52 protein-coding genes (2 of these 52 cut by a window edge) are annotated in these 57,671 nt (G+C 42.0%); 26 read left to right on the forward strand and 26 right to left on the reverse strand.

The window, feature by feature from the left end; all coding sequences use genetic code 11:
- From FMM05_RS16815 to FMM05_RS16825, 3 genes are all read right to left on the reverse strand, one after another.
- Window positions 1-1,010, reverse strand: the 5' end (the start) of a protein-coding gene (locus FMM05_RS16815; protein WP_143374584.1) for a T9SS sorting signal type C domain-containing protein. 1,660 nt of this gene lie to the left of the window's left edge; the window shows 1,010 of its 2,670 coding nt (coding positions 1-1,010); it begins with the start codon at window positions 1,008-1,010; its stop codon lies off the left edge, out of view.
- 274 nt (window positions 1,011-1,284) lie between these two features.
- A complete protein-coding gene (locus tag FMM05_RS16820; RefSeq protein WP_143374585.1) occupies window positions 1,285-4,557 on the reverse strand; it encodes a T9SS sorting signal type C domain-containing protein in 3,273 nt (1,090 codons plus the stop codon).
- A gap of 175 nt (window positions 4,558-4,732) precedes the next feature.
- Window positions 4,733-8,644, reverse strand: coding sequence for a T9SS sorting signal type C domain-containing protein (locus tag FMM05_RS16825; protein WP_143374586.1), 3,912 nt, complete (start codon window positions 8,642-8,644; stop codon window positions 4,733-4,735).
- Window positions 8,645-9,372: 728 nt separating this feature from the next.
- Between FMM05_RS16825 and dusB the strand changes: the two genes are divergently transcribed.
- Complete coding sequence (dusB, locus tag FMM05_RS16830) at window positions 9,373-10,365, forward strand: tRNA dihydrouridine synthase DusB (RefSeq protein WP_143374702.1); 993 nt, start codon at window positions 9,373-9,375, stop codon at window positions 10,363-10,365.
- A 343-nt stretch (window positions 10,366-10,708) separates the two neighbouring features.
- Here the strand turns inward: dusB and FMM05_RS16835 are convergent, their stop codons facing one another.
- The 9 genes from FMM05_RS16835 to FMM05_RS16875 all read right to left on the reverse strand — a co-directional run bounded on the left by FMM05_RS16835 (window position 10,709) and on the right by FMM05_RS16875 (window position 23,244).
- Window positions 10,709-11,761, reverse strand: a complete 1,053-nt coding sequence (locus tag FMM05_RS16835; RefSeq protein WP_185965616.1) for a PA0069 family radical SAM protein — start codon at window positions 11,759-11,761, stop codon at window positions 10,709-10,711.
- Window positions 11,762-12,035: 274 nt separating this feature from the next.
- Entirely contained in the window at window positions 12,036-12,470 is a 435-nt protein-coding gene (locus tag FMM05_RS16840; protein WP_143374588.1) for a hypothetical protein, read from the reverse strand.
- A gap of 157 nt (window positions 12,471-12,627) precedes the next feature.
- Window positions 12,628-13,704, reverse strand: coding sequence for a T9SS type A sorting domain-containing protein (locus tag FMM05_RS16845; RefSeq protein WP_143374589.1), 1,077 nt, complete (start codon window positions 13,702-13,704; stop codon window positions 12,628-12,630).
- A gap of 19 nt (window positions 13,705-13,723) precedes the next feature.
- On the reverse strand, window positions 13,724-15,754 hold the full coding sequence (locus tag FMM05_RS21275) for a T9SS type B sorting domain-containing protein (protein WP_143374590.1): 2,031 nt from the start codon (window positions 15,752-15,754) through the stop codon (window positions 13,724-13,726).
- Between the two features lie 73 nt (window positions 15,755-15,827).
- Complete coding sequence (locus FMM05_RS16855; RefSeq protein WP_143374591.1) at window positions 15,828-16,670, reverse strand: helix-turn-helix domain-containing protein; 843 nt, start codon at window positions 16,668-16,670, stop codon at window positions 15,828-15,830.
- Between the two features lie 267 nt (window positions 16,671-16,937).
- Window positions 16,938-18,359 (reverse strand): efflux transporter outer membrane subunit, encoded by a 1,422-nt coding sequence (locus FMM05_RS16860; RefSeq protein WP_143374592.1) that lies wholly within the window; start codon window positions 18,357-18,359, stop codon window positions 16,938-16,940.
- Between the two features lie 11 nt (window positions 18,360-18,370).
- Window positions 18,371-21,529, reverse strand: coding sequence for an efflux RND transporter permease subunit (locus FMM05_RS16865; RefSeq protein WP_143374593.1), 3,159 nt, complete (start codon window positions 21,527-21,529; stop codon window positions 18,371-18,373).
- Between the two features lie 12 nt (window positions 21,530-21,541).
- The gene (locus FMM05_RS16870; protein ID WP_143374594.1) at window positions 21,542-22,717 is read right to left on the reverse strand and encodes an efflux RND transporter periplasmic adaptor subunit; all 1,176 of its coding nucleotides are present in this window, start codon (window positions 22,715-22,717) and stop codon (window positions 21,542-21,544) included.
- A gap of 44 nt (window positions 22,718-22,761) precedes the next feature.
- Window positions 22,762-23,244 carry a GbsR/MarR family transcriptional regulator gene (locus FMM05_RS16875; protein ID WP_143374595.1) on the reverse strand — a complete coding sequence of 161 codons (483 nt, stop codon included), beginning with the start codon at window positions 23,242-23,244 and terminating at the stop codon, window positions 22,762-22,764.
- Between the two features lie 357 nt (window positions 23,245-23,601).
- On the opposite strand from FMM05_RS16875, the gene FMM05_RS16880 reads away from it, so the two are divergent.
- Window positions 23,602-24,204 carry a lipoprotein signal peptidase gene (locus tag FMM05_RS16880; RefSeq protein ID WP_143374596.1) on the forward strand — a complete coding sequence of 201 codons (603 nt, stop codon included), beginning with the start codon at window positions 23,602-23,604 and terminating at the stop codon, window positions 24,202-24,204.
- Between the two features lie 182 nt (window positions 24,205-24,386).
- Here the strand turns inward: FMM05_RS16880 and FMM05_RS16885 are convergent, their stop codons facing one another.
- The 8 genes from FMM05_RS16885 to FMM05_RS16920 form a co-directional block, all read right to left on the reverse strand.
- Entirely contained in the window at window positions 24,387-24,956 is a 570-nt protein-coding gene (locus FMM05_RS16885) for a 5-formyltetrahydrofolate cyclo-ligase (protein WP_143374597.1), read from the reverse strand.
- A 113-nt stretch (window positions 24,957-25,069) separates the two neighbouring features.
- Window positions 25,070-26,542, reverse strand: a complete 1,473-nt coding sequence (locus FMM05_RS16890; protein WP_143374598.1) for an amino acid permease — start codon at window positions 26,540-26,542, stop codon at window positions 25,070-25,072.
- A 269-nt stretch (window positions 26,543-26,811) separates the two neighbouring features.
- Window positions 26,812-27,585 carry a Bax inhibitor-1/YccA family protein gene (locus tag FMM05_RS16895; RefSeq protein WP_143374599.1) on the reverse strand — a complete coding sequence of 258 codons (774 nt, stop codon included), beginning with the start codon at window positions 27,583-27,585 and terminating at the stop codon, window positions 26,812-26,814.
- Window positions 27,586-27,935: 350 nt separating this feature from the next.
- Window positions 27,936-28,712 (reverse strand): pyrroline-5-carboxylate reductase, encoded by a 777-nt coding sequence (proC, locus tag FMM05_RS16900; protein WP_143374600.1) that lies wholly within the window; start codon window positions 28,710-28,712, stop codon window positions 27,936-27,938.
- A 93-nt stretch (window positions 28,713-28,805) separates the two neighbouring features.
- Window positions 28,806-29,924: a Fic family protein gene (locus FMM05_RS16905; protein ID WP_143374601.1), complete on the reverse strand. Its 1,119-nt coding sequence runs from the start codon at window positions 29,922-29,924 to the stop codon at window positions 28,806-28,808.
- A gap of 182 nt (window positions 29,925-30,106) precedes the next feature.
- Window positions 30,107-30,802: an SDR family NAD(P)-dependent oxidoreductase gene (locus FMM05_RS16910; RefSeq protein ID WP_143374602.1), complete on the reverse strand. Its 696-nt coding sequence runs from the start codon at window positions 30,800-30,802 to the stop codon at window positions 30,107-30,109.
- Window positions 30,802-31,104 (reverse strand): TIGR03643 family protein, encoded by a 303-nt coding sequence (locus FMM05_RS16915; protein WP_143374603.1) that lies wholly within the window; start codon window positions 31,102-31,104, stop codon window positions 30,802-30,804. Before FMM05_RS16915 ends, FMM05_RS16910 begins: the two co-directional genes overlap by 1 nt.
- Before the next feature lie 121 nt (window positions 31,105-31,225).
- Window positions 31,226-31,960 (reverse strand): helix-turn-helix domain-containing protein, encoded by a 735-nt coding sequence (locus FMM05_RS16920; protein WP_143374604.1) that lies wholly within the window; start codon window positions 31,958-31,960, stop codon window positions 31,226-31,228.
- A 125-nt stretch (window positions 31,961-32,085) separates the two neighbouring features.
- On the opposite strand from FMM05_RS16920, the gene FMM05_RS16925 reads away from it, so the two are divergent.
- From FMM05_RS16925 to FMM05_RS16935, 3 genes are all read left to right on the forward strand, one after another.
- The gene (locus tag FMM05_RS16925; protein WP_143374605.1) at window positions 32,086-32,388 is read left to right on the forward strand and encodes a hypothetical protein; all 303 of its coding nucleotides are present in this window, start codon (window positions 32,086-32,088) and stop codon (window positions 32,386-32,388) included.
- Window positions 32,389-32,508: 120 nt separating this feature from the next.
- Window positions 32,509-32,760 carry a hypothetical protein gene (locus FMM05_RS16930; RefSeq protein WP_143374606.1) on the forward strand — a complete coding sequence of 84 codons (252 nt, stop codon included), beginning with the start codon at window positions 32,509-32,511 and terminating at the stop codon, window positions 32,758-32,760.
- Between the two features lie 137 nt (window positions 32,761-32,897).
- On the forward strand, window positions 32,898-33,146 hold the full coding sequence (locus FMM05_RS16935) for a hypothetical protein (protein ID WP_143374607.1): 249 nt from the start codon (window positions 32,898-32,900) through the stop codon (window positions 33,144-33,146).
- 146 nt (window positions 33,147-33,292) lie between these two features.
- Here the strand turns inward: FMM05_RS16935 and FMM05_RS16940 are convergent, their stop codons facing one another.
- Window positions 33,293-33,811: a hypothetical protein gene (locus FMM05_RS16940; protein WP_143374608.1), complete on the reverse strand. Its 519-nt coding sequence runs from the start codon at window positions 33,809-33,811 to the stop codon at window positions 33,293-33,295.
- A gap of 273 nt (window positions 33,812-34,084) precedes the next feature.
- Between FMM05_RS16940 and FMM05_RS16945 the strand changes: the two genes are divergently transcribed.
- From FMM05_RS16945 to FMM05_RS16990, 10 genes are all read left to right on the forward strand, one after another.
- The gene (locus FMM05_RS16945) at window positions 34,085-34,633 is read left to right on the forward strand and encodes a hypothetical protein (protein ID WP_143374609.1); all 549 of its coding nucleotides are present in this window, start codon (window positions 34,085-34,087) and stop codon (window positions 34,631-34,633) included.
- Window positions 34,617-35,942, forward strand: coding sequence for a phage terminase large subunit (locus tag FMM05_RS16950; protein WP_143374610.1), 1,326 nt, complete (start codon window positions 34,617-34,619; stop codon window positions 35,940-35,942). The genes FMM05_RS16945 and FMM05_RS16950 overlap by 17 nt, the downstream gene beginning before the upstream one ends.
- Window positions 35,943-36,175: 233 nt before the next feature.
- Entirely contained in the window at window positions 36,176-36,715 is a 540-nt protein-coding gene (locus FMM05_RS16955; protein ID WP_143374611.1) for a hypothetical protein, read from the forward strand.
- Window positions 36,716-37,031: 316 nt separating this feature from the next.
- Window positions 37,032-37,481, forward strand: coding sequence for a hypothetical protein (locus FMM05_RS16960; protein WP_143374612.1), 450 nt, complete (start codon window positions 37,032-37,034; stop codon window positions 37,479-37,481).
- The gene (locus tag FMM05_RS16965; RefSeq protein WP_143374613.1) at window positions 37,474-37,929 is read left to right on the forward strand and encodes a hypothetical protein; all 456 of its coding nucleotides are present in this window, start codon (window positions 37,474-37,476) and stop codon (window positions 37,927-37,929) included. Before FMM05_RS16960 ends, FMM05_RS16965 begins: the two co-directional genes overlap by 8 nt.
- Window positions 37,926-39,146: a hypothetical protein gene (locus tag FMM05_RS16970; RefSeq protein WP_143374614.1), complete on the forward strand. Its 1,221-nt coding sequence runs from the start codon at window positions 37,926-37,928 to the stop codon at window positions 39,144-39,146. Before FMM05_RS16965 ends, FMM05_RS16970 begins: the two co-directional genes overlap by 4 nt.
- 226 nt (window positions 39,147-39,372) lie before the next feature.
- The gene (locus FMM05_RS16975; protein WP_143374615.1) at window positions 39,373-41,577 is read left to right on the forward strand and encodes a hypothetical protein; all 2,205 of its coding nucleotides are present in this window, start codon (window positions 39,373-39,375) and stop codon (window positions 41,575-41,577) included.
- 70 nt (window positions 41,578-41,647) lie between these two features.
- Entirely contained in the window at window positions 41,648-44,458 is a 2,811-nt protein-coding gene (locus FMM05_RS16980) for a hypothetical protein (protein ID WP_143374616.1), read from the forward strand.
- Window positions 44,459-44,513: 55 nt separating this feature from the next.
- Entirely contained in the window at window positions 44,514-44,753 is a 240-nt protein-coding gene (locus tag FMM05_RS16985; RefSeq protein WP_143374617.1) for a hypothetical protein, read from the forward strand.
- Window positions 44,754-44,756: 3 nt separating this feature from the next.
- The gene (locus tag FMM05_RS16990) at window positions 44,757-45,002 is read left to right on the forward strand and encodes a hypothetical protein (RefSeq protein WP_143374618.1); all 246 of its coding nucleotides are present in this window, start codon (window positions 44,757-44,759) and stop codon (window positions 45,000-45,002) included.
- 2 nt (window positions 45,003-45,004) lie between these two features.
- Here FMM05_RS16990 and FMM05_RS16995 read toward each other — a convergent pair whose 3' ends face one another.
- The 5 genes from FMM05_RS16995 to FMM05_RS17015 form a co-directional block, all read right to left on the reverse strand.
- Window positions 45,005-45,244, reverse strand: coding sequence for a hypothetical protein (locus tag FMM05_RS16995; protein ID WP_143374619.1), 240 nt, complete (start codon window positions 45,242-45,244; stop codon window positions 45,005-45,007).
- Window positions 45,245-45,306: 62 nt separating this feature from the next.
- The gene (locus FMM05_RS17000) at window positions 45,307-45,630 is read right to left on the reverse strand and encodes a hypothetical protein (protein ID WP_143374620.1); all 324 of its coding nucleotides are present in this window, start codon (window positions 45,628-45,630) and stop codon (window positions 45,307-45,309) included.
- Between the two features lie 9 nt (window positions 45,631-45,639).
- Window positions 45,640-45,918, reverse strand: a complete 279-nt coding sequence (locus FMM05_RS17005) for a hypothetical protein (protein ID WP_143374621.1) — start codon at window positions 45,916-45,918, stop codon at window positions 45,640-45,642.
- Between the two features lie 2 nt (window positions 45,919-45,920).
- Entirely contained in the window at window positions 45,921-46,217 is a 297-nt protein-coding gene (locus FMM05_RS17010; RefSeq protein ID WP_143374622.1) for a hypothetical protein, read from the reverse strand.
- Window positions 46,218-46,265: 48 nt separating this feature from the next.
- Window positions 46,266-46,754, reverse strand: coding sequence for a hypothetical protein (locus FMM05_RS17015; RefSeq protein ID WP_143374623.1), 489 nt, complete (start codon window positions 46,752-46,754; stop codon window positions 46,266-46,268).
- Window positions 46,755-47,321: 567 nt separating this feature from the next.
- Here FMM05_RS17015 and FMM05_RS17020 point away from each other — a divergent pair.
- The 11 genes from FMM05_RS17020 to FMM05_RS17070 all read left to right on the forward strand — a co-directional run.
- A complete protein-coding gene (locus FMM05_RS17020; protein WP_143374624.1) occupies window positions 47,322-48,344 on the forward strand; it encodes a Clp protease ClpP in 1,023 nt (340 codons plus the stop codon).
- Window positions 48,344-49,402, forward strand: coding sequence for a hypothetical protein (locus FMM05_RS17025; protein WP_143374625.1), 1,059 nt, complete (start codon window positions 48,344-48,346; stop codon window positions 49,400-49,402). The genes FMM05_RS17020 and FMM05_RS17025 overlap by 1 nt, the downstream gene beginning before the upstream one ends.
- 179 nt (window positions 49,403-49,581) lie before the next feature.
- Window positions 49,582-50,196, forward strand: coding sequence for a hypothetical protein (locus tag FMM05_RS17030; RefSeq protein ID WP_185965617.1), 615 nt, complete (start codon window positions 49,582-49,584; stop codon window positions 50,194-50,196).
- Between the two features lie 3 nt (window positions 50,197-50,199).
- Window positions 50,200-50,664, forward strand: a complete 465-nt coding sequence (locus tag FMM05_RS17035; protein WP_143374626.1) for a hypothetical protein — start codon at window positions 50,200-50,202, stop codon at window positions 50,662-50,664.
- Window positions 50,664-51,821, forward strand: a complete 1,158-nt coding sequence (locus FMM05_RS17040) for a hypothetical protein (protein ID WP_143374627.1) — start codon at window positions 50,664-50,666, stop codon at window positions 51,819-51,821. The genes FMM05_RS17035 and FMM05_RS17040 overlap by 1 nt, the downstream gene beginning before the upstream one ends.
- Entirely contained in the window at window positions 51,796-52,290 is a 495-nt protein-coding gene (locus tag FMM05_RS17045; RefSeq protein WP_143374628.1) for a DUF6712 family protein, read from the forward strand. The genes FMM05_RS17040 and FMM05_RS17045 overlap by 26 nt, the downstream gene beginning before the upstream one ends.
- A gap of 3 nt (window positions 52,291-52,293) precedes the next feature.
- The gene (locus FMM05_RS17050) at window positions 52,294-55,755 is read left to right on the forward strand and encodes a hypothetical protein (RefSeq protein ID WP_143374629.1); all 3,462 of its coding nucleotides are present in this window, start codon (window positions 52,294-52,296) and stop codon (window positions 55,753-55,755) included.
- A gap of 37 nt (window positions 55,756-55,792) precedes the next feature.
- Window positions 55,793-56,218: a phage holin family protein gene (locus tag FMM05_RS17055; protein WP_185965618.1), complete on the forward strand. Its 426-nt coding sequence runs from the start codon at window positions 55,793-55,795 to the stop codon at window positions 56,216-56,218.
- A gap of 4 nt (window positions 56,219-56,222) precedes the next feature.
- Window positions 56,223-56,768 (forward strand): C40 family peptidase, encoded by a 546-nt coding sequence (locus FMM05_RS17060; protein WP_221932286.1) that lies wholly within the window; start codon window positions 56,223-56,225, stop codon window positions 56,766-56,768.
- 1 nt (window position 56,769) lies between these two features.
- Complete coding sequence (locus FMM05_RS17065; protein WP_143374631.1) at window positions 56,770-57,249, forward strand: hypothetical protein; 480 nt, start codon at window positions 56,770-56,772, stop codon at window positions 57,247-57,249.
- An 84-nt stretch (window positions 57,250-57,333) separates the two neighbouring features.
- Window positions 57,334-57,671: the 5' end (the start) of an acyltransferase family protein gene (locus FMM05_RS17070; RefSeq protein ID WP_143374632.1), read on the forward strand. Its footprint extends 745 nt past the window's final position; only the first 338 of its 1,083 coding nucleotides appear in the window; its start codon is at window positions 57,334-57,336; its stop codon lies beyond the right edge, outside the window.

The following is a 57,671-nucleotide window of genomic DNA, read 5'->3' on the forward strand; positions in this document are numbered from 1 at the left end:
ATGCTGCACGACCAGTTGTCGGCAGTATTCCAGTCGGTATTGTCTGCACCTATCCACACAAACACACCACTAACGGTAATACCAACAGTATCAGAATATACAACTCCACAGCTATTGCTTGTTACCTGTGCCCTGTAATAGGTAGAGCTAACCAGCGCCGGTGTTGTGTAGCTACCTGTTGTAGCACCGGTACCGCCTGTAACATCCTGCCAGTTATTAAGTCCATCAAGCGATTGTTGCCACTGTATTGTGCCGTTGTAGCCTGTTAGTGTTACAACAACTGTTTCTCCCGGACAAATAAATTCATTGTCAGATACCGTACCCGCGGCTGATGCTGTAACCGTAAATGCCACAACGTTAGAAGTCACTTTTGCGCATTGATAGCTTGCAGGATAGGCTTCAACATAATAATATGTGGTACCTGCATTATTTACAGCCGGCGAATAGCTTGATGCATTGGCATTAGCTATAAGTGTACCTCCTGTATTGCTATCGGCTGATGCTGATGCATACCATTGGTATTGTGTATATGCACCCTGTGCCTCTGCCTGTATAAATGAGGTTACGTTAAGGCAGGTAGTTACGTCATTTATAGGTGCAATGGTTGTGTTAAGATAGGCATCGTTTGTATATTGTGCGCCAGATAGGTCTACAATCATGCAACGATAGGCAGCGGCATCATTTGCCGTAATATTAGTGATAGTAAGCGTTGGGGTATCTGCGCCGCTAATGGCACCTCCATTAGATAACAGCACACCGTTTTTTTGCCATGAGTACACGGCTGAACCGGTAACATCGGCCACGACCGTAAATTGTGCAGATTCCCCTAAACACGCAGCAGCAGACTGCGGTTGCGTTACAATTTGCGATGCAATTGATGCAATGGCCGGGAAGCTATTTTTTGAATTAGAAACAAGATGGGCTTCAGAGTTTGATGCGAAGCCTGCCGCAGGTACTTGTAGTAAGGCAAGTAAAACACAGCTTTTCAGTAAGGTAATTTTTGATTTCATGTAGTAATATTTTAGTTAGGCAAAGGAAGCTTTCTAAAAAAAAATATTTTGTTGTATTGAAGTTAAACTATGTTAACACCTATTTTATAGGGTGTTATTTAACTAAATACGCCATAATATCTTAAAATATTACAAATTCAATAGTTTCAATTTTTCTTACTTAAATTATGTTATGGCATTAGTACAGTTTGAACAAATACAGGGCTTTTACAGCATAAACAAAAAAGCACATGCCTGGGCATGTGCTTTTCCAAAAATTGAATTATTGAGCTGCTTAAAAAATTATCTTCTTGGCTACGCGGCCTTTTTCGGTATTAATTTCAACAATAATTACTTCCTGCTGTATTTTAAGCCCGGAAATTATGGTTTCGTTAGCATTTATTTTAGATGCGCTGTATAGTTTCCTGCCGCGAATGTCATAAACCGTTACGTCATTTAATAGGGCTGTGCTGCTTGTAATGTTTATAGCCTCTCCATTTTTGTAAACTACCACATTGTTAGCGTTTAGCGTTACTTCATCTGTACCAAGTGTTTTTGCAGTGCTGTATACTACTTCAAACCTTTTATTAAATGTACCTTCGGCCGATGTAAATGTATAATCAGATGCTGTTAAGCTTTGCGTGGTACCCAATACTTTATCTATAAGGAATATTTCCTGTTCGTTAAACACACCATCTTTACGGCTAAGCGATATAGTGTAGTTACCGGCAGCTGTGGCTTTATATCCCATAGCAACAACATCAGTCGATGTAAATGCCGGCCTTGCCTGTATGGTAAAGTTATTGCTATCCTGCACAGAGTAAAATGCCAACGGATCGTTATTTGCAAACACAACACCATCCCTGCCATGATCTACACCTAAGGTAGCTGTACTGCTGTACACAAGCGCTACTTGGCTAAAGCCAGAACTTCCTTCCAGGTTAAGCCAAAACCTTGACCTGTCGGTATTATTATTTGCAATATTCATGTTCTTAAAGAACTGGTTGTTGTAAATGGCGCCCCTTCTCATGCTGTTATCAAAGTTTACAACAGGGTTTGCAATATCTGCCGATTGTACTAAGAAGCCCTGGCCAGGGTTAATAACCCAGTCTTCGGGAGCTACATCGTTATTAAAAAAGTCGTCCCAAATTTTACCGCCAAAGGCATCCTCACCCGGGTTACCTCCGTCTGCATTATTGTACACATAAGCATCGCGTGTTAAAACTGCATATGATGATGCCAGGTAATTGTTTTTCTTCCTCCAAAAATATAATGCGGTAGTTGGTGCAAGGGCATCCTCATTAGCATCAAAAAAGTCCTGAACATTTATTGGCGATGGGTATGGGTTACCAATAGCCGTGTAGTGCAGGTTGCCCTGTAACGGATATGTTATAGGCCCATTATTAGGCACACCTGTAAAAGATCCTTCAAAAATATGGGTTTGAGTACCCGCATAATACCCGCCATAAATAGATCCATTTATAGAGTTTGGCATACGTATAAGGAAACTCTTACCAACCGGGAACGGCTGAGAAAGGCTACCTACATTTATTACGTTTATGTATTGCTCTACATAATCTCCGTTTTGATCAAAATTGCCGTATTGGTAAAAACGGTCCTGAGCGGTAAATGGAGAAAATGTGTTTAACGGCTGCCCCGTTACCGGAGATGACCACAGGGTATAATCGAGCCTGTATAGAACAGAACCTTTTCTCTTTACCGTTACGTTGCCTACGTTAGCTTCATCAGTCTGCTGGATAAGGTGAGCGTTATTTTGCAGCGTAAATGTACCCGATACAACTTTAATATTATGCTCTACCGTTACAAGATTTTCTGATGGGATGTTTACCACAGCGTTGTTGCTTACCTCTATCCTACATGCAGTAATATCGGCATCAACATTGTAATTACCAGTAAAGTAAGCAGTCGTGGTAATATCAGGTGCGCCATTGCTCCATGCAGTACCATTCCACGTTGTGCCTTTAACAGTAAGTACAACAGGTGTACTGTTTACATTTGCATACGTAAAACGGCCCACTACTGCCCTGATGTAAGTAGTCTCGGTTAACGCACCTAAAGAAGATCCTGTAAGGGTAGGGGCGGTATTAACAATATCTACAGGATTTGTAAATTGCGAATCTGTAGCTCTTTGCCATTTTATAATATTACCTGTATAACCGGATAATGTAAGGTTGCCTGCAAGTAAACCGCTACAAACACTTTGCGCCGATGATATGGTACCCGCCACGGGTGGCGCCTCTACTACAAAAGTGCTGCTGGCAGATTGCTCTATACCATATATATCGGTAACTTTTACTGTGTAAGTATAGGTGCCCGGAGTATTAAATGTTACTGACGCTGTATTTGTGGTTGATGATACGCCATTACCCGTCCATGTGTAGGTATAAGGCCCTGTACAGCCTGTAACGGTAGCAGTAAGCGCTACTGTTGAGCCTACCTGAACCGAAGTTCCCGGTGTAAGCGCAACACCAAAATTAGCCCTGGTAACGCCATATACCCGCAGTTCCTGAGGCAATAAACCTACGTTTGCAAGGCTTGTATACCTAATTGCTATCCTGTCTATCTCTACACCCGGGCTTATGCTAAATGATACCGGATTGCCGGTAGCAAAAGCCTCGGCAAGGCCTAAGTACAACAAAGAAGGATCTGTTAGCGGTTTACTGTACACAGCTGCCGATCCCTTTAATCCTATGATACGGATGTTGCCAAGCACACCTAAATTAACAAGACTGTTAGAAACCTGTAATTTAATGTTGTATTTATCTGTAGCAGCGGAAGTTCCTTCAAAATAAACAATTTGTTGAAGGGCCTCGCCCACAGCCAAAGTACCTAAATTAATAGAAGAATAATTTGTGGTATTGCTATCTATAGCATAATTAGCATTAACCACGTTACCACCTAAAAGGCTTGTAACACTAATACCTTCGTAGCTGGTATAATTACCCAGCGCGCAGGAGTTTGCACCGGTAACATAAAATGCATCATACACATCAAGCCAGCGTGTGGCAACAAGCCCACCAAGTTTATTATTAATCCTGATTCGGTTATAGTCAGCCGTTGGCGTAACCCTAATAAAGTAGTCGCCGGCACCGTTTTGTACTATCCTTAATGCCAACGTACCGAAATTAGTACTTGTAAGCACCGGTGTAGTACCGTTACTTGCAATTACCTGCAAATACTGGTCGCCCAATACAATACCAAGAACATCATCCAGCAAGTTGCCAAGGTTACCACCTACAAGCGCTTTAAGCTGATCTGTTTCCTGCATATTTATTTTAATATACGCAGGGGTGTTTGCAGGAACAGTTCCCGGAAACTGCAATTCAATATGTCCCTCTACTGTTACAACTACATTTGTAGTGTTAACGCGTGCCCGTGTAGTGAGGTTTTGGTCTACCGCTTTAGCGGCATTCTCAGTACTCACAGCGCTTACGTTGTTCTGGCTGCTAACTGTTGTAGCATATTGTGGTGCCTGTGCATAAGCATTAAAACCACAATAAAAAGTTGCAATTGTAAAAATTGCTTTGAAAAGTCGTTTTGCTCTCATAATTCATCTTCAATTAGTTACGAGACAAAATTAACAGGAGCTTAACAGGCTATTCAGGGCAAAATATAATTTTATCGGTCAAAATAATCTTTAATTCGGCAAAATACAATCCTTTAACAAACGCAAAAACCCGGCAGTTATAACTGCCGGGTTTTTAAAATAATTTTAATTTACATTAAAAAATAATCTTCTTGGTAACTTTACCTTTAAGAGTATTAATTTCTATAATAAGCACTTGTTGTTGTACAGCAAGGTTAGATATAGAAGTTTCGGTAGCATTAATACCTGTTTTGGTATAAATTTTACTTCCACGAACATCATATATCGTAACATCTGTCATATCAAGGTTGCCTGATGTAATGTTGATTGTGCTACCTTGTTGGTATACAATTACACTGTTAGCGTTAAGTTCCGGGTTAGCGGTACCTAAAGATGGCTGCATGTATACAATTTCAAACCTGTCGCCAAAATCGCCCGATGCAGTTGTAAAGTTGTAAGCACCATCAGAGATGTTGTGAATAGTACCTACAAGTTTATCTTTTAGGAATATATCCTGACCATCTTCAAATACACCTTCAGCATTATCAAGCGCAAAGGTATACTGTCCTGGTACAACTGCTGTATAGCTTAATGGCAATACATCTGATGAATCAAATGCAGGCCTTGCTTCGATAGCCATTTTATTGTTATCTACTGTAGTATAAAGAACCACATTGTTAGAGTTAGTTTCATCTAACCTTGTAGCATCATAACCAAAGTCCATACCAAGTGTAGTTTCAGGTGTGTAACCTACGAGTACCTGGCTAAATGCAGATGCACTTGAAAGGTTTAACCAAAAACGAGACGTATTGTTATTATCTAATCCTTTAAAGAAAGGCTGACCTCCTGATACTGGAGCTGTTCTTCTCATGGCATTATTAAATATAAGCTGAGGGTTGCTTAAAGTTGCATTAGCTTTAACTATAAAGCCTTGTCCCGGAGAGATAACCCAGTTGCTGTTATTATTAATTCCGCCACCAAAGTAACCGCTCATTTGCTGACCACCTGTGTTAGAATATTCAGGATTAGATGGGCCTCCACCTTCTGGAGTAGCAGCGTTAGCCTGTAAGCCAAGTAGCGTTACTGTAGCGTATGTAGAAACTGTAAAGTCATTTTTCTTTCTCCAGAAATAGATACCAGAACCTGATGCTAATACACCTGTTGATGAGCTACCGCCATTTGAAAGACCATTTTGGTTAAAGAATGCCCTAACGCTTATAGGCGATGGATAAGGATTACCTGTTGCTGTATAAGCACCATTAACCGTATTAAGAGTTTTACTATAAGTACCATTATTTAAAGTACCTGTAAACACACCAGGGAAAACATGTGTAGATGTACCCGCATAATAAGTTCCTAATGTAGTACCATTTATACTATTTGGCATACGGATAAGGTAACCTTCTGCCGGTTGGAAGTTAGGGCCTGTAGCCGATACTCCCGGTACAACAGTGTACTGGTTGTTTGGACCATCAAAAGAGTAGAAACGGTTTGGTGCTGTAAATGGAGAGAACAAGCCTAAAGACTGTCCTGTAACCGGAGCCGACCATAGTGTGTAATCTAACCTGAATAATGGGTTACTGTTCCTTTTAACTGTAGCAACACCCGTGTTTGTAACGTTGTTTGTTTGAGTTAACGAACCGTTGTTTTCAACTACAAGTTTTGCTGTAGGAGCCACCGTGATTGTGTTAACAACAGTAAGCGACCCGTTAGATAAAACTGTTACTGTTGGCACCACTGCATTAGAACCCGCAGCAGTTACAGATAATGTTTTTGCAAAACCTGTTGTACCAATTATATGAGGGTAAAGGGTTAAGCCACCTGGTATAACAACATCATTATATTGCGTTGGTACAGTACCACAAGACCAGTTACCGGCTGTATTCCATTGATCATCAACATCACCTTCCCAAGTAGTAACATCAGCTACTGTAATTGTTATTGTTGTAGAGTTCGTAGTACATGATCCGTTAGGAGATGTTACAACAGCCCTGTAATATGTTGTTGCCGTAAGTGCAGGAGCAGTGTAAGCAGTACTTGTGCCACCACTACCGGTAGATACGTTTACCCAGTTATTTGTCCCATCTGTAGATTGTTGCCATTGTACTGTACCTACTGTTCCTGTTAAAGAAATTGTTGGTGTAGCACCCGCACAAACCGATTGATTAGGTGATGCTGTACCTGCACTTGCACCTGTACCAACTACAACCGATGCAATACTGCTTGTTACAGATGTACATGGTTCGCCGTTAACTATTGGTGAAGAAGCATTCCAAACTTTTACATAATAATATTTAGTACCCGTAGCACTTGTAGGTGCAGAGTATGTACTTGATGTAGCACCCGGTATAAGGACACCGTTAGTAGCAGGCTGGTAAGGTTGTACAACGCCATTAGAGTCTGTATAAACTACAGTAGTAGAGTACCATTGATATTGAAGGCCTGCGCCCTGAGCACCTACTTCTACAATTGCCGGTTGGTTTTGGCAAGCAACTGCACCTGCAACAGATGAGATAGCAGCATTAAGATAAACCGGGCTTGTTATAGCAATTGTACCGTTAGCAGTACTTGTAACTACCGCAGTATAAGTACCTACATAAGCTGCAGTAACAGGGTTAATAGTTAAACTTGTACTGTTAGCACCAGAAATAGTTACACCGTTAAATGTACCGTTAACAAGGTTGTTACCATTTAATCTCCACTGGAAAGTATTTTCTGTACCCACTGCACTTACCTGTACAGAGAAAGTAGAAGTACCACCAATACATGAAACCTGAGAAGTTGGCTGACCCGTAATTTCCGGAGCAGGAACCTGGAAGCTATTCCTGTTATAAGCTAAGAATGCAGGGTCGCTGCTTCCGCTTGGCATAACTTTAAAGTTAGCAGCTTGTGCTTTATTATTTTCGTCGATGCCAAACTCGCTAAGCTTATACGCTACAAGCCTGTAATCTCTATAATTATTACCTATAGTTGTAGAACCATTAACTACAGCCGTGTTTAATTGCTGGCCTGCAGGTAATGTAAAAAAGTCTGTTTTATATGTACCCACAGCAGGAACTGATGAAAAAGTAACCATGATAGGCTGCCCAACAACGTTACCGCTTGAATCTACAAACGAAAATATATCTGTACTTCCCGGTTCTGCAACCTGGGTAACCATAATATCCGGAACGGCATCATCAATACCTTCTCCAACGATATCTGTAGCCTGGAATAACATTACAGATGTAGCAGGAAGGTTAGTAACACCAGAACCAAGGTCAAGGCCACGTATACCATCAATAAGTACATCTCTAACTTTAAGTCCGTTTACACTTGGCGCCGTAGCAACCTGTGCAGAACCGTTACCATCAACTTTGCTACCTAAAACTATTAAGTTAGCGCTGGCACCTACAGTACCTTCAAGATTACTGATAGGAAGCGCCCTAAAGTTTCCTACTTTGTAAGTATTGGCATTAATACCGTTACCTTCTGTATATCCGTTAGCATTAAGCGTACTTACAATAGCAGATTCTCCACCTGTGCTGTACAGAGTGTTACCGTATTGAAACGCTAAAAGGCTGTGGCTTTTATCTGGCCTGTTAGCAGCTACAGAACTTGTAGCTGTAGACACCCACATACCGCCCGGGGCATCTTCCCAGTTGGTTATAATACGGGTAACTTTTGCAGTAGCAAATACTGTATTTACAGGCGCAATATAGGTTAGAGAACCAGACTGTGCTGATGTACCACCTGTTGTAGTTACCGTAAAAGTATGTACACTTGATCCTGAACCTGTTGCAGTAATAGCGGGAACAGCAACCTTAATTTGTGTAGATGACACAAATGTAATGCCACCAGAAGTTACACCATTAAACTTTACATTAGCAGCGCTATTTGCCATAGCACTTGTAAATCCTGTACCATTAATAGTCACAACAGTCCTATAAGTTACTTTAGTAGGACTAAAACTGGTAATTGTTGGCACCTGTGCAAACACGACAGCCTGAATAAGAAGCAGCCACAGTAAGAACTGATTCCGGGAGGGAGTAATTTTTTGAATGTTCATAAGCAGTAAATTAAATTTTTAAATTTTATTGAAAATAAAAACACGCACATCTAATCCTTAAATAGTTAAAAATTAAATAGTTTGTGCAATCGGTATTATGGGCAAACAAATTTATATCTATATGCCATGTAAATCAAATAAATAGATAAAAATTATTATATTTTGCTTTTTCGACACAAAAAACTCATATATTTAAATACTTTTAATTTTTAGAGTTAATTTTCAACATTAAATTTAGTGTTTGAAGATTTTTACCAAATGCAAATGTTAAAATTAATAAATTTCAAAATAAGTATTTTCTTACATTATTTTTTATTTATAACATAATATTAACAGAATCAGCATATTCACTTTCCTAAGCAAATAATAAATACTGCAAAAAAAGCCGATAAAGCGCATTTATAAAATAACTAAATAACCGGCTAATATTTCACTTTTGGAGTTTGAGTTAAGCTATATACACATAAAAAAGCGCGTGTTTGGGGAAACACGCGCGGCGAATAGCAAGCAAAGTAATTTAAAAATATATTGTAAGAAAATGCTGCTTTAGGGGGCTGTCGGCAGCATTTTAATTTCTTGTGTTTTGATATGTCAAAGATATTGTTCTGTTGTACTTTTATTGTGTAAAACTCATTCTTTATCCTTATACAACCATATACATAACCTATAGTAGCACGTACTATGCACAGGTGTTGATAATTATTGTAATTTTGCATAAAATGAAGACGATGGTTAAAATAGGTACTATAGAGTTGCCGGATTTTCCGCTGCTGCTGGCCCCGATGGAAGATGTTAGCGACCCGCCCTTTCGCAGGCTGTGTAAACTGCATGGCGCCGACCTTATGTATAGTGAGTTTATAAGTAGCGAAGGCTTAATTCGCGATGCCATGAAAAGCCGCCAGAAGCTGGATATATTTGATTATGAGCGCCCTGTGGGCATACAGATATTTGGTGGCGATGAAGAAGCTATGGCACTTTCGGCAAAAATTGTTGAGGCCGTTAACCCGGATATTGTAGATATTAATTTTGGCTGCCCCGTTAAAAAAGTGGTGTGCAAAGGCGCCGGTGCGGCAGTACTTAAGGATGTAGACCTTATGGTGCGCCTTACCAAAGCCGTGGTAGACAGCACCCACCTGCCTGTTACGGTAAAAACCCGCCTGGGCTGGGATGAAAATTCTATTAATATATATGAAGTAGCCGAACGCCTTCAGGATGTGGGTATTAAAGCACTGTCGGTTCATGGGCGTACGCGCGCGCAGATGTATAAAGGTGAGGCCGACTGGACCGAGATCGCACGTGTTAAGAACAACCCGCGCATGCACATACCTATTTTTGGTAATGGCGATATCGATAGTCCCGAGAAAGCATTAGAGTATAAGGATAAATATGGGCTGGACGGTATAATGATAGGCCGTGCTGCCATAGGCTATCCGTGGATCTTTAACGAGATAAAACATTATATGGCAACGGGTAAACACCTGCCCGCCCCTACCCTCGAAGACCGTGTGGAAGCCGCCCGCAACCACCTTACCTGGGCTGTAGATTGGAAAGGCGAACGCGTAGGTGTTTTTGAAACCCGCCGCCACTACACCAATTACTTTAAAGGCATCCCTAACTTTAAGGAGTACAGGCAAAAGCTGGTTTCTACAGATGGCCTGCAGGACCTCAACCTGATACTGGATGATGTGCTGCAAAAATTTGGCGAAGGCCAGGCAGTTTAAGTAACTGTAAACTTTTAACCTAACTACTCTTCACAGGCTGTCACTGCGAGGGAGGCACGACCGCGGCAGTCTCACAGGCGAGTCACCATTTGTAAAATCTAAACGTTTTTTATACAGGTTTGAATTCCCCTCCTTTGGTGGGGTGCCCGTAGTGTGGGGTGGTTTACTTACTATAACAAACCACCCCGACTTTCAGCCACCCCTCCAACGGAGGGGAATGCCACGATTGCTATAAATTGCGAAACGGTACTACAATCATCAGTATCAAAACAAGCAGTTTTTACTCCACCAGCGGTAGTGCCTCCCTCGCAGTGACAATAACTTGTAGTGTTATTTTGTATATTTAAAACAACTTCAGCTGTTCGCCTTTGGTACCATCAAAAAGATTAGTAGCGAGCGGCATAATACCCTCATTGGTAAAAAACTTTTTACGGCCTATGCGAAAAGTATTATGAATCATCTCCGCAATATTGCCCTCCCCTTTTTTGCGTTTGGCAACGCTTTTTTCTCCCAGCTTGCCCCCGTGCATAGATGCTATATGGTTCAATACCTTATCCTTCCGGTCGGGGTAATGCTCCTCAAGCCAGTCGATAAATATAGGCTCCACCGTATCGTTAAGTCGCACCAGGGTATAGCCAAAGCTCTTTGCTCCTTTATCTGCAATTACTTTAAGCGTGTTTAGAATTTCCATGCTGTTAAGCCCGGGAATTATTGGCGCTACCATAACGTGCGTAGGTATGCCGTTTTTACTCAGCGTTTCCAGCGCCTGCAATTTCGTGTTAACCGATGATGTTCGGGGTTCCAGCTTGCGCCGAAGTTCTTCATTAATGGTGGGAATGCTAAGCGAAACACTAACCAGGTTCTTTTCGGCCAGTTGCGTAAGGATATCCAGGTCGCGCGTAACAAGCGCATTTTTAGTGAGGACATCAACCGGGTGGCGGTAATCTAAAAACATCTGTAGTATCTTGCGGGTAATTTGCATTTTACGTTCAATGGGCTGGTAACAATCGGTATTGCCCGATAACAGTATCGATTCCGGTTTATACCCCCGCTTTTTAAAAAATTGCTCCAGCAGTTCGGGCGCATTTTTCTTAACCATAATCTTCCGTTCAAAGTCAACCCCCGCACTATAACCCCAGTACTCGTGCGTGGGGCGTGCAAAACAATAAGCACAGCCGTGCTCGCAGCCCTGGTAGGGGTTCATGCTGTACGCCATGTGCAAATCGGGACTTTTAACCGGGTTAACAATGGTTTTAGGGAAAACCTCCAGTATCTCGGTCTTCGCTACAGTCTTTTCAAAATCATCATCATAGATCGATTTTTCGTAGCGGTTCTTTATAAAATGATTGTGAATATTAGTAACCGCACCCTGTCCTTTAATTGCATCCGTCTTCATAATTGCTTCCTTTAGATGGATGCAAAGTACGCATATATAAGATTATTTTCTACTATATGAAGAAAATATTATTAACAATGTAAAGTAGAATTCAGGTAGCATGGATGCTACGTAGCGCTGATTTTCATTGATACTTCATCAAAAGTATTATTCGTGCAAATAACTTATGTAAATGCTTGTAAAATTTGCGCAAATTCGTGCTTGAAGCACCCCAAAGCAAGAAGTAGATGAAATTTCAATGGATACATATGAATCCGTAATTGAATCCTAACGTTTAATTACCTGAAAAAGGCGCAACCTTAGGCGGAAAAACGTGGTCTTTCCAAAAATCGATAACATTTTCCAGCGTTTCAATAATCTCTTCTGGCGCAACCGGCTTATAGTAGCAATGCACAAAAGTATGCAGCGCGTTAAGCGGGGTCTTGTTTTTTGTGAGCACTAAAAACATATACGGCAGTACATCGGTCCTGAATTTTTCATGCATATAGATCATATTGCGGGTATCGGGCACCTGTATGCCGGGTGCATCAGAATTTTGCAATAAAATAAAAGTCTCAAGCATATTGTTGCGCAAAAAATCTCCCGCTTCTTCCGAAGTTGAGAAACACAGCACATCATTTTTATATCCAAGACCTTTTAACCTCCTGCATAAAAAATCTTTGCTGTTAGCATCTACATCCAGCAAAAGTATTTTTCCATCTTTATTCATAACAATTTATAGTAGGGGTAAAGTACAAAGCTAACTTTTAATAAAGGCCAGGGGGTTATAACATTTTACGCAATATGTTATTATATGCAATAAAAATCCGCCCATAGTGTTAAAAAACACTAAGGACGGAGGTAAACAAGCTGAGTTAGTTAAAAATTTATTCTTTTATAAGCCTTATAGTTTTTTGTTGCTGGCCACTATGCAGCGTTAAAAGATAGATGCCCGTTGACAAATCTTTTAACAGAACAGTTGCCGATGCATTATTAATTGAATGAGTGGCCACAAGCTGGCCGGTAAGGGTATAAATTTCGGCTTTATCCAGATCAGTCGCGTTGATAAGGTTAAGTTTATCCTTAACCGGATTAGGATATGCCACAACGCCTGCAAAAACGTTGTCTTTTACCGATAACGGAAAGCCCGTAGTAAAGGTAACCTGCGTCCAGGCGCTCCAGGCACCATTGCATTGCGAACGCACATAAGCAATATAAAAGGTTTGTGCCTGTAAGCCCGTAAAAGTGGCAGTAGTAGCCGTAGTGGCAGTACCGCTGGCGGGAGCCCAACCGGTGTTAGATACAAAGTATTCATAAGGGCCGCCCGTAGCGCTATCCCAGCTAAGGGTTACGCTGTTGCCTGTTATATTGGTGGCTTGTAAATTTGTGGGCGAACCACAATCTGACTCCTGCAGCGCAATGTCGTCAAGGTACATAAAGCCCTGGTTGCCTTCTGTACCAACTTCAAACGAAACATAGTAATCCCCCTCAGTCGCTATTGTAAAAGATATGGGAGCTACAGTAACCGCACTGCCCGTTGCGTTTGTATGCGTTGCGATATTAATTGGTGCCGATAATGAACCCGGCAGGATAATGCTTACATACATGTTGCCTAAAGTGGCGTTAGCATTACCCATACCGTATTTATACGATAACGAGTAGGTGCCCGGCGCAAGATGCACCGGCGCCGATGACAGATTTGCTCCTACCCATGCGTTAGGAAACTCTGTAACGGTATTGTAACGCAAAACATTACCTGTAAAACCAGCTACGGGCCCAGATGCCGTTTCCCACGCCTCGGGAGATGCAAATGTGGTATTCATTGTAGTCACGCACTCCGGTAGTTCGGGTACCTGTGCTGCTTCGGCATTAATAATGTAGGGTACTTGCTGCGGTACAATACATTGTGCCAGTGCTGTTGCGCCTGCGCTAAATAGCACGGCTAAAATGATAATTTTTTTCATGGTATAATTTTTAAGTTGATTAATTCTGTTGCCTGTTAATGTAAACCCAGCCGGTTTTGTTTTGTCCGTCTTCTTTATTTATGAGAAAGTAATAGGTACCATCCGGCAATTGGTCGCCATTGTTGGTTTGCCCGTACCATTGGGCTACGTAATCGTTGTACGTGTATACTTCCAGTCCGTAGCGGTTAAAAATACTCAGGTGCTTTACGTTAAGCCCCGTAAGATCAAACTCATCATTAAAGCCATCGCTGTTAGGCGATATCCCCTTTGGGATAAAAGGCTCCGGGCAGCTGGCGTTAACAACCTCATAGTCATGCTGCACAATACAGCCTTGCTGCGTGGTAATGGTTACAAAATAAGGGCCGGGCTGCGTGATTGTTATATGTTGCTGGCCCGCTGTAAAGCCACCCGGCCCTTCCCATGAAAAAACAGCTGTACTTTCTTCTGTTCCTTCTTCTAAATGTGCGCTAAGTATATAATCATAATTCTGGCAGCCTTCGGTAAAAGTTACGCTTAACTCCGGCTGCATTACTGTGGTGGTTTTAGTAGTGGCGCAACCGCCTGCCGTAATGGTTACGGTATACTCGCCAAATCCTGTTGCCACAAGGCTCGCTGTGTTGCCTGCTATTGGCTGCCCATTAAATGTCCACGCATACGCAGCATTTACAGGATCAAAGTTATGAGCTTCGGTAGCAATTGTTATAGCAGAAGCTATACAGGCGGTATAGGTTTCCGGCAGGGTAAACTCCGGCAGCGGAATTATGGTAATAACGTGTTGCCTGCTGTAATCAATGCCGTTTTTTGTAGCGGTAACCTTTACCGTATATGTTCCTGCAGCGGTATAGCTGTGCGATGGGTTCACTTCTGTAGATGTAGTGCCGTCGCCAAAATCCCATGCAACGGTATCGGGCACGATACTCCACATAAAGGAAAATTCGGTTGTACTGTTAACACAAAAGTTTTGCGCCGAAAAATCAGGGGTTACATAGTAGGCCGTTATAAAATTAGGAAGCCCCAAAATACTTAACCCGCTATCTAACCCTACCGATGCAATTTGCACATCGCAGCCTGTACCTAGTACTTCGGGGTTGTTGATAACCGTAAGGGCATTAAGTGAATTCTCAGCTTTGTATATCTTACCATCGCTGGCCAGTTGCAACGTAGCGTTTTGCAGCGTTACGATATCTAATCCTGATGCAGGTATATTAGAGGCTTGCAGGTTGTACTGCCTTAACGATGCCGCTCCTGTTGTGTACAACACATTACCCGACATTGAAAACTCTACCCCCGATCCTGAACCCGTTTGCAGTGTTACCGGGTTGGTTATAGCACCGGTTGTGTTATCAAAATCATACAGCACACAGCCGTACCCCAGGCTGCTTACCGCCAGCTTATTGCTGGTTGGCGATATCTTCATATGGCTTACCTGGTCAAAAAAACCAGTGTCCTCAAATACCGGGCCCACACTGCTTATAACCGGGGCACTTACACCCTGCGCCGATACCTTAAACGAGTACATGCTATTGCCCGGAAAGCTGCGTGCCACCACCCACAGGTCGTCGCCATTGCTGTGTAGTGTGCCCGTTATACCCTCTGTAGTAACGTTCATCATGGGTACGTTTTTAATAGCCGTTACCGCCCCAAGCCCATTATTGGCAGCCATATCTATTTCTGAATAATACATACCTATAGGGCCTTCCATAGCGCCCACGGTAAACAGGTAGTACCTGTTTACCGATCCCGGAACTTTTATGCTAAGCGAGCCCTGAGTGCTGCTTTCGCTGCCCATAAGGCCCTCTCCGTTTTCCATTATTACGTGGTTCTTATTAAAGACCGTAACACCGTTAGAGTAATACAATATCTCCCCGTCATTGTTTGATACGCATGTGGAGCCATCCCAGGTAAAAAGGGCGCCATCAGTTAAGGGTATGGGGGTACCGCTGTTAAAATCAAGCCCGGCATTAAAGCCAAAGTACCAAATGTTGTTTTGCTTTTGGGAATATGCCAATGCAGCCTGCATCAGCATAAGATAAATAAGTAGTTTTTTCATGGCTTTTTATCAGTTAGTTACAGTTGTAAAACTATAACCCTTAGATAAAAAGGCGCTTATAAAAAAACCGTAATTAGTTATAGATTTGCAGGGTAACCTGCTGAAGTTCGCTTGGGGTTAAGCCGGTTTGCGCTTTAATAAAGCCGCTAAAGTTTGCGGGGCTGTCAAAATTAAGTTCGTAGGCTATTTCTTTTAAAGAAAGCGCATTTAGCAGCAGCAGCCTCCTTATTTCAAGCATCAGCTCTTCGTGTATCAGCTTTAAGGCAGTTTTGCCAAGGGCGGTTTTACACGCATCGTTAAGCTTATCCATACTGCAATTAATAAGCGCGCAGTAATCAGATACCTTGCGCTGTGTTTTAATGTATTTAGGCAGCAGCGATAAAAACTGCACCACAATATCGCGGTGCACGCTTACGGGTACATCCTGCAACTCCGGTAACGACAGCAACACTATTTGCAGGTAGCTGTATATTTTATGTGCCGATAGCAGGGTAACTTCCTTGTTTTCTAACAGCAGCATAATGCGCTCGGCAGTTTCGTACAAATGCGTAAACGTAGCCGGACTAAGGTTAAACGCCTGCTCTTTAAAATAAAGGTGGTAATGCTGCAAGGGCTGTATGTACCTAAAAATATCTTTACGGAACTGTATGAGCAGTCCCTGCGCGGTATCGCGTTTTAATAGGTGAATCTGGCCCGGATAAATGGCATACAGCTGCCCGCCCTCAATGGCATAAGGAGAGAAATCGATGAACTGGTGGCCCTTGCCGCTCTTTACAAGGATAATTTCAAAATACTCGTGCCTGTGCGGTTTATGGTAATCGTATGGGTTGCTATAGTTTAACGGCTCTATAACCAACAGTTTGTCCTGCTCCGGCAGCGAAACAGGCTCTATAGGTGTATGTAGTTGTTTATTCATAGCTTAACATAATTTGTTGCACATTATTTATATAACGCACAAAGGTTCAAAATAGTACCACTACAAATTAACATATTTTTAGCAAAATACCCTAACACAAGAATATCATTTCCTGAAAATTGACTGTTAAAATTTACGAAAACGATGTAAAAAATCCTTCAATCAAACCACAAAAAACCGCCCAAACAGTTTCCTGCGTGGGCGGCCCTACATAAAACAAACAATTAATCTAAATAATTTAGGAAAGAACTCTCCTAAATTAGCGGGTTACCTCCAGCCTCCGCCAAGCGCCCTGTAAAGGGTTATAATGGCAGTAAACCTGCGGTATTTATTATCAATAAGGCTTAATTCGCTGTTTAGTGCGTTGTCTTTAGCGGTTAGTACCTCTAAATAGTTAACAAGGCCATACTCCAGCAACTCATCACTGTAGCTTGCCGCTTTTTTAAGCGCATCTACTTGGTTTTCCCTTATGGTTATTTTATTGGTTTCATTATCAAAATTGGCAATAGCATCGCTTACCTCGCGGCTGGCAACAACAAGCGACTGCTCAAACCTTACCAGTGCCTGCTCCTGCGTGGCCTTAGCCACCTCAAGGCGGGTCTTGTTTATCCTGCCGTTAAAAAGCGGCTGCGTTAAGCCGGTAACCACATTGGCAAAAAGTGAGTTGGCTTCAAACCAATCTTTTAGCTCTATAGTTTGCAAACCACCGGTAGCCGTTACCCTAAAGGCGGGGTAAAAATAGCTGCGTGCCACATTGGTAAGCTCAAAAGCATTAACCATACTGTATTCGGCAGCAATCACATCGGGCCTGTTTTTAAGTAACGATGCGCTGTAGCCCAGTTTAATATCGGGGTTAAGCTCCTGCTCATCAAGCGTGCTGCGCTCTATAGGGTGCGGAGCTTCTCCAAGCAGTATGCAAAGCGCATTTTCGGCCAGGATAATGTTATTTTTAAGGTCGGCAATAATAAGCTCGGTAGCATATTTTTGCGCCTCGGTTTGCTTAACACCCACCTCGTTTACACTACCGGCATCTTTAAGCGCCCTGATAACCTCTATACTCTCGTTACGGTTAATAAGGGTAGAGTCGGCCAGTTTAAGCTGCGCATCAAGCGACAGCAACTGGTAATATTGCGATGCAATGTTTGCTATAACCTGTGTTTTTACTGCCTGGTTGGTTGCAATGCTTTGCAGGTATGTAGCGCCATAGGCACGCTTGTTACTGCGCAGTTTACCCCAAATATCGGCCTCCCATGCAAGGGAGCCCGTAAGCTGGTACTGGTCTACATTTACACGGCCGCCACCGCCACTTTGCTGGCTGAATAAAGCCCCAAGCTGGCTGTTGTTAGAAAGCAACTGGTGCGTCCAGTCGGCACCCAGGTTAAGCGTTGGGTAATACCCCGCTTTGCCCTGTTTTAGGTAGGCATCTGCCGAAGCGATATTTTGTATGGCTATCCTTACGTCAAAATTACTCTGAAGGCCTTTTTTAATATAGCCTTGCAAAAGTGGGTCGGTAAACATTTTGTCCCACGTAATATCGGCTAATGATGCGCTATCCTGCGCGGCAGCCTGCGTTCGGTACAGGTCTTCTGCCTTTACCTCCGGCCTTTTGTAATCCTTCGCCACAAAGCACGACTGCATTACAAGGCCAGCTGCTGCAACAATGAGTATTCTATATATTTTAATGTTCATTTTTATATGTTTTATGCTACACTGTTTTCAGTTTCTCCTTCGTGTGTTTCTTTCGGTTTGCCCGATATACGTTCCTGTAACCCCTGGAAGATCACGAACAGTACCGGAATTACAAATACCCCAAACACAGTACCTATTAGCATACCGCCTACAGCACCCATACCAATAGACCTGTTACCCACTGCACCTACACCGCCTGCAAATGCCAGTGGCATAAGGCCAAAGATAAATGCGAACGAGGTCATTAAGATTGGCCTTAAACGTGCCCTTGCACCTTCTATGGCTGATTCTATTAGCCCCATGCCATGCTGCCTTCGCTGTACCGCGAACTCTACAATAAGGATGGCATTCTTGGCGAGTAGCCCTATTAGCATGATTAGCGCCACCTGAAAGTAAATGTTGTTTTCCAGCCCGGCCAACTTAACAAAGCCAATAGCCCCTGCAATACCCACAGGTAAAGACAGTAGTACCGCAAATGGCAGCACATAACTTTCGTACTGCGCACTTAACAGGAAGTACACAAATATTAAGCTTAACAGGAACACGCCTGCCGCCTGGCTGCCCGCAATAATTTCTTCACGGGTCATACCGCTAAATTCGTAGGTATAGGTTTTAGGTAAGTGCTGCGCTGCTGTTTCCTGGATGGCCTTAATAGCGTCTCCGGAACTGAACCCTGCATTTGCCTTACCGTTTACGTTAACCGCTTTTAAAAGGTTAAATCGTGCCACAGCCTCCGGCCCGTATATTTTTTTGAAATCTACAAACTGGCTTATGGCTACCATCTGCCCGGCATCGTTACGAACAAATATTTTGTTGATGGATTGCTCATCGGCCCTTTCTTCGGCCTTAGCCTGAATCATTACACGGTATTGCTTACCAAATCGGTTAAAGTCGGTTGTATACAAACCACCGTAATAACCCTGCATGGTATTAAATATGTTGGTTACCGATACACCTGCATCTTTAGCCCTTTCCACATTAATATCCATTTGGTATTGCGGGAAGCCCGGGTTAAAGTTGGTTATGGCATACTGAATTTCGGGGCGCTTCATAAGCTCACCTAAAAACTCGTTGCTCACTTTACTCACCGTAGCCCAATCATCATCGCCGGTATCCTGTATCTTAAATTCAAAACCATCGGCAGTACCAAAGCCCTGTACACTTGGCGGCGTAAAGAACAACATTTTAGCATCTTTAAAGCCCGCAGTTTTGGCAAATAATTCGCCCACTATAGCATCTACACTTTGGTTCTTGTCTTTCCTGTGCTCCCAATCCTTCAGCTTAATAACGCTAAAGGCATACGAGCCACCGTTAACCCTGTTAAGCAAACTAAAGCCCACAATACTCATACGTGCCTCTACCAATGGCATAGACTGCAGTATAGAGTCGAACTGGTTTACCGCTAACTGCGTTTTTTCCAGCGTGGTACCCGGAGGCAGGGTCATATCGGCCATGATGATACCACGGTCTTCGTTAGGGATAAACCCGGAAGGCGTAGTGGTAAACAGCCAGAATGTAAGGCCTACAAAGGCTAACAATACAACGCCTGTTATCCATTTCCTTTTAGCAAGGAAACCAAGGGAACGCGAGTATTTATTGTTCATCGAATCGAAACCGGCATTAAAGGCGGTAAAGAAACGTTCTTTAATATTCTTTTTATGATCGCCGTGGTCGTTATGTGGCTTAAGGAAAAGCGCACACAATGCCGGGCTAAGCGTTAACGCGTTTACTGCCGAGATAAGGATAGCAACGGCAAGCGTTATGGCAAACTGCTGGTAAAATACCCCCGATGGCCCCTGAAGGAACGATACCGGGATAAACACCGCCGCCATTACCAATGTGATGGATACAATGGCACCTGTTATTTCGCTCATGGCAGATAGGGTTGCCTTTTTAGGATCCTGCTCCCCTTCGTCGAGTTTGGCGTGCACCGCCTCCACGACCACAATGGCATCATCCACAACAATACCAATGGCGAGGATCATCGCGAAAAGCGTAAGCATGTTGATAGAGAAACCAAATATATTAAGGAAGAAGAACGTACCTATAATTGCCACCGGTACCGCAATGGCCGGGATAAGGGTAGAACGTACATCCTGAAGGAAAAGGAATACCACGATAAACACCAGTATAAAGGCCTCTATAAGTGTAGAGATAACCTTATGGATGGATGCATCAAGGAATATCTTGGTGTTAAACGGTATTACATACTCCAAACCTTCGGGGAAGGTAGGTTTTGCCTCTTCTAAGATCTTATTAACCTCATCGATAATTTCGTTAGCGTTAGAGCCCGATGTCTGGAAGATACCAATAGCCACACCATCTTTACCCATACCGTAGTTTTTTTGGCCGTAGTTAAACGCGCCCAGCTCTATGGTAGCAACATCTTTAAGGTGCAAAAAGTTACCGTTACCGGTAGATTTTATTACGATGTTCTCGTAATCTTCTACTTTAGATAAACGGCCCCTGTACTTAATTACGTACTCATAAACACCCTCTGCATTTTCCCCGAATTTACCCGGTGCAGCCTCAACATTCTGCTCATTAAGGGCAGCCTGTATATCGGCAGGTGTAAGGCCGTAGGTGGCCATTTTTTCAGGGTCTATCCAAACACGCATAGAGTAGTCTTTGGCACCAAATATATTTACCTGGCCCACACCCTTAACACGCTGCAACTTAGGCACAAGGTTAATCTTGGCGTAGTTTTGCACATAGGTTCCGTCAAAATCCTTGTTTTTAGAATATAAGGCAAGGAACATAAGGGCACTGGTTTGGCTCTTAAGTGTGGTTACACCCGTTGCAATAACCGCCTGCGGCAGTTTGCTGGTAGCACGCGACACCCTGTTTTGCACGTTTACCGCAGCAATATCGGGGTTGACACCAAGCTCAAAGAACACGCTTATATTAGCCGAACCATCATTCGCGGCAGATGACGTCATGTAGGTCATGCCTTCTACACCGTTTATCTCTTCCTCTAATGGTATAACCACCGAGTTAAGAACCGTCTCGGCATTGGCACCCGTATAGGTGGCCGTTACCTGCACGGTAGGCGGGGCAATTTCCGGGTATTGCTCTATAGGCAGGGCGGTAAGGCCCAGTATACCCAATATGGTTATTAATATCGAAATTACGGTAGAGAGTACCGGCCTTTCTATAAAAGTTTTTAGCATTGTGTTGTCTTATTATTTTTTGGTGGTAACCGTTTTAGTTGTGGTGGTTTTAGTAGCTACAGCCACTGTGTCTTTAGCAGGTGCGTCAGCTTCAGCCGGAGCTGCTTCTTTCTTAGCCTGTTGCGGCACTATCTGCATGCCGTCTTTTAGTTTAGATGTACCTTCGGTAACGATAACCTCGCCGGCTTCAAGCCCGCCCGAAATGATAAAGTTATTACCCGATGTGGTAGAAACCTCAACAATTTTAGATTTAACCGTGTTGTCTTTGTTTACTACATATACGGTTTGCTTGCCCTGCACATCAAATACTGCGTTTTGAGGCACCACAATAGCATCGTTATGAACTACGGGAAGGCGAACAATACCATTGCTGCCACTCCTTAAAATAGCCTCCGGGTTAGGGAATTCAGCCCTAAACTGACTAGTACCTGTTGTAGCATTAACAAGGCCGGTTACGGTTTTAATCCTGCCTTTTTTGTTGTACTCGCTGCCATCTACCAACAGCAGGGTAACCTCCGGCGTATTTTTAACCTTTTCTTCCAGCGATGAACCTTTAAAGGTCTTGCTAAAGTTAAGCATCTGCTTTTCGTTCAGTGCAAAATAAGCGCGCATTACCTTGGTATCGGCTACGGTAGTAAGCGGCATCTCGGTAGTAGAGCCCACTAAAGCGCCTTCCTTAAACGGCAGGCTGCCTATAACACCATTAACCGGAGAGGTTATTGTACCATAGTTAGCATTTGCAGCAACACTACTGTAGTTAGCCTTAGCCTGTGCAAGCTGTGCCTTAGCTGTTTCCAGCTGCACTTTGCTTATAATTTTACGGTCTACAAGCGGTGCAAGTCGGTCTACCTCTACTTGGGCTGCGTTAACGGCAGCTTTAGCCGCATTGGCATCCTGGGTAAGGGTTTGGGTTTCCAGCTTAAATAAAAGCTGACCTTTGCGAACCTCCTGCCCTTCATCTACATATATTTTCTGGATAAAGCCGTTAACTTTAGGGCGAATCTCAACATTTTGCTGGCCCTCAAGGTTAGCAGTATACTCTTCATACACAGTAGCATTTTCCTGCGCAACGGTTGTTACAGGAAACGGCTGTGGAGCCGGTGCGGGTGGCGCGGCTTCTTCTTTCTTACCGCAAGCGGATAATATCATTAAGGCTGCAATTGCGCCAAAAAAAGATCTGTTTTTCATTAGTGTTTATTAATTATGTATGGGTAATTGACTGATGTTTATTGTTATAGGCCTTCCAGGTCCTTAAATTTTTTTATCGTTTTATTTATAAGTTCTTCCATTTCTATTATGTGCTCTTTATAAGCCTGCGTTTTTCTAAGTTCAAACTTATCTTCGCTGCACAGCATTGTCTTTTCGCGGTATGAAAGCATCCTGTCTATAATTTCCTTTTCAAAAGCGATCATTTTAATATAATTGGTAAAGCGTTCGCTAAAAGCCGAAGGGCGGTAATATTTTTTGCGGTCTCCCGGAAGGGTAAAGTAGGTTATCTTGCCTAACTTAAGCAATAGGTTAAGGTTTGTGGATACCGAGCTCTTGCTTGCCCCTGTCATTTCTACAACATCATCAAACGTTAATTGCTTTGCGCAACTGTCTAAAATAAAGGTGGCAAGTATGCGCGAACCCAGTGGTGGCAGGTGGTGTACGGTTTCAAAATGTATCCCGAACATCTCTATCAGTTCTTCCCGCTCTTTCTTAATGTCAGACATCCATGCTTAATTTTGAGGCAAAGGTATGTATTAGTTCGGTACGAACCGAACTAAACGAACTAACTTTGAGTTAAAAATTTGTTAAGAAAACTACGATAATCCCACTACATGGTTTTCGTAAAAAGGCGGGTAGTATATTACAGTGGCTTTGGGGCAGTTTGTAATGGTTCTTACAAATTTAAATATAAAACCTGTATAATATTAAACTTAAACATTTCATTAACACTGCCCGTAGGCATCGCCACGGTCATAATATTCGTTTAATATCAGAGTTGATTATTAAAACATTTCATTAACACTAATAAGAGGGCATTATTTTGATTATTTAATTTATTTTTGCAGGGTAAAAAATAAAAAATGTCTTTAAAGAAAGCCTACCTTATTGTTATTGCCGTATTGCTTATAGACCAGATTAGCAAGATATACGTTAAGACCCACTTTATGCTTGATGAAAAGGTAAAGGTTTTTAGCTGGTTCCAGATACGGTTTATAGAAAACGACGGTATGGCCTGGGGTGCCCAGATTCCCGGTTCTTACGGCAAGCTTATACTTACCCTGTTTAGGATAGTGGCTGTTGTGGGTATTGGCTGGTGGCTGGCCGACTCTATTAAAAAAAGGCAATCGGTTTACCTTATTGTTTCTATAGCGCTTATTATGGCGGGAGCTTTTGGCAATATAATCGACTCTGTTTTTTACGGCCTTATTTTTGACCACAGTTATGGCCATACGGCTACCCTATTTTCAGATAAGCCCTATGGCACCGTATTTCATGGCAGGGTTGTAGATATGCTTTACTTTCCTATTATACAGAATGCACACTGGCCTTCATGGCTGCCTGTAATAGGCGGTAAAGAATTCTCGTTCTTTAATGCCATCTTTAATATTGCCGATGCCGCCATTTCTATAGGCGTTGGTATCCTTATCGTATTCAATAAAAAAGCGTTTCCTAAGCATTCGTAGTTAGATTTTGCGCTTAGTATCTGTCAATTTTCACGTGCTGTCATTGCGAACGGAGCTTGCGGAGTGCGGCAATCTCACTCGTACCTTGTCAATAATGGGATTGCCGCGGTCGTACCTCCCTCGCAAAGACCGTGCGTGAAAACGGTTTGCAAACATGCCATAATAAGACACTAAAAACGTCGCTACACTCCAAAACTATACACCCTTTGCGGCGTTACGCAGTAATCCAGTGCCACATCGGTATCATTATGCGGAATAGTATCAGGCTCAGCTTCAAAAAAGGATAAGCCTATTTTTATAACCCCGGGTTTGCATTCCGCCAGGAACCGGTCGTAAAAACCCTTTCCGTAGCCTACGCGGTGCCCCTGCACATCAAAACCCAGTAAGGGCACAAATACCACATCCATTTTGTTAGACGGCACCTCTATGCCTTCCACAGGTTCCGGAATGCCATATTCGCTAAGTACAAGTTTAGTGTTATCGGTAAGCAGGTAATGCACCATCATGCAGCTGGTAAAATCGCTGCGCGATACTATAACCTCTTTGTCCTTCCCGGCAAGTATGCTAAGGATAACATCGGTATGCACCTCCTTTTGGTTTTCCATGGTAAGGAAAAGGTGAAAGTATATGTTATCCCAAATATCCAGCGTTAGCAGGCGATTAGCGATAGCCAGGCTCATGTGTTCAATCTCTTCTATAGAAAGTTCCTGCCGTAGGTACTTGTATTTTTGGCGCAGTTCTTTTTTAGTCATTACAATAAAAGTAAGTACACAAATATAAGCAGAACCGCCGCATGGGCGCATAAAAAAATCCCGATGGCAGGCTGCCATCGGGATTCATCAGATATTTGTGATTGTTGTTTTGTTTATTTTCCGTTGTTTAAAACACTATGCCTTTTTCCGTAAGCAAAGTAAAACAGTACACCAAGTACCATCCATCCTATAAGCCTGGCCCAGTTAAGCCATCCTAATCCGTATATCATGGCAAGGCATACAGCCACACCCAAAATAGGCACAAGCGGTACAAATGGGGTTTTAAACTCACGAACCATGTTTGGCTCCCTCTTACGTAATATAATTACCGATATACAAACCAATATAAAGGCAAACAGGGTACCAATACTGGTCATGTCACCCACAATATCGCCCGGAATAAAGGCTGCAAATAAGCCCACAATTACAAGGATAACAAGGTTAGCCTTATATGGCGTTTTGTATTTAGGGTGCAGGTGGCTAAAGAACGATGGCAATAAACCATCTTTACCCATTGAGTAAAACACACGGCTCTGGCCCAATAGCATTACAAGTATAACCGATGAGAAACCTGCCAAAATAGCTATAGTTACAAAGTTACCCAGCCAGCCGTAGCCTATCATGTATTTGTTAATGGCAAAAGCAACCGAAGCTTCTTTACCACCTGTTCTAAAATCTTCTATAGTGGCAATTCCTGTTAGTACGTGTGCAAAAAGTATATAAAGTACGGTACATACGGCAAGCGATCCTAAGATACCTATTGGCATATCGCGTTTAGGGTTTTTGGTTTCCTGTGCGGCAGTACTAACGGCATCAAAACCAATAAAGGCAAAGAACACCGTACCGGCAGCACCTAAAATACCCATAATGCCCCCAAAATTGTGGCTTACACCGCTATCATCTACATAAGTAGATGCAGCAGGGATATACTCTGCATGGTTAACAGGGTTTATAAAATTCCAGCCTAAAACAATGATAAGTATTACAATGGCAACTTTTACAATAACAATAAGCCCGTTTACAAAAGCCGACTCCTGCGTACCTTTTATTAGTAAAAGGCTTATAACACCTACAATAAATAATGCAGGTAAGTTAATAATACCATGCTCGCCTAACGCAGATGTTTGAAACGGCGAGTGCGAAAGCGCATACGGTATCGGGTCGGTATGGAGCACCGAGACCAGGAGGTTGTTAAGGTATTCGCTCCAGGCGATACCTACAGTGGCTGCACCTACGGCATATTCTAATATTAAGTCCCACCCAATGATCCATGCTAAAAATTCGCCCATGGTAGCATAGGTATAGGTATAAGCACTACCCGAGATAGGAATAGAAGACGAAAGCTCGGCATAGCAAAGGCCTGCAAGCGCACAGCCTATAGCCGCCACGATAAAGCCTATTGTAACCGATGGCCCTGCGTTTTGGGCAGCTGCGGTTGCTGTTCTTACAAACAACCCTGCACCAATAATAGCGCCAATACCTAAAGCAATTAACGACCATGCCGTTAAAGTCCGCTTTAAGCCTTTTTCCGATTCGGCTGCCTCGCTAAGCAATAAATGTAATGGTTTCCTTTTCCAGATAGACATAAATATGTGTTTAGTGTTTTGTTTGAAGTCCCAAATATAGCGGTTTTGGAATTATTATAATAATTTTAACACATTTAAGTATACTGAACCCACCGCATATACCTGATAATAAATGAGAAATGTAATTTTATCCTGATTTTTTTGAAGGGCATTACTTTCATAATTTATACAGCAAAACATGGCCGCATAAAATTGCCTGCCGTTATAAAAACCAAACCCCTAACACTATTGCAGCGTTAGGGGTTTTATATTTAGTAAGAGTAAGAGACTTAGTTGCGGCTTTGCAGTTTGCTTAGCAGCCTTAAAAATTCTATATAAAGCCATACCATGGTAATAACAAGGCCCATAGCACCAAACCACTCCATGTACTTAGGATTGCGCTGCCTTGCACCCTGCTCTATCATGTCAAAATCCATAAACAGGTTAAGGGCAGCAATAATTATTACAAAAATGCTAAAGCCAATACTCATTAGCGAGTTACCGTAAAAGAACATACCTACACCAAAGAAGGATAAGATCCAGGCAATTAGGTAAAACGATGCAATTGCAAGTGTAGAAGCTATTACAACCGATTTAAACTGCTCTGTAACCTTAACCACGCCAAACCTGTATAAAGCAAGGCACACAAAGAATGTTACAAACGTACTGCCCACTGCTTTAAGCACTATGCCGGGGTACATACCCTCAAACAACGCACTGATACCACCTATAAATAAACCCTCAAACAGGGCATATGCCGGAGCAAGGTATTGCGATTGCTTAGGTGCAAAAGCGGCAGCAATTACCATTATTAAACCAATAATGGCACCTGCAATAGTCAACGTCATTGGGTTTTGACCCATTAAGGCCATGTACCAAGTTATACCCGCACCGGTAAGCAGTAATGCAAACAATACAAAAGTTTTGTTTATGGCACCCTGCACGGTCATGGTATTGTTATAATCTATAATTTCAACAGGCCTGCCATCTGCTGTATAAACGTTGGCTTCGCCTTTAGCAAAAGACTTATTGCTTAAAAATGGGTTTTTAGATTTAAATTCCATAGTGATAATAATTTACCTCAAATATATGATATTTATGTTAAAATCAAAAAGTATGCCTTTTAAGAATCATTAACAAAATACAAATATTGGCAGTTATGATAATTCGACACGAATTACACTAATTTTCACGAATCTAAATTTGTGGTGATTTGTGTCAAAAAAAATTATAAAATAAAAAAGGGAAAACGATTAGTTCTCCCTTTTTTTGCCCCCAAAAATACCGTAAAAATTAATTTACTAATGCTATTTTGTGTAAACCTACACGTATTGACTGTTACCCACAAATATTTTAGACAAACTGTAAGCTAAAACCGACGAACTACCATTATTGCTTAAAATTGAAGCATGATTTATTCCCGAATCTTCTTAAGTGACGTTTTTATACCTTTAATTAAGGATGAACTAAAGCCCTCGTGTTCCATTTCGTTAAGGCCGGCAATGGTACATCCCTGAGGGGTAGTAACCTTATCTATAAGCTGTTCGGGGTGGGCGTTTTCTTTTAAAAGCATTTCGGTTGCCCCCAATGCTGTTTGCGCCGCAATGGCGAGTGCAGTTTTGGCATCAAACCCAATTTCTATACCGGCCTGCATGCTTGCGCGGATGTACCGTAAGGCAAAAGCCGTTCCGCATGCACCAAGCACAGTGGCGGCATCCATAAGTTTCTCGTCGATTATAACTGCCGTACCTACTTTATCAAATAGGTCGGCAACAGGCTGCAATTTAGCAATATCATCGGCTACAGCCGATATGCACGTGGCGCTTGCGCCGTATTGTGCGGCAATGTTAGGCATAATACGCACAATGGTGTTAGTACTGCCCACTTTTTTATTAAGATGATCGAGTGTTACACCACTTACCGCCGATGCTATTAGTTTACCGGCAAGATGCGGCAAAACCTCATCTAACACAGCATCTACCTGCCACGGTTTTATAGCAAGGACAACAATATCGGCCGCGGCAATACCGTGGGTGTTATCTGCCGAAAGGGCTATCCCATATTGGCTTAGGTGTTCTATCCGTTTTATATTGCGCCGGGTTACGGTTATGGAATTGCCCGAGGTAAATTGCGCCAGCCCTATAGCTACCGCCCCACCCAGGTTACCCCCGCCTATTATATGTATTTTCATGGAGTAAATCTTTAAAAGTATACAATTTATTAAAAAACAACATTAACCAAAGTGTCTTTTAGTTTACATCTAATCCATTAATGTAAACTAATTTTAATTATTAAAAATATCAAGGTATTTTCTATAGATATAAACTTTCCCATATTTATCGTTTTCATCTAATGGAGTTAATATATCCAGTTCTATAAAACGCTCAATTAATTTAGCCGCACCTGCACGGGAAAATTCCATAGAATTTGCCGCAATAGAATTTGTTACTATAGGATCCCTAAATAATAATTGCAAAAATTCTACACCACTTGTTGCTTCTCTTTTCCCTAATGCTTGTAACTTCCTCATATCTTCTTCTCTTAAAATGGTGATTTTAGAAGATGTTTCTATACTTTGTTTAGCAGTTTGTATTACTCCATCAAGAAAAAAGTGTAGCCATTCTTCAGGTCTATTGTTATGATAGGCATTCAATTTATCATAATATAATTGTTGATTTTTCTTAAAAAAACTACTTAAAAAGAGCACAGGTTTTTCAAGAATGGCTCGCTCATATAGAAATAAGGTTATTATTAACCTACCGGTACGTCCATTCCCATCTAAAAACGGATGGATGGTTTCGAATTGAGCATGTAATATTCCTGCCTGTAAAACTGGCATTACATTATCATTATGTATGTATTTTTCAAAGTCCGCTAAAGCTTTTTTCATCTCATTTACAGGAGGAGGAACGTACATAGCGTTTTGGAGTGTGGTACCACCTATCCAGTTCTGAGAGTTTCGAAACTCACCGGGATCAGCAAAATGTGTCGATCGGGCTTTAATCATTAATTCCTTATGCAGTTCTTTAATAAATCGCAAAGAAAATGGAAATTCTTTTAACCTTGCAATCCCATAATGCAGTGCCTTAATATAAAATAGAATATCATCTGCATCGGTGTCATTTACATTTATTCCTGCTTTCATTTCAAGGGCATCCATCATAGTAGCTCTTGTGCCTTCAATTTGTGCCGAATTAGTTGCATCTTTAATTACATACATATTAAGAAAAAAATCCGCATTGGGTAAAATGTGAGTAATACCATCCAATTTACCTATCAATCGCTCTGCAAGCGCAGCCTTAGTGATTATCTCTGAAGAAAATTCAGTCAATTCCTTGGGAGGAAATGGCTCAGGAATAAAAGAAAAATATCCTTCACTTTGTTTAATGCGTTTTCCTAACATAAAAATTTTTTAGTTTACATTATTATTACAAATGTAAACTATTTTACATATTAGTTTACATTTTATTTTTGAATGTAAACTAATAAATTATTTTCTTGCAGGTAAGTTACATTAAAAAGCAACCCATATATAAATTATGAGCATTTAAAGATAATTGCTTGGCTAACCTATTCCTTAAACACTTACAACAACCTTACTACCCCCATGCCGCCATCTACAGGCAATACCTGCCCAGTTATCCACGCAGAGGTATCCGACAGTAAAAACACTATGGCATTGGCAAGGTCTTGGGTGCTGCCAATTTTTTTAAGCGGGTTGCGGTTTTTTCCGGCTTCGGTCTTTTCTTCAGATCCTAACAGCTTTCCGGCTAAAGGCGTATCGGTCAAAGACGGTGCAATACAGTTAAACCTAATTTTAGGAGCATATTCCGCCGCAAGCGAACGGGTTAAGCCTTCAACAGCGCCTTTTGCCATAGCAACCGAAGCATGAAAAGGCATGCCTGTTGCAACCGCTACCGTGCTAAAAAACAACACGGCAGGATCTTCGGCAATTTTTAGGGCGGGTAAATACGCCTGGACAAAAGCAGCAGCACCGAGGGTGTTTATCGTAAAATCTGAAAGAAAGTCAGCTTCGCTAAGCCTGTGAAATGGTTTTAGATTAATCGTACCCGGAAAATAAGCCAGTCCGTTTACAGGACCTTCTATCGTGGGAAATTTTCCTGATGCGTAGCTATCCACAGTGTAAAATTGGTCATAACCGGGATTTTCGTGTTTTGTAGAAATACCAATAACCACATCGCCACGCTCATGCAGCATTTTAGCCGCCTGCACCGCCATAGCCGACGTCGCACCGGCAAATACATAAGTTCTACCTGCCATTATCGCTTACTTATTTTGTTAGAAGATATTGCACGCTGCCTGTCGCACTTAAAGCGTTTAATGGCATCGCTGCGCTTTTTGGCGTGCTTTGTCTTGCAGTTTTCTACACGGGTACGCCAAAGGGTGTAACTGCTAAACTTCAGTTCCCTTTTCATAAGCGCCTTAACGCGGTCTTCTGTTAGGCCAAATTGATAGAAGATAGCATCAAAAGGTGTGCGGTCTTCCCATGCCATTTCTATAATGCGGTTTACGTCTTCTTGGGTAATTACCTGTTTAGGCGCTATAACTAACGGTGGTATCATACACTTTGTAATTGATAATTATCAAAGATAAATGAAAAGCTAACCAACTGCTTTTAAGCAACAAAACTTTAGCAAGTGTTTAAGGTTAACGCGCGATATGTATTTAACTCTCCATACTGAGCTAATAAAAACTCTTTTTACTCACCGTCCTGTTAACATCAATAACATAAAATAGTGCCTGTATGTCGTTTAGGTGGAGCTTAAAGTCGCTAAACTCGGGGCTGTCGTTAAGGGAGTGGCAGGTAATATAGCCTTCCTCGGTATTGTGCTCTACGATCTCTTTAAGCAACGGCATCTTGCTTTGCGTGGTGTAAATAACCCAGTAGGGGAAGTCGCGAAAACGCAGCTTACCATTCCAGTGCTGGCGTTGCAACTCTCTGGTACTAACTATACTATTTCGGGTAACGGCGGCACTGCTGCCATCATCCATACTGTCGCCGTTAACCCTAAAGGCTACATAGCGCCCATGTACCGGCTTATCTACCAATATACCATGCTGACTCAAATCCATCAAAAACTCGGCATCCTGGTAAGCACTTAAAAACCCTGCCTGAACGTTAAACTCTGCCAAAGGCATCAGCATATAAAATTGCCCGTTAGGCAGCTCTATAAATTTGTTGCCGTTTTTGTTTTCAAAGTCGTCCACAATTTTAACCACCTCCTCATTATTAACTTTTTTATGATGCACTGCATCCGGCTCCAGCACTTTGTTTAATATTTCACTTTTAGATTTAGGTATAGGTTTACCCTTTTCGTAGTTGATAATTGTTTCGCGGCTGGCGCCAATAAGATCGCCCAACTCCTTTTGAGTCAGGCCCAGTTGCTCACGGCGACGTTTTATATCTAATCCTTCCATAATCAAAGCTTTAGCTAAATGTAAAAATAAATTCCACACAAAAGTGTAAAATTTAACATGATTTGATTTTGTAAAGTGGAATATTCAACTTAACTTTGCACTATACTTCACAAAGATATAATAAAATGCGTAATAAACAACACATAGCCAAAGAAATAATGCAATTGATTGCAATAAAAGCTTCATACAATTACTTCTTAGGGTCTGAAAGCTCACTATTTGAAGTGGAAAATACCACACAGGTAAAACAAAACCTAACGACAATTACCCAGTCGCTTAACGCGCTCTACGCCGAGTATAACGAGGCTGTTGATTGTCAGTTAACCGTTAACGGCAGCTCCCAACAACTGCCAATCGTTAACCAACAACTAAACATGAGCGCAATAATGCACTTTAACGCCGACAGGCGGTTTACAATTACTGAATAGAGTGGATTTGGTTATTTGGGGATTTGGTTATTCGCCCCAACTCCAATAATCAAATCCCCAAATAACCAAATCCACCAAACTTTAAGACTTGCAACTTTACAATTTTTAAATCACAAAAAAATGACAATTACAGGAACAATTGAAAGCATTGAGTACCGCAACACAGCCGGTCACGAAAAAAAAGTAGTAACTCTTGTGCCCGATGGCAGGCAAAGGGCGTTTGTAGAATTCCGCGGCCGCCGTATGGACGACCTTAATGAATACAAAGAAAACGATGAAATACACGTAACAGTAACACTGGAAGGTAAAATATCTAAAAACAGCGGCATACAATACAACAACCTTGTAGCGCAAAGTGTAACGAGCTGCTAATTTGGTAATAGGGTGGATTTGGTTATTTGAGGATTCATTGATTTGGAGCTTCGAATAACTGAATCATCAAATTAACAGATTAACAGTTACCACTCACAAATAACCAAATCCACGTATCAACAACAAAACATAAAATCATGAATTACAAAATAAAAGGCATTATAACCGCCATAGGCGATATAAAAACCACAAAATTAGGCACCGCAGTACAGCAACTGCATTTTGAACAGGAAACCGGCCGCATGTTTTACCCGTCGGCGCTGGGCACCAAAATAGATCTCTTAGCCGACATGCTGCCCGGCGATGTAGCCGAACTCGAATTCCACATCTCTGGCTCTAAAGGCACTTACAACAATGTGATTATAGACAATCTTGTAAGGGTTTAAGTGAATTGCGGGTTTTGGGTTAGGAGTTGTTGGTTACCGAAGCGCCTGTTGACTTTAAAACTTTCGACTTGATGACTTTACTAATTGTTCTTTGACATACTGTTTAAAACTCTCCTTTGCAGTTAGCAGAAGAGAGTTATGAAATTTTATTTATCAACTTTAATATAAGTGTACATAGAAATATTTTTGGGCCGTGTTTCAGCTCCGCCTTCAGGCTCTGTAGAATAGGTTGCAGGATTCCAAGCATATTTAGAATTAGATCCACGGCCACTTACATCATTTCGGGCAGCACCTTCAAATTTATGACTGTGCGCTTTAAGCATATCATCCTGAAAGCTACCCGCCAGTCTGTTAGCATCAGTATCTACACCTTTACCACTATAATTACTGCTTCTTATAAAAGCACCCAATGCATTTGGTAAATAATACTTATCTCCTTTTTTTGTAAGTATATTAAGCTGCGCATTATTTTTTAAGATAGTAAAAAGTGAGCTTTTTTGATCCACCTCACTGCCGTCGAGTAAAACCCAAACTCCTTTTTGAGTAATCTTAAATGTCTCAGGAGTTAAAAGTGACTGTTTAATACTGCCTACGTTTTCCATCACAGTACAGGAAATTAATAACGGCGGAATAACAATCAACAAAAGTAAAATTTTAGTCTTCATAATTTTAAAAATTAAGTTAATAATCTCAAAATTAAACATCTAAACATTATCAAAACATCCCCATCAATAGGTAATTACTGAGCGCATTTACTTAAAACTAATTTAATCAATCGCTTTGTACATAGTCATCATAGCACGCCACCAGCTCAAGCAGCGTTATTTACATATTGATAGATCTTATTAAATCCTAACGGTAAATTTAAAGTTATCACATTGATTGTAAATCCAAACACTCATAATTGGCCCCCAATATTTCCCAATCCCTCTTTTGAAATGCAAGAAACCGAAGCCCAGAACAGCGCTTCCTTTTCCGCCCCTACCCCTGCAAAACGCAAAACCAATAATGGCCCTTATAAACAAGAATATGCAGAGCAGGTCTATAAGCTCTGCCTGCTCGGCGCTATAGACCGCGATCTGGGTTCCTTTTTTGGTGTAACCCGAGAGACCATTATCAACTGGAAAAAAAGCAAGCCTGATTTTGGCGAGGCCGTAGCCCGCGGCAAACGCGCGGCTGATATGGAGGTGGCCGAATCGTTATACCGCGCCACGATTGATAGGGTTATTTCCACTAAACAGGCCGTAAAATGCAAGGAGGTATATTACGACGAAAACGGAAAGCGCGTAGAAAAGGAGCGCATAGAAATAGTGGAGGTAGAAAAGCATGTGCCCGCCTGCTTCCGCTCGCAGCAGTTTTGGCTGCGCAACCGCAACCCCAAGCTTTGGAGCCTTAAGCACGAGGAACCTGACGATTATCCCGTGCGCAACTACACGCTGAATTTGGGCCAGGGCCATAATCCGGATGACGATGAAACTCCTGCCTAAACAACAGCATGCGGTGTACTTTTTAAAAGACACTATAACCGAAGAAGTACTGTACGGCGGGGCGGCGGGCGGTGGCAAAAGTGCTCTGGGCTGCCTGTGGCTTATGGAAATGTGCGGCCGGCACCCCGGCACCCGCTGGCTGCTGGGCCGTAGCAAACTTAAAACACTTAAAGAAACCACACTGACTACGTTTTTTGAATTAGCCAAGCAGCTACGCTTATCCCGGCAATTTAAGTACAAGGCTACAGAGAATATTATTTATTGGAACAACGGTAGCCAGATCATCTTAAAAGACCTGTTCTTATACCCATCCGACCCGAATTTCGACAGCCTTGGGTCGCTCGAAATTAGCGGTGCGTTTATAGACGAATGCAACCAGGTACACTACCACGCCTGGCAAATTGTAAAGAGCCGCATAAGGTACAAGTTAACCGAATTTAAGCTCATCCCTAAAATGCTGGGCAGCTGCAACCCGTCTAAAAACTGGGCGTATAAAGAATTTTACAAACCGCACCGCGATGGTTCGCTACCGCCTTACCGGCGTTTCATTCAGAGCTTGCCAACTGATAACCCCTACCTGCACCCCAGTTATTTACAGTCGCTTTTAAGGCTTGATAAAAACAGTCGCGAACGCCTGTACTTTGGCAACTGGGAGTATGACGATGACCCTGCTACCCTTATTGACAACGACAGTATTGCCGACTATTTTAAACCGCACCATCTATCTCCTACCGGGCTCAAGTACATGACTATAGACGTTGCCCGTAAAGGCCGCGACAAAACAGTCTTTAGAATTTGGCACGGCTGGGTGTGCATAGCACGGGAGAGTATAGCCAAGTCTGGCCTGGACGAAGTGGTAAGCCGCGCCAAACTGCTGCAAATTAAGCATGGCATTGCCCTAAGCAATGTTGTAGCCGACGAAGATGGCGTAGGCGGCGGCGTGGTCGACTTTTTAAAATGTAAGGGTTTTGTAAACAATTCGGCACCACTACAAATGCTTGAGGGCAACACCTACATAAAACCCAATTACGACAACCTTAAGAGCCAGTGCTCCATTAAGATGGCCGAAATGATTACCAACCGCCTTGCCGGAGAGCTGTGCGACAATGATGCCGTACAGCAAACCACCGCTGAAGAAATGGAACAGGTAAAACTTAAAGACATTGATAAAGATGGCCGCCAGGGCATTACACCCAAAGACCGCATTAAAGAACTCATAGGCCGCAGCCCCGATGAGTGGGACAGTATCATGATGCGTTACTGGTTTGCGTTGCGAAGAACATATACGGCGAGAGTGAGGGTTGGGTAAAGCGATTATTTGTGTATTTGTGTATTGGTTATTCGTAGCGCATTTGCCGCACTGTCATTGCGAGGGAGGCACGACCGCGGCAATCTCATTATATTTTACTTGTGGGATTGCCGCGGTCGTGCCTCCCTCGCAATGACGGCGCGTGAAGAAAAATCCGTGAAAACCAGCGATTGCGATGCATCCGTATTACTTCCAAATAACCAAATCATCCTATTACCAAATCCACAATAAAAATGAAAAACATCACCCTAAAACAATACACCCAACTAAAAGATACCTTGCCTTACGACAGCATCCTAACCCACCTCAACCCAAAGAATAATTTCGGCGGCAGCCAGATGAATATTGGGCAAATGCCTTATGCTAACGTAAAATACTGCATCAGGCTGTTGCCGAAGGTATCCGACTGGCACGGTATCCAACAGCTTTTTGAGATATGTTTCGGTGTACCCGAAAAAACCTTCTGGCGCACTCACATTACCGACTATTTCGCCGCCAGAAAGTTCATGCTACAGGAATTTGAACGCATTATAATTACCGAAAACAAGCTGCTCGCTACACAAAGTACCGACGCCCACTTGTGGCAAATGGCAGGCGCCGATAAGCTCAAACCCTACAGCGACACCCTGCCCCTGTTGCAACTCGGCAAGCTGTTGGGCCAATACCCGTTTGACCTTGGCCGAAAGCCCTACAGCGAGATCTTTAACCTGCTCGCACAAACCAAAACCCAAAACGAGGTAGAGGCAGAGTACCAAAAACTAAGCAAGGGTTGATTTGGTTATTTGTTAATTCGGTTATTTGGTTTCGCAGTACAGTCCAGCTTGTCATTGCGAGGCAGGCACGACCGCGGCAATCCCACACGAAATACAATAACATTTTTTTTTAATGTTAAACATTCAATTAAGCAATATTTGAGATTGCCGCGGTCGTGCCTGCCTCGCAATGACAGCACGTGAAGAAAGCAACTTGAAAATCCGCGCTGCGCAGCATCCGGCTCATCAGCGTTCAATCCAAATAACCGAATTAACAAATTACCATATCCCCAAAAACCAAATTACCACATCCCCAAATAAACAAATCCACATAAAAATGAAAGACATAGTACGCATACTGCAAGACATAGCCCAGGCAAAAAGCTTGGAATACCACTACGGCAAAAAAGCCGCCCTAAACCTGCTGGATGGCAGTGCCGAACCCGGCAAAACCTTCCTGCTGCACGAGTTTACCAACCGTAAAAGCGAATATAACGATTCGGGTACCAAAATAACGGCCGCAACCTACGAGGGCAAGTTCTTTTTGGTAAAGCACTCCGACTTCGACCAGCAGTATTTTGCTGAAGCAGGTACAGAAGAAACATCTAAATATACGGCTAACATAGAGCCGCTGTTACAGGTTTTTAATGACATTGGCAACAGCCTGGCATGCCTTTCGGCAGAAGTTACCCAATGGGATAATATAGATGTTACGGATGCGCTTGATGCCAATATGGATGGCCTGCTGTGCAGCTACAGCATTAAAATGCCGGCACATTATGAGTAGCGCAGCACAAATACTGCAAGCGGAATTTACCCTGCTTAAAAAGGATATAATTGCGGCGTATGAAGCAAGCGGGATGGCAACCAGTGGTAACTGGGGCAAAAGCGTGCAGGTGGTAAGCCTGCCCAACGGAATTAGCATTATGGCTGATGGTTACATAAACGGCCGCAAGCCCGGCAAAGTGCCACCCAGCGAAGCTATAGAGGCATGGCTTATAAAAAAGGGTATTGCCGCACGGGTAAGAGATGACATAAGTACCTCGAGCCTTGCCTTTTTAATTGCCAGAAAAATTGCCAAAAAAGGCTGGCAGCCCAAGCCCGGCACACAAAACCCGGTAGATGCCGTAGCTACACCGCAGCGCATTCAGCAAATAATAGATAAAGTGGGGCAGGCGCATTTAGCAACTTTTACTACCGATATTTTAAACTCCCTAAACCAAATTTCTGTATGATAGTATTTTCACCCTCGGTTAACGAAGGCAAGCTTCGCCCGGCCTATAATAATGATATTTACCGCTTTAAGAGCGACTCGGTTTTAGCTTCAAAATATTGTGATATTGAGTTGGGTGGTAATCCGGCCGCGAACATCCCTAATATAAACATAAGGCTGTACCCCGACCCTGCCGGTAACTTTTTTGTAAACTTTATGCCGTATATAAAGTCGGATATTAACAACACAAATTTTGAAGACAACCTTACACCTAACCTGCAGGCCCAGTTTCCGCAAAGCTTTATTTACGACCGCACTACAGAACGCTATCTGCAAAGAGGCACCTGGTTTTGGATTACCCTTGCCGATGGCTCTGTAGATTCTGCCTACAAGATCCTGGATTACCTTTGTAGCGTAACCCAGGCAGGCGATAAGCTGCAAATGAATAAAAACAGCATCTACGCCCTTTCACCCTGTAAACCCGATACTGCGAACAATTATTACCTTAAATACTGGCAGGGCTACCCGTTTGATGTAAGCCTTTACTACCCTAAAACCGGGCCATTAAAGGTTAAAAACCTAACCACCCTTTTTAACCGCGATTTTACAAACACCGGCAAGGTACACCGCCTGTTTTTCTCAGATGGGCGCAGCGATGAAACCCTGGAAGACCTGCTGCCTATGAACGAGGGTTTTAATACTTTAGAGCTTACCCAAACCAATTTATTAGGGCTGGCAGACAGTGCCAATACAATAATAGATACTACAGTACGCAGTACACTACCCAACAACACTATTTATATAAACTTGCAAAAAGTGCCTTATGAGTGTGGTGTGTACCTAAAATGGTTTAACCCCCAGGGAGGTTATAGCTATTGGCTGTTTGAAGACACTTACAGCATAGACCGCAGCACCAAACAGCTTGGCGAGCTTGACTTTGATAATGCCAATGCAGAATATACCACGGCACGTACCCGCCAGATAGGAAAGGAAAGCCAGGATACCCTTAAAATTATTGCCGAACTGCTTACGCCCGATGAGCGTAGCGTTGTAGAAACCATTTTAGACAGCCCTAAGATATACCTCTTTACCGGCAAGCCTTTTGCCCGCAATGCAGCCGATGACTGGGTAGAAGTTACCCTTAAAACCACATCGGCACGGCTTAAAAACCCGCGCCAACAGCTTACTAATTTTACTTTTGATGTAGAATTGCCTGCAAGGTATACGCAAACTCTATAGCCGTAAAGTCTTAAAGTCATCAAGCCGAAAGTCCTTGCCCACAAAAAAGAGTGGAGCGATGAATGGGTATAGTTTGATATTCCGGATGCATTATTAATAGTGTTTAATTAAGATGCTAAGTGTTGCTTTTCCCCTCTCCTTTGGAGATGGGCCGGGGTTGAGGACTTTCGACATTAGACCTCTTGACCTTTGACTAATTCAAATATTTCCTCCAAACCATAAAAATGTGTCCCTACTCCTCTACATAAACGGGCAGCTGGCCGATCTTGATGCCGGACAAACCATAGCCCAAACCAAACAGGTAAACGACCTTAACAGCCTTGATAACCGCCAGGCCAGCTATACCAACAAGTTTAAGTTACCCAAAACGGCTACTAATGTTAAGATAATGGAGTACCTAACCGTTACCGGCAATAACTCTAACGTACCCTATCAAAAAAACGAATGCAGCCTGTTTAGCGAAACCGGCGAGTGCTTTGTATACAACGGCTGGGCAATGATTACTGATGGCGGCAATGATTATGAAGCCGTTATTTATGATGGCATTGTAAGCCTATACAAAAAGATAGAGAACCAAACCCTGGCCAATTTAGAACTGGCAGATGACCTTAACCACACCAAAACACTGGCTAATGTTATGGCTTCCTGGTCTAACCCTAATACTAAGTATAAATATATAATGGCTAACTATAACGGGGCTACTCATTACATACCGCCGTCCTTTCCTCCTCAATTAGTAGTAAATGTAGATTATCTGTTGCCATCAGTCAATGTAAGCTGGCTTTGGCAAAAAGTCTTTACACAGTATGGGTTTACGTATAGCGGATCGGTTTTTAATTCAGAAGATTTTACCAACCTGTGGGTAACCTATCCTAAAGGGGTAGCTACTTCAGATCTTAATGTATCCCAACTGGAAAGCGACACTATTTTATATCACACCCCTGCTACTGTATATAATACAATATATTACGTAGCCTTTACAGGAAACCCGGTTACCAACCTGCTCTCGTTTAACTCTAATATTTTTTGCCAGGTAGCGCAAACAGGTAAATACCGGTTAAACATATCGGGCAAAATTACCACCAGCGGCGCCCCAACTAAAATGTACCTGGCTAAAAACACGAGTAATTTATCTGCCGACTATGCACCTCAATTTAAGAACATCACGCATGAATTAGATTCGGGAACTGACTTTTCAAGGTCGGTACTCTTTGATCTCCAGGCAGGCGATAGCGTAGCCATTGTAATACGGTCGGCTGATTCCGCCGGGCAATACTATTTGCATCACGATGAGTGTGAGCTTACCGTTAATCTGGAACTTGTGGGCGGTAAAGAGATAGATTTTCAGGGGGCTTTTGAAAATTTTTCTATTCGCGATTTTGTAAACGAGGTAATTTACCGCTTTGGGCTTACACTATATAAAAGAAAAGACGACAACCATTACGATTTTTTAACCCTGCAGGAGCAGCTCCAAACGCCACAGCTTCAAAACTGGAGCAGCAGGTTTGTACGCAAAACCGCCGAAAAATACACCTTTAGCAACTACGCCCAGCAAAACTACCTGCGCTATGCCTATAATAATAAAGATGACAGCTATCATGATGCTGCATTTGCTGTAAACAACGCCAATTTAGATGACACGAAGGACATATTTAAATCTAAAATATACGCCCCCGAAAAAGACCATGCAATGTATTTGGGCACGCCCTCTAACATTTATAAAATGTGGGATAAAGATGTAAATGTAGATGCCGAAACCGGGCAGACAAACATTACTTATAAGCCTTTAGACAGCCGGTTTTATTTTTTAAAGAGTACTGTAAAACAATTTGGTTCGCCCATAAAAATCGGGTCTAAAGAGTATAACACATCCCAATTAATTTATAGCTGCCCTATAGAGAGTTTTTATAAACTGCCCTTTACAGATGTTGTTCAGGATTACTACACTCCATTAAATGCTATATCTGATAAAGCACAAATAGTTACAGCAGAGTTTTGGCTTACTGATAATGATATTGCAAATTTCGACTTTAAAAAGCTGTATTACCTGGAGCAGCTATCATCTTATTTTATTATGAATAAGATAAACAACTACATACCCGGTAAGCCCACAAAATGCGATTTAGTTAGGGTACAATACACGGGCGAGGCACAGCCTTACCTTGCACTTACGCACATACAAATTAATGGCCTTGCCACTACAAGCTACAATGTAAGCAGTTTTGGTAATACCACGATTATATTACAATACTATCAGCACTATAATGATACAGCTGAAATTGTGTGGCAAAATGCTACCGGTGGTACACAAAGCCCAATACCGTTAACCTTTCCGTTTGCAGGTACATTTACCGTGCGCTTGTGGTGCAACGGTTTAACATCTAACACCATTACCATAACGCTGCCGTCCAATCAAACCATATATGCATAATAAAGATTAAATAGCATCTTAAAAACTATAAGCTTTGAAAACAATATTTTCAATATAAACGTAATGTAATATGGCAAACAATAGAATTGTAATAGCACAACTTGATGTAGATATAAGTAAAGCTAAAGAGCAACTTAAGTATTATGCCAATAGTATAGATGATACTATTGAAACGATGAAACGATTAACTGCTGAAGGCAAAACTAACACTGTAGAGTTTAAAAACCTGGAAAATCAGCTAAAATATACAAAAGAGCTGCACAGCGAATTAGCTAAGAATATTGATGTACTTACAGCATCAATGCAAACGCAACTTGAAGCCCAAAAAAAGCTCGATGCTATAATACAGCAAACTAACACATCAGAAAATGAATTCATAAAAAATAATGAAGAGCTGCTAAGGCAAAAAAAAGCACTTATTATAACTGATGCTGACTACGAAGCCAATCTTACCCTCATTAATTCCAAAATTGCAGAAAACAACAAATGGCTACAAGAAAACGGATCTGAACACGCCAGGCTTATAACCACTATGAACGACTATAAGCAGCAGGTTAAAGAAAGTTTTGATAGCATTAATATTTTTAACGGAGGTATCTCGGGGTTAACCTCCCGCGCACAGGAAGCGGGAGGTGCCATACCGCTGCTTAAAAATGCCTTTAACGGAGTTACAGGCGGCATAAAAGGTATGGGAGCCGCTATAATGGCTAACCCTATAGGCGCAATTATAGGTGCAATTGTAATAGTAGCCCAGGGGCTGTATAATGTTTTTAAAGATTTTAAACCCTTAATGGATAAGGTAGAGCAGGGTATGGCTGCTGTGGGTGCCGTAATAGATACAATTAAAAATTCTATCATCGGTTTGCTTACCGGAGCAGCATCGTTTGGCGAATTTTTTTCCGGTATCACCACAGGTGCCTCAAAAGCAGCTTCGGAGGCCATGAACCTTAAAAAGGCACAGCAGGAACTCGCAAAACAAATGGGGTTGCAGGACATTGCCAACCAAAAAGCGCAGGTACAAATGGCAGAATATATTGCACTTTCTAAAGACCAGAACCTAAGCGAAGAAGATCGTATTAAGGCATATAAAAAAGCGGCAACCATAGAGTCTCAAAATTATGCACAGCGTAAAAAGATTGCTAACGACGATTATAATAACGCCGTAATAGCAATTGCCGTTAATACAAACCTTACCAACCAGGAACTGGCCAACCTAAAAACAAAAGGCGTTGCCTATGCGCAGGAACTGGCCGAAAAAAAAGCCATAAGCAAAGAAGAACTCGACCTCTTAAAGAAAACGCAGCTGGAACGTATAAAAATTGATGGAGAAGAAAGAGGGCTGGTACGCAAGCACAACACCGAACTCGGCGCTATGCACAAGCAATTTGCAGATGACAAAAAAGCCACGGACGATAAAAATAATGCAGATGCACTAAAGAGGCAGCAGGAACACGAACAAAAACGTACCGCACAATTAGACCGTTATGCCGCTAAACTTAAACTGGAGCTTGATATCTTTATGCAGGCACAAGGCGAAAAATCTAAATCGCTTAAAGAAGAACTTGATTATGCCGAAGAAGTTAAAAATAAAAAGCTTGCCATAGCCCGGGCCGAATTTAATGCTTCCGAAAAAACCGCTAACGATAGACGTACATTGCAACTGGCAGAAAATGAAGCAAAAGCAGAGGGATTAAAGAATACCGCCGAGGCTACGGCTAAATATGCCCAGTCGGAACTCGACCTATACATCCAAACGCACGTTAGTAAACTTAACGGCGCAAAAACACTTACCCAGGATCTTATTGCCGAAGAGGAGAAAAGGCTGGAACATATTAAAAATTCTAAAATTAAAATACTGGATGCCGAAAGCAAAACCAACCAGCAAATTATAGATGATAAAAGGGCAAAGAATATTGAGCTTAGCACAGAGGATAATGCGTATCTTACTAAAAAGGCTGAAATAGAATCTGAATTTAAAACCCAGACACAGGCAAATAATGATGCCCTGGAAGCACAAACCAAAGCACAAAAAGCAGCACAGCTACAGGCCGATAAAGATATTGCAGTAGCCAATGCACAAACGCAATATGACGCCGATTTGATTACTGAGCAACAGCGTTTTGAGGCCGAACTGGAAACGCTTAAGACACAGTATGACAATAAACTTCTTACCAAGGAGCAATATGATGCCAAAGTTAAACAGAGTACTGAAGTTAACGCTGATAACGAAAAGAAGATAGAACAGGCAAAAAATACAGCCATAACATCGCAATATGCCACCTTGTTTGGCAATGTATCACAATTGCTGGGTAAAAAAACGGCGGCGGGTAAAGCCGCAGCCATAGCAGAGGCAACAATGAATACTTACAATGGTGTTACACAAGTTTGGGCATCAAAAAGTGTATTGCCGGAGCCGATGGCTACCGTTGCTAAAGTGGCTAATACGGCAGTGGTTGTGGCATCGGGTTTGTCGGCCGTTAAAAAGATAACTTCTACAAAAGAGCCAAAGTTAAAGCAGGGCGGCTTAGTGGCCGTGGGCGGCAACCGCCATAGTAATGGAGGCACTATGTTTACCGGTGCCGATGGCACCCGTTTTGAAGCAGAGCAGGGCGAACTTATTGGGATTATGAACCGCAATGCGGCAGCACACTTTATGGCGTTTAATAATGCTTTCCCGGCTGGTGGGAGTGCTGCACCCAATTATTTTGCCAATGGCGGTATTGTATCGCGCGAAATGGCAACACCGGGAATCAATATAGACGAGCTGGCTGCAAAAATAGCCATCGCAAATGCGGCTATTCCCGCGCCTGTGGTATCAGTACAGGATATTATTACACAGGGCAACAGTTTTGTACAGGTGCGCGATGGGGCAAATTTTTAAAGTATGATTTGTTGATAAAATCGCAATCAAAAGACTTGAACTATAACAACTTCGCGTGCTACAAAATATTCTAACCGGCTGGAAAAACTACCTCAGCAAAAGCGAGGTTACAGAAGCCATAGCCAAACACAGGGCTGCTGTTTGTGCGGCATGCCCTAATGCCCGACAGGGTAAACTACTAACCTTTATAAAAGACCGTTTAAAAGAAGTAGAAGGCACTTATTGCAACACCTGTAAATGCCCGCTTAGCGCAAAAGTGCGCAGCAATGATATTTGCCCAAAAAATAAATGGTAAAACATGACCCGATATGAAACCATACAGAGCCTTGGTGATAATTTTATAAAACTAATGGGCAAAGGCCTTGTACCAACCCATATTTTAGACTGGAAAGTGTACTATGAGGCTTATATTAGAGAGGCTGAGATACTAACGTTACATCGCGGCAAACGCAACAAAACCCGGGCCGCCTGCAACGTAGCCGAGAACTATAAAATAAGCGAACGCAGCATGTTTAATGTAATTGCCTTTATGGAGGGGTGTTAGCCTTAACTCCAATACTCACGTAAGTTACGGCCTATATCGGGCTTGTCTTCTTTATGAGCGTCGATATGGTGTTGTGGCTTGTCTTCAGATATAGCTTCTTCTAAATATTCATGATAATCCTGTATTTGGTTTATCATTGCCTTATGTGCCTTTACGTAAATATTATTTTTATAAGGCACCTTGCTTTTCTTAGGTTGCTTTTCTGCTATGGCTGCTTTTCTTTTCGAATTCAGATTTGCCATACTGATAAGCATAACCACTATAATAAATCCAACAGAAAAATAATTAATAAAGTAATTCATAGTTAGTCTTCTTCTTCAGTATATATAAAATTGGCATCCTTAACACTCATTTTATCAAAATGTACATCATAGCCATTTTCGGCTGCCCATACCATATAATCGGCATAGTCCATTTCATTTCTAAGAGTATAATCAGTTTCTTCCTTTTCAAGTTCAACTATCTTTTTTGCAGCGGGGTTAAACCAGGCATATTGCAAAATTATTAAAGCCACAACAATTGTAACTAAGCTACCGCCAATGTAGTATGCATTCTCGTTACCGGAATTTTTAGCCGCCGTTGCCTGTAAGGCTATAATAAGGGGGCTGTTTAGTAATGGATATATCATTAAACTAAATTATTTATCTTCAATAAATATCGATTGGTGCTTCTTATAAGTGTAATTTGTTATATAAAAATGATCAAGGCTAAAGGGTTTTTCTACGTTGCTAACGGCGCCAAAACTGCTCGTTTGTTTTTCGTCAAACGTTTTATGGGCATCAATATAAATGTTAGGTATCTTCTTCGCGACCTTTTTATCCTTTAAAAATGCTTTTTTATAACATATGTAAAGCGTATGTAAAAATATTACAAAAAATAGTGTCCATATAATTTCGCTAATATACTGCTTCATCATATTTAAAGTTTTTCAAAATAAAATGATTTTATAAACTTATGGTGGCGGGTTTCTACTTTATCAAATAGTAAAGGCTTATTATTAATCGCCGCCCATTGAACATATTCTCCATATTCCACTTCATTAAGTAATTCGGCAGAAGCCTCATCCTCCTCCTCATTCCTCTCTTTTTTGCTATCTACAGAAACCACAATTAATCCAACAATGACCATTAAAATGTATGAAACTATAAAAAAGACAATATAAGCTATTGGGATTAGAATTATTAAGCCTATAATTATTGAAGTTTGTTCTGACATTGTGAATTTTTTTCCCCAAATATATAAAAACCCTGTTGATACAAAAATTTATTTTAGGTCAGCAAGCGTAACTGTAACAACTTCTTTAGCATCTCCATTAAAAGTAAAAACCAATGCTTCACCCTGCATATAAGCACTCCAATTATTACTGTATATGTTAGTTTTAACCTCTTTAATAGACACTTTATCAACATCTACAAATATAAGGGATGTAAGAGAGCCGTCGGCCGAATCCCAGCGTTGCAAAAAAATGCCGTTAAAAGCAATGTACAGCCAGTCGGCATAATGCACACGCTCCAGTTGGGGCAGTTCAGGATAGCTTTTAAGGTAAATAGTGTTAGCGCTCTCGCCCGGCAGGCTGCCCGCAAAGCGGCTGTACAGGTTAAAATTACCCTGCTGAAAGAAAATACCCCAGGCGTTAAGCGCGGGCAAATCGGGCAGAACAGTTTTTTGAGGATTTTGCAGCGGTTTCTTTTTAAAAAAGTTAAAGAAAGACATGGTAATGGTATTGGTATGGCAAAGATAGGCGAGCGGCACAAAATAATAGTATAACACTTTCTATATTCGGCTAAAGCCAATCATTCTTACACTAATATCCCCTGACTAAAGTCAGGGGCAACACATAATGTATTTTTAGCAGTGCGGCATGTATTGCCCGTGGCTGAAGCCACGGGTTTAAATTGCACATAAATTGGGCTTTAGCCGAATTGTAGACCCCAACATAACCTTGGTTGAAAATATGCAACAAAAAGCATTTACTGCAAGAGCCACTTCAGTACTACACATCAAAAACCGCCGTAACTTTGCAGCATCAAAAGTCCTCACCCCCGGCCCTCTCCAAAGGAGAGGGGAGACGGAAACGGAAACAGCAGTAAGCGATGTGAGTGTAGCTGTTCCCTCTCCTTCGGAGAGGGTTAGGGTGAGGACAAACACTGCAAGAACCACTTCAGTACTACGCCTCAAAAACCGCCGTAACTTTGCACCATCAAAATAAGGGAACAAGTAGCTACCCCGCTTTAAGACTTTTGACTTCAAACTTTCGATTTTAAGACTCCTCGATTTTTCAAATTACCGAATCACCAAATTTTCAAATCAAAATGAAAAATGACAGGAAACATTTATATCTCCGGCCAGATAGGCACTTTTGACGGCACCCCCGGCGTAGAGCTTGTAGATGTGGTAGGCCAGGTAAAAAAGCAACCTAAAGCTACTGCCTTTAATGTGCACATTAACAGCGAGGGCGGACTGGTAGATGTGGGTTTCGACATCTATCATTACCTAAAAGCCCTTGGCAAGCCCGTTACTACCATAGGCAGCGGTATTGTAGCCAGCATTGCTACCGTGATATTCATGGCAGGAACACAAAGGCAGGTGCGCGAAAACACTCCGTTTATGATTCACCTACCCTGGGGCGGCTCTATGGGCACTGCGGATGAACTGGAGCAGTTTGCCGATCAGCTACGTGCTATAGAAAAAAAGATGGTAGGCTTCTACAAAAAAGCACTAAACGTACAGGAACAGGCCATCATGCCGCTCTTAAAGAACGAAACCTGGCTAACGGGCAATCAGCTCTCCGCCCTTGGATTTACTACCTCGCGGCAGGTTAAAGCCGCAGCTAAAGCTTTCATTAACCCTAACGCACCCATGAGAGGAACGTTTACCGACAAAGACAGGCACTGGATGGAAGGCCTGTTTACCAAAGTATTGGGCAAGTTTAAAAACGCCCACATTTTTAACAAGATCGTACAGGATGCCACCGGTGCAGAGATCGATTTTACCGATTTGCCCGACGATGCGGTAATCGAGGTTGGCGCTATTGCCACTGTAGACGGCGCACCTGCCGAAGGCGAGTACCTGCTGCCCGATGGTTTTACCTATGTCTTTACTGCGGGCGAGCTTACCGAAATTATCGAACCCGAGGAGGATGCACCTGCGGCATCATTAAGGGCCGAGAACAAAAACCTAAAGCGCCAGCTTAACCTTATTAAAAACGAGGTACTGGCACTTAAAAAACAGGTGGGCAGCCGCTACAGCATAGACGGTAAAAAGGTGGCCGCACGCAAGCCCGGCACGACTGACAGGACCAACGGCATGAAGCAATATTTGCAGAATAAAAACAGAAAGTAATGGGAGTTATTAACGCAGATGCATTAACACTAAATGCCCGTGAGGCCGAAACGGTAAGCGAGGTAATTTTTGAAAGGGTTTTTAACGACAGCGACCTTGCCGAATACCACGAGATTGAAACGGGAATAGATGTAAAAACCCAAATTGCTTTTGCCGAAAGGCTTGGCCTTTTAGGTAAAGTTACCCAAGGCTGTACGCCAAACGAGGCGGGTGGCTTTGCCCTGACTGAAAAATTCTGGACACCAGTTATGGAAGATTTTAGGCTTAGGCATTGCCAGACCGATATGCCTGCCCTGCTTAAGCTCTTTAGGAAATCGCAGCGCATTAACCCCGACTTTTTTGATGTAGTGGGCACACAGGAGTTTGGCGTTATCATCTCGGCTGTAGAAACCTCTATGATAGAGAACATTCACCGTAAGGTTTGGTTTAACGATGCCAATGCCCAAACCATTGCAAATGGCGGTGTGTTTACAAACGGTACCGATCTGGGGTATTTTAACTCCTTTAATGGCCTGTTTAAACAGATCTTTACCGAGGTGCCAAGCAACGCCACCAACCGCATTGCCATTACCCAAAATGCCGCCGCTACCTATTCGGCACAGGCATTGCCAGAAGATGTTGCCCTAACCATCTTTGAGAAAATGGTTACCGCAGCCGATGAAAGGCTGGTTAGCGCCGATGATGCTTTTATATTGGCCACACGCTCCCTTGCCGATAACTACCGCGCTACATTGCGTAATAAGAATTTAGGCTCGGGCTTTTTAGAAGTGGTTGAAGAAGGCCGCCCTAAACTGTACTTTGACGGTATTGAGGTTAAAGTGCGTTACGACTGGGACCGTTACATTAAAGAGTATCAAAACAACGGCACTAAATACAACTTGCCGCACCGTGCGGTACTTACCACAAAAAGCAACATCCCGGTTGGTACGCTAAGCGAAGAAGACCTTACCAAACTTGATGTGTTTTACGATAAAACCCTTAAAACAAACATCATGGATGCTGCTTACACCATTGATGCCAAACATTTGGAAAGCTATATGACAGTAGCCGCATATTAGGCTTCGCTATTTGGCTGTAGAGACGCAATGCCTTGCGTCTCACACAATATTGGGTGTAAATTTTACAGGAGACGCAAAGCATTGCGTCTCTACGTCACCCAAAACCTAACAACCGGCAACCATCAACTAACAACCATTTTACCCCAAGAATTCAATTCAAAAAATCAAAACAAAAAAACATGGATTGTACAGGAAATTTAACTGCTGATATTGTATTCGATTGCCTTAACGCACCGGTAGGTGGTATAGAACAAAATGTTGTGCTTATTAATAAAGACGATATAGATGTTACCGCTACTACGGTATCTGCCCTTAACCGCCTTCAGGTAACCAGCATTCAATTAAAAACGGGCAAAACGGGTTATAAGCTAACCGGTATTAAACAGGCCAATGGTAAGGCGTGGGAACTGGTTAAGAAAGAAAATGCCCCCGACAAATTTAAGCACACCTTTAGCGGTGTGATCTTTAGCCCAAGCCTGGAAAATAAAGAACAAGCCGATAAACTTAGCCAGGGCGCTAAATATATTGCTGTTGTAGAACAGGTTTGGAAGGGCGCCAACAATGCCGATGCGTTTGAGGTACTTGGCCTTAACAGCGGCCTTGAGCTTACTACCATGACTAACAGCTCTAAAGAAAATGACAACATGATCATGTTCGAACTTTCATCTGCCGATGGTTTTGAAGAAACCACCATGCCTAAAACCTATTACTGGACACCGGTAGCCCCAGAGCTTCCTGCAGCAGGCTATACCGAAAGGAAAACGTTGTTTGACAACTGCTTTACAGAGGCATAACTTATGGATTTTTCCACTATGGATATCAGCACCCTCACCCGTTCTGTAACGGGCGAGGGGGTGCGATACCTGGAGCTGTTCCTTAAGGAATATACCTCCCTGTTTCCGGGGCCGGTAAATCCCTCCTGCCCTACCTGCCTGCATAACTACCTAACGGCTTATAAACAACATTATAATACCATGCAAAATACCTGCAAGTATAGGCTGCACGCCAAGTACGAAAACATACCGTTGGAGTTTGGGTCGGCCATACTGGTTAATAACCTCAACATAACCGATGCCCATGCTCAAAATCTGTTGCAACAGCCTAACGGTGAACGCTTTTTTGCCCAGCTGCCCACTAAAGAAGAACCTATCTCAGAAAAAATAAAAACCCTTAAAAAAGTGGTTAAGAGAGCCGCGAAAGCTAAAAAAAAAGACCCTGAAGATTTAAGTCCGCCTGATATTCCCAACACCGCACCAGCTTAATGAAAACCCTCTTAATAGACGTGTGGAAACGCCTTACACCGTGGAGCAAAACCACTGATGTGTATGCTAATGACATAGACAATGCCTACCCCGAGCGTATGGACCGGCTGATAAATAACAGCGTAACGGCCAAGAGTGCTGCCGCTATAATGGTGCAGTACCTCATCGGCAAAGGTTACGGTGCAGATGCAGATGGCATTATCATCAACAAAGAAAAAAACCTGAAGCTGATTGATTTTGCCGACGACGTAGCCGATGACCTTGTTAAACAGCGCGGTGTGTTTATTCACATTAACTGGAATGCCCTGTACCAGATAGCCGACTTTAGCGTAATCCCTTATGAGTGGTGCCGCATTGGTAAGAAAGACAGTAACGATTATGCAGGTAAAGTAGCCATCAGTAAAGAATGGCTAAAGCCGAAACGCAGCGACATACAACTTATCGACATTTATAATCCCCGCAAAAAAGTAATAGATGCACAGGTAGAAAAAGCCGGTGGGTGGGAGCATTACAAAGGCCAGGTTCTGTTTATCAATATGGATACCAAGCTCATTTACCCGCTTTCGAGAATTGATTCGGTCGCCGAAGACTGCGATAGCGAATCTCAGGCATCGGTCTATAAAAACAGGCTATTGCGTAAAGGCTTCTTTGGTAACACATTGGTGGTTACGCGTCCCCTTGTAGGCGAAGGGTTGGAGCCCGGCAGCCGTGCATTACTGGATGCCGAGAACGAACGGGAAGCTTTCCAGAAAGCCATTAAAGACAGCCTGGGTGCACAAAATACGGGCGGTGTATTATGCCTGGAGATGGATTTTGCCGGCGAAAAGCTGGACGATGCCATCCTGATAAAACAAATAGAAAGCAAAATAGATGACAAGCTGTTTAATTACACCGAGACCAGTGTTCGCGAAAACATACTGGTAGCCTTTAATAACCTGCCTGCAGGATTGGTAAAGACCAATGATTCGGCGCTTTTTGGTAATTCCGGCGAGGCCATTAGAGAGATGAAACGCACCTACTGGGAGAATACCAGTAAAGAGCGCAGCCTGCTAACGGCAGTGCTTAACCAGTTGTTGCAACGTTCACAAGATTTTGCAAGCCTTATTGTTGAACCCTTAAAACTGATAGAAGATGCAGCCCCTGATAACCCGGAATGATATAGCCCGCTACAAGCAAATTGCTAAAACCCCGCATGATGATAAACTCAATGAGCAAATTTTAGACGCACAACTGCTGGATGTTGCCCCGCTCATAGGCGAAAGCCTGTTCAACAAAATTGTTTCATCACCACAGGATCATATAGATTTGTTAGATGGGGGCATTTACGAACATGACGGTATTAGCTATACCAATTATGGCCTTAAAATGGTATTGGCCTACTTTGCTTACGCCCGCTATATTATGTTCTCATCGGCTATAGACACACCGTTCTCAGTAGTCGAAAAACTATCGGACAACAGCAGGCCTGTAGAGGCATCCGCCAGGAAAACCATTTATACTTTAAACAGGCAGGCAGCACAACAGGTTTGGGATAATGTAAGGAACTATCTCATTCGCACCCGCCATCCCGATTATACAAGCTGCACTACAAAACAGGGCAGCTTAAGATTTAAAAAAATAGTATAATACATGATTGTTATAGCTACCGTAAACAGCAGGCGCTTTAAGCTTAATGGCATAGAATACCTAAAAAATTACATAAGCACCTTGCATGGCAACAACATAGAGATATTTAATTGTTACGAGCGCGGTGATGTTTTAGTACAGTCTGCCAATTATAGCGATGTAAAGCTTAACGGTGTAATATATACATCGGCAACAGCATTACAGGCCGCATTATTAGATGTTACCTATTCCCGCATTATGGGATCAGATAGCGAATTCTCAGAACAGGATAACATCGACATTAAAAAAGGCTTTTCTTTTACAGGTAACCTTACCAATACCATAGTCGCCAACCGTGTTAACAACATGCCGTTCTTTACCGTTTCAGATACCCAGTCGGTTTGGGTCATTGCCAATCAGTACCAGGTACAAACAGCACAACCCGGAGACTTTTCAGGTCCCATTTTAGGTTACATCAGTATTGTAAAAACGTTTAAATACAAAATATTCAACAAAGGCAAAGGCACCTATGGTGTGGGTGGGGCAACTACACTAACAGCAGCCGATATAGAACTGGTATACGCTAACGATACTACTATTCAGGATATTGATACTGACGCCGAAACTGATGTTATAGAATATGGAGTGATTGCAGGCCAAAGTATACACGAATGGCTTAACGCACAAACCCCTGCTCTTATAGTACAGCCCCAAAATGAGGGGTACACCCTTTTTAAAGGCATTATAAATGATGTTGAAATTACTTATTTGTGGGTAGGTATTATGGGAACTTATGGTTCGGGCGCATTACAAAGTACTGCAAATGATTTTCAGGAGCTAAGCCAGGAGCAAAATGCAACGCCATACATTCCTAATTTACAGGAAGTGACACAGCAAGGCGCATTAACAGCGATACCTATTATTGTAAATGATATTACTGCCAACACCGTTAACGAATACACAGCGAAAGCTATAAAGCATAAAGGAGCCAATGGCCGCACGCTAAATATAATCCCAACAGAACCCACAGTAAATGGCGTTGAAGCAGTATTGCCTCAAATGGCTGCCAATGATACCTTCGCCATGCAGGGATGGGTAAATGGCCTTACCCTTACTGCTAATCAGGCAGCGCAGGAAGTTTATTTAAAAAATACTGAAGGTACAACGCTTGCTACACTCAACGTTGGCTTTTTAAACAATGAAGGTACCACGTTTAGCTATAATACAAGCACCGGAAATCTCGAACTTAAAAATGATGATGGCGTATTGCTTAGCGCCATACCGGTAAGTTCGTTTGTTAGTAATATTGTAGCATCAGCAGGTTTTAATGCTACAACACCATCATTATTAGAGTTTAAGGATAGTACCAATACGGTACAATTCTCTGTACCGTATACCATAAATAATATTGCGGGGCTGCAGCAGGCATTAGATGCATTAATAATACCCGATGCAACAGAGACAATTAAGGGAAAAGCGAGGATAGCAACCCAAGCCGAAACAAATACAGGCACTGATGACGCTACGATCGTTACCCCTAAAAAAATGGAGGTAAGGGTAACTTCTAAAATAAATGCCATAACGTCTGATACGGTTACACAAACAGCTAATAATAGGTTTTTATCGGTTGGGCCTAACTTACCGGCTCCCGATGCTACCACTAAATTGCAGTATGTAACAAACCCCAATCCTGTTCCCGGAACCGGAGATGCATATAGCTTTTCTCCCGGGTTATTCTTAAAACCTGCAAATGGAATACCGGTATCGCTTACTCAAAACAGCAGGGTATTTGCATCCGCAGACTGGGTGGGTGATGAATTTATTACAGGCTACGGATTACTTTCTCCTAACGATTCATTTTATAGTAAAGTTACCAATGCGTTAGGGTTTAACTCGGTTAACAATGGTATTAACGGCTCGAAAATTTTTAACCACTATAATGGATTGTACCGTACCACCAATAGTGAACTAAGGTTCATTAGTCTTGGTACAAACGATTATGCGAGCTACGGAAGCAACGGCGCAGTTCCGTTTGCCAATATGATGCGGGGATTATTACTTTCAGCATACGGTACAGAAGCTACAAAAGGACAGGCCATGACATTAAGCGGCACCGATTGGGAAAATGACACCCTGTATGGCAATACAACTACCGGAGTTAAAACAACAGTAACAGGAGCCACAGCTACATTTACTCGTAACGGTAGCGCGATCTATGTTACTATAGCTTACACAGGTTCAGGCGCAACTGCATATAGCATAAGTATAGATGGAGTAAACCAAGGGTCGTTTAGTTCTAACGCATATGAGCAGTTTGGAGGCTACCCTTTACCAACAGCCAGCAACTATTACGCCTATACTCATAGATTTGCTGGATTATCGAACGAGACGCATACAATTACCGTAACCAAAACGGGGTCAATTGGTATTTTAAAAGTTATCGGATCCTTATCCAACAACAGCTTAAGGCCCAGCTTTACCTTCGGGGGGCAATCGCAATATGTTTTTGCACCGTGGCGCATGAATGCCTTAGGTTATTCTAATTATTCAGGGATAAATGATACTGTTGTTGAAAGCTATAAAATTGCGCTTAAAGCTACTGTATATGAGTTAGCGAATGACGGGCTTAACATTGAATACTGGGATACGGATGCCGAGGCTAGTCCAAATATAACTAGCTACTCACAAGCTAATGGTATATACCGAACATCCACTGCTCATACATCGATTACTCATTATATTATTAACAGGCTTTCTGTTTATAATCCCAAAAAGAATAGTTACATAGATCAGTTGCCATCAATATTAGCTTCTAAAGCTAACATTGGGGATTTCGTTAATTTGGATGGCTCACAGACCATATCAGGTGTAAAAACTTTTTCAACGTACTTAATCGCGAATGAGATTAGAGGACTTAGCGGTTCTACGGCAAATCCCGTTATTGGTATCGGTGGAAATACTATAGTGTTTAGCAAAAGTTCTACTAACGCAGGACCAATAGTAAACATGTCCCATCCTAATACATCTGGTACACAAGACTTGTTAAATTTTAATAAAGGAGGTCTTGGGTTAGTTGGCGGGGTTACATACGATGGACATTTTTATGGCCAGCCTGCTACTGCATTAAACCATTATATAACGCTTCGCCAGTTAGGCACTACAATAACAATTACAGGCAATGTTATTACGCCGGTTATAGGTAATTCAAAATATATTGCCAATGGGGGTACTATGCTTACCATTCCTCTGCCACTGGACACAAATGCTAATATAGGCGATTTTATTGAGGTGCGCGGACGTAATACTGGCGGCTGGCGATTATCGCAGCCCGAAACTGCCACAGTAGTACATGGAATTACCAATACTACAGCAGGCACAGCAGGTTCTATAAGTTCTACCGCTCAATATGATTCTATCAGGATAGAAAAAATTGCGCCTAATGAATGGGTAATTGTACAATCTGCCGGAACACTTTCAATAGTATGATTATAGCTGCATGAAATATTTCATCATAATATATATCATGAAAATTTTACAATCTTTTTTGTTATCCATTGTCACCTTTTTTTCGCCCGTTCAGGGAATATTAATTGCTGTTGGGGTAACCATTATGGCCGATACCATTACAGGTGTTTACAGGTGTAAAAAACTAAAACAACCCATAGTAAGTAAGCGTTTACGGCAGGTTGCGAACAAAATGGCAGTATATGAAGCCGCTGTAATTCTTTTTTGGCTAATGGATCATTACCTCCTCTCAGAATTTTTTAAAATATGGTTTTCAGTTGATTATTTTTTTACAAAAATAGTTGCACTGGTATTAATTTTTACTGAGATGGTCTCCATAAAAGAAAATATAGAAGAAGCTCATTCTTTTAGTATCGCAGGTATGATACGGACATTACTCAAAAGCGGAAAGGAAATTAAAAACGATGTTAACCAAATAATATAATAAAATGATAGCAGCAAAATATCAATGGGTGGCTCAAATTCCTGACTTGCCTAAAATGGTTGCCGAAGCCTTTAGATTAGGAAAGCTAAACACTACTGAAATACCCGGCGCTAAATCAAACCCTGTTATAATGTCTCTCGCTAAAGAAGCTGAGGTTGCTAATATTTTTACAGGTGATGAGGTTGCGTGGTGTGCCGTAGCGCATACTGTATTAGCGCTGCGAGCAGACAAACCAGTTTTGTTTAAGGGCTATGCCCGCTTAAGAGCGGCATCATTTTTAGAGTTCGGACAAATGATAAGTGTACCCTGTCTTGGCGACACCCTTGTTTTTAAAAGAGAAGGTGGTTACCATGTAGGACTTTACATTGGCGAAGATACTACCCATTACCATGTAGCGGGAGGCAATCAAAGCAATCAATATAATATAACCCGTATAGACAAGAAACGTTTGCTACAGGCACGTAGGCCGTATTATACAACGGGTGTGCCTAAAAGCGTAAAGAGATTATTTTTAAATGCTACTGGTGAGATTTCTAAAAATGAAGTATAGTATGAAATTGATAAAATTATTATTTATTGCTTTGTTACTACAAAGTTGTGGCGCTCGTAAAACAACCAATTTTAAAGAAGAAACGGCATATCAACAAGAGGTACAGGAAAATGTACAAGCCACTAAAGATATTAACCTTAATATGGCAGAACTTACCGAGACAAAAACAGAAAGCGAGTTTTATCTACCAATTGATCCATACTTGCCAATGATAATAACTACCGATAAAGGCAAACAAATTAAAATTGAGAATGGGATTTATAGCCATTCTAATAAAAAGAATATTTCAAAAAAAGATAGTATCATAAATATATCAAGTACTGTAAATAGAAAGATCGAAACCAAAAACGAAAGTAAAACTTTTACTAAAAGTAAAATTACAGATAAGAAATCTTACCCAACCCTAATCTGGACAATATGTATTGTATTTTTTATATTATGGTTTGTTTTTTATAAAAAGGTTATGAAGAATAATTATTAGAGTTTCACTATGCCATTTTTTATATATTTACAAAAATTTAGGAATAACTTTTTCCCTACAATATATATTTAAGCGTTTCCAAAAATGAAAATTAAACTACAGCATTTTAATGAATTAGATGGTGTAAGGGCTATCGCAGCACTTATGGTAATGTTTTTTCATTTTTTTAAAGAATTTACTGCTACCGACAAATTGTTAGTTCTAATCCAAAAAGTTGCTATTTTTGGACAAACCGGAGTGTCACTTTTTTTCGTTCTTTCAGGATTTCTAATAACACGAATTTTAATAAATACTAAAAGCACTCCTAATTTCTTTTATAATTTTTACCTGAGGAGAACAGTAAGAATATTTCCTTTATATTATTTATTCCTAATCATCTACTTTTTTGTTGTTCCTGCTTTAGAGCATACACAAATAGTACC

This window comes from Flavobacterium zepuense (assembly GCF_007097145.1).
In the GTDB taxonomy this organism is placed as follows: Bacteria; Bacteroidota; Bacteroidia; order Flavobacteriales; family Flavobacteriaceae; genus Flavobacterium; species Flavobacterium zepuense.

Bases quoted from the DNA above. Each gene is read 5' to 3' on its own strand.
- FMM05_RS17055 (WP_185965618.1), top strand. From the start codon at position 55,793: ATGAAAATTTTACAATCTTTTTTGTTATCCATTGTCACCTTTTTTTCG.
- FMM05_RS16930 (WP_143374606.1), top strand. From the start codon at position 32,509: ATGACAATTACAGGAACAATTGAAAGCATTGAGTACCGCAACACAGCC.
- FMM05_RS17005 (WP_143374621.1), bottom strand. From the start codon at position 45,918: ATGATGAAGCAGTATATTAGCGAAATTATATGGACACTATTTTTTGTA.
- FMM05_RS16840 (WP_143374588.1), bottom strand. From the start codon at position 12,470: ATGAATAAAGATGGAAAAATACTTTTGCTGGATGTAGATGCTAACAGC.
- FMM05_RS16820 (WP_143374585.1), bottom strand. From the start codon at position 4,557: ATGAGAGCAAAACGACTTTTCAAAGCAATTTTTACAATTGCAACTTTT.
- FMM05_RS17045 (WP_143374628.1), top strand. From the start codon at position 51,796: ATGCAGCCCCTGATAACCCGGAATGATATAGCCCGCTACAAGCAAATT.
- FMM05_RS16955 (WP_143374611.1), top strand. From the start codon at position 36,176: ATGAAAAACATCACCCTAAAACAATACACCCAACTAAAAGATACCTTG.
- FMM05_RS16895 (WP_143374599.1), bottom strand. From the start codon at position 27,585: ATGGAATTTAAATCTAAAAACCCATTTTTAAGCAATAAGTCTTTTGCT.
- FMM05_RS16965 (WP_143374613.1), top strand. From the start codon at position 37,474: ATGAGTAGCGCAGCACAAATACTGCAAGCGGAATTTACCCTGCTTAAA.
- FMM05_RS16995 (WP_143374619.1), bottom strand. From the start codon at position 45,244: ATGGCAAATCTGAATTCGAAAAGAAAAGCAGCCATAGCAGAAAAGCAA.
- FMM05_RS16940 (WP_143374608.1), bottom strand. From the start codon at position 33,811: ATGAAGACTAAAATTTTACTTTTGTTGATTGTTATTCCGCCGTTATTA.
- FMM05_RS17035 (WP_143374626.1), top strand. From the start codon at position 50,200: ATGGATTTTTCCACTATGGATATCAGCACCCTCACCCGTTCTGTAACG.
- FMM05_RS17040 (WP_143374627.1), top strand. From the start codon at position 50,664: ATGAAAACCCTCTTAATAGACGTGTGGAAACGCCTTACACCGTGGAGC.
- FMM05_RS21275 (WP_143374590.1), bottom strand. From the start codon at position 15,754: ATGAAAAAACTACTTATTTATCTTATGCTGATGCAGGCTGCATTGGCA.
- FMM05_RS16880 (WP_143374596.1), top strand. From the start codon at position 23,602: ATGTCTTTAAAGAAAGCCTACCTTATTGTTATTGCCGTATTGCTTATA.
- FMM05_RS17010 (WP_143374622.1), bottom strand. From the start codon at position 46,217: ATGTCAGAACAAACTTCAATAATTATAGGCTTAATAATTCTAATCCCA.
- FMM05_RS16945 (WP_143374609.1), top strand. From the start codon at position 34,085: ATGCAAGAAACCGAAGCCCAGAACAGCGCTTCCTTTTCCGCCCCTACC.
- FMM05_RS16990 (WP_143374618.1), top strand. From the start codon at position 44,757: ATGACCCGATATGAAACCATACAGAGCCTTGGTGATAATTTTATAAAA.
- FMM05_RS16870 (WP_143374594.1), bottom strand. From the start codon at position 22,717: ATGAAAAACAGATCTTTTTTTGGCGCAATTGCAGCCTTAATGATATTA.
- FMM05_RS16915 (WP_143374603.1), bottom strand. From the start codon at position 31,104: ATGATACCACCGTTAGTTATAGCGCCTAAACAGGTAATTACCCAAGAA.
- FMM05_RS16970 (WP_143374614.1), top strand. From the start codon at position 37,926: ATGATAGTATTTTCACCCTCGGTTAACGAAGGCAAGCTTCGCCCGGCC.
- FMM05_RS17060 (WP_221932286.1), top strand. From the start codon at position 56,223: ATGATAGCAGCAAAATATCAATGGGTGGCTCAAATTCCTGACTTGCCT.
- FMM05_RS16950 (WP_143374610.1), top strand. From the start codon at position 34,617: ATGAAACTCCTGCCTAAACAACAGCATGCGGTGTACTTTTTAAAAGAC.
- FMM05_RS17030 (WP_185965617.1), top strand. From the start codon at position 49,582: ATGGATTGTACAGGAAATTTAACTGCTGATATTGTATTCGATTGCCTT.
- FMM05_RS16890 (WP_143374598.1), bottom strand. From the start codon at position 26,542: ATGTCTATCTGGAAAAGGAAACCATTACATTTATTGCTTAGCGAGGCA.
- FMM05_RS17025 (WP_143374625.1), top strand. From the start codon at position 48,344: ATGGGAGTTATTAACGCAGATGCATTAACACTAAATGCCCGTGAGGCC.
- FMM05_RS16935 (WP_143374607.1), top strand. From the start codon at position 32,898: ATGAATTACAAAATAAAAGGCATTATAACCGCCATAGGCGATATAAAA.
- FMM05_RS16885 (WP_143374597.1), bottom strand. From the start codon at position 24,956: ATGACTAAAAAAGAACTGCGCCAAAAATACAAGTACCTACGGCAGGAA.
- FMM05_RS16855 (WP_143374591.1), bottom strand. From the start codon at position 16,670: ATGAATAAACAACTACATACACCTATAGAGCCTGTTTCGCTGCCGGAG.
- proC (WP_143374600.1), bottom strand. From the start codon at position 28,712: ATGAAAATACATATAATAGGCGGGGGTAACCTGGGTGGGGCGGTAGCT.
- FMM05_RS16980 (WP_143374616.1), top strand. From the start codon at position 41,648: ATGGCAAACAATAGAATTGTAATAGCACAACTTGATGTAGATATAAGT.
- FMM05_RS17050 (WP_143374629.1), top strand. From the start codon at position 52,294: ATGATTGTTATAGCTACCGTAAACAGCAGGCGCTTTAAGCTTAATGGC.
- FMM05_RS17020 (WP_143374624.1), top strand. From the start codon at position 47,322: ATGACAGGAAACATTTATATCTCCGGCCAGATAGGCACTTTTGACGGC.
- FMM05_RS17065 (WP_143374631.1), top strand. From the start codon at position 56,770: ATGAAATTGATAAAATTATTATTTATTGCTTTGTTACTACAAAGTTGT.
- FMM05_RS16905 (WP_143374601.1), bottom strand. From the start codon at position 29,924: ATGTTAGGAAAACGCATTAAACAAAGTGAAGGATATTTTTCTTTTATT.
- FMM05_RS16825 (WP_143374586.1), bottom strand. From the start codon at position 8,644: ATGAACATTCAAAAAATTACTCCCTCCCGGAATCAGTTCTTACTGTGG.
- FMM05_RS16925 (WP_143374605.1), top strand. From the start codon at position 32,086: ATGCGTAATAAACAACACATAGCCAAAGAAATAATGCAATTGATTGCA.
- FMM05_RS16835 (WP_185965616.1), bottom strand. From the start codon at position 11,761: ATGAAGACGGATGCAATTAAAGGACAGGGTGCGGTTACTAATATTCAC.
- FMM05_RS16845 (WP_143374589.1), bottom strand. From the start codon at position 13,704: ATGAAAAAAATTATCATTTTAGCCGTGCTATTTAGCGCAGGCGCAACA.
- FMM05_RS16920 (WP_143374604.1), bottom strand. From the start codon at position 31,960: ATGGAAGGATTAGATATAAAACGTCGCCGTGAGCAACTGGGCCTGACT.
- FMM05_RS16865 (WP_143374593.1), bottom strand. From the start codon at position 21,529: ATGCTAAAAACTTTTATAGAAAGGCCGGTACTCTCTACCGTAATTTCG.
- FMM05_RS17000 (WP_143374620.1), bottom strand. From the start codon at position 45,630: ATGATATATCCATTACTAAACAGCCCCCTTATTATAGCCTTACAGGCA.
- FMM05_RS16960 (WP_143374612.1), top strand. From the start codon at position 37,032: ATGAAAGACATAGTACGCATACTGCAAGACATAGCCCAGGCAAAAAGC.
- FMM05_RS16860 (WP_143374592.1), bottom strand. From the start codon at position 18,359: ATGAACATTAAAATATATAGAATACTCATTGTTGCAGCAGCTGGCCTT.
- FMM05_RS16875 (WP_143374595.1), bottom strand. From the start codon at position 23,244: ATGTCTGACATTAAGAAAGAGCGGGAAGAACTGATAGAGATGTTCGGG.
- FMM05_RS16910 (WP_143374602.1), bottom strand. From the start codon at position 30,802: ATGGCAGGTAGAACTTATGTATTTGCCGGTGCGACGTCGGCTATGGCG.
- dusB (WP_143374702.1), top strand. From the start codon at position 9,373: ATGGTTAAAATAGGTACTATAGAGTTGCCGGATTTTCCGCTGCTGCTG.